At 59.2% G+C, this 57,671-nt stretch carries 49 protein-coding genes (1 of these 49 running past the window's edge); 28 read left to right on the top strand and 21 right to left on the bottom strand.

Going from position 1 to position 57,671, the window contains the following annotated elements; translation table 11 throughout:
- From ACUY2T_RS09230 to eccCa, 7 genes are all read right to left on the bottom strand, one after another.
- Positions 1 to 1,859: the beginning of a DUF6531 domain-containing protein gene (locus ACUY2T_RS09230; RefSeq protein WP_448308357.1), read on the bottom strand. The gene continues 3,370 nt to the left of window position 1, outside the view; the window shows 1,859 of its 5,229 coding nt (coding positions 1-1,859); the start codon lies at positions 1,857 to 1,859; the stop codon falls past the left edge of the window.
- Between the two features lie 80 nt (positions 1,860 to 1,939).
- Positions 1,940 to 2,233, bottom strand: a complete 294-nt coding sequence (locus ACUY2T_RS09225; RefSeq protein ID WP_034966005.1) for a WXG100 family type VII secretion target — start codon at positions 2,231 to 2,233, stop codon at positions 1,940 to 1,942.
- A gap of 48 nt (positions 2,234 to 2,281) precedes the next feature.
- Positions 2,282 to 2,617 (bottom strand): WXG100 family type VII secretion target, encoded by a 336-nt coding sequence (locus ACUY2T_RS09220; RefSeq protein ID WP_434817235.1) that lies wholly within the window; start codon positions 2,615 to 2,617, stop codon positions 2,282 to 2,284.
- A 160-nt stretch (positions 2,618 to 2,777) separates the two neighbouring features.
- Positions 2,778 to 3,083, bottom strand: a complete 306-nt coding sequence (locus tag ACUY2T_RS09215; protein ID WP_434817236.1) for a WXG100 family type VII secretion target — start codon at positions 3,081 to 3,083, stop codon at positions 2,778 to 2,780.
- 3 nt (positions 3,084 to 3,086) lie between these two features.
- Positions 3,087 to 3,404 carry a hypothetical protein gene (locus ACUY2T_RS09210; RefSeq protein WP_448308356.1) on the bottom strand — a complete coding sequence of 106 codons (318 nt, stop codon included), beginning with the start codon at positions 3,402 to 3,404 and terminating at the stop codon, positions 3,087 to 3,089.
- Between the two features lie 3 nt (positions 3,405 to 3,407).
- On the bottom strand, positions 3,408 to 4,109 hold the full coding sequence (locus ACUY2T_RS09205; protein ID WP_448308355.1) for a hypothetical protein: 702 nt from the start codon (positions 4,107 to 4,109) through the stop codon (positions 3,408 to 3,410).
- Positions 4,110 to 4,386: 277 nt separating this feature from the next.
- Positions 4,387 to 8,442, bottom strand: coding sequence for a type VII secretion protein EccCa (gene eccCa / locus ACUY2T_RS09200; protein ID WP_448308354.1), 4,056 nt, complete (start codon positions 8,440 to 8,442; stop codon positions 4,387 to 4,389).
- Positions 8,443 to 8,559: 117 nt separating this feature from the next.
- On the opposite strand from eccCa, the gene ACUY2T_RS09195 reads away from it, so the two are divergent.
- Entirely contained in the window at positions 8,560 to 10,065 is a 1,506-nt protein-coding gene (locus ACUY2T_RS09195; protein WP_448308353.1) for an EsaB/YukD family protein, read from the top strand.
- Between the two features lie 149 nt (positions 10,066 to 10,214).
- On the opposite strand, the gene ACUY2T_RS09190 is transcribed toward ACUY2T_RS09195, so the two are convergent.
- Together ACUY2T_RS09190 and ACUY2T_RS09185 are read right to left on the bottom strand one after the other, a co-directional pair.
- The gene (locus tag ACUY2T_RS09190) at positions 10,215 to 11,144 is read right to left on the bottom strand and encodes a MaoC family dehydratase (protein ID WP_448308352.1); all 930 of its coding nucleotides are present in this window, start codon (positions 11,142 to 11,144) and stop codon (positions 10,215 to 10,217) included.
- Between the two features lie 44 nt (positions 11,145 to 11,188).
- Positions 11,189 to 12,511: a 3-oxoacyl-ACP reductase gene (locus tag ACUY2T_RS09185; RefSeq protein ID WP_448308364.1), complete on the bottom strand. Its 1,323-nt coding sequence runs from the start codon at positions 12,509 to 12,511 to the stop codon at positions 11,189 to 11,191.
- A 261-nt stretch (positions 12,512 to 12,772) separates the two neighbouring features.
- Here ACUY2T_RS09185 and ACUY2T_RS09180 point away from each other — a divergent pair, with 261 nt between their 5' ends.
- Positions 12,773 to 14,089 carry an acetyl-CoA C-acetyltransferase gene (locus ACUY2T_RS09180; RefSeq protein ID WP_448308351.1) on the top strand — a complete coding sequence of 439 codons (1,317 nt, stop codon included), beginning with the start codon at positions 12,773 to 12,775 and terminating at the stop codon, positions 14,087 to 14,089.
- Between the two features lie 29 nt (positions 14,090 to 14,118).
- On the opposite strand, the gene ACUY2T_RS09175 is transcribed toward ACUY2T_RS09180, so the two are convergent.
- A complete protein-coding gene (locus tag ACUY2T_RS09175; protein WP_448308350.1) occupies positions 14,119 to 15,372 on the bottom strand; it encodes a DUF4185 domain-containing protein in 1,254 nt (417 codons plus the stop codon).
- 61 nt (positions 15,373 to 15,433) lie between these two features.
- On the opposite strand from ACUY2T_RS09175, the gene ACUY2T_RS09170 reads away from it, so the two are divergent.
- Together ACUY2T_RS09170 and coaE are read left to right on the top strand one after the other, a co-directional pair.
- Positions 15,434 to 15,781, top strand: a complete 348-nt coding sequence (locus ACUY2T_RS09170; protein WP_448308349.1) for a hypothetical protein — start codon at positions 15,434 to 15,436, stop codon at positions 15,779 to 15,781.
- A gap of 16 nt (positions 15,782 to 15,797) precedes the next feature.
- Positions 15,798 to 16,382 (top strand): dephospho-CoA kinase, encoded by a 585-nt coding sequence (gene coaE / locus ACUY2T_RS09165; protein WP_293791987.1) that lies wholly within the window; start codon positions 15,798 to 15,800, stop codon positions 16,380 to 16,382.
- Between the two features lie 3 nt (positions 16,383 to 16,385).
- On the opposite strand, the gene ACUY2T_RS09160 is transcribed toward coaE, so the two are convergent.
- The gene (locus ACUY2T_RS09160) at positions 16,386 to 17,330 is read right to left on the bottom strand and encodes a YdcF family protein (RefSeq protein WP_448308348.1); all 945 of its coding nucleotides are present in this window, start codon (positions 17,328 to 17,330) and stop codon (positions 16,386 to 16,388) included.
- Positions 17,331 to 17,415: 85 nt separating this feature from the next.
- Here ACUY2T_RS09160 and uvrB point away from each other — a divergent pair, with 85 nt between their 5' ends.
- Both uvrB and ACUY2T_RS09150 read left to right on the top strand, forming a co-directional pair.
- Positions 17,416 to 19,545 carry an excinuclease ABC subunit UvrB gene (uvrB, locus tag ACUY2T_RS09155; protein WP_448308347.1) on the top strand — a complete coding sequence of 710 codons (2,130 nt, stop codon included), beginning with the start codon at positions 17,416 to 17,418 and terminating at the stop codon, positions 19,543 to 19,545.
- A gap of 10 nt (positions 19,546 to 19,555) precedes the next feature.
- A complete protein-coding gene (locus ACUY2T_RS09150; RefSeq protein ID WP_293791982.1) occupies positions 19,556 to 19,990 on the top strand; it encodes a universal stress protein in 435 nt (144 codons plus the stop codon).
- Positions 19,991 to 19,999: 9 nt separating this feature from the next.
- Here ACUY2T_RS09150 and ACUY2T_RS09145 read toward each other — a convergent pair whose 3' ends face one another.
- The 3 genes from ACUY2T_RS09145 to ACUY2T_RS09135 all read right to left on the bottom strand — a co-directional run bounded on the left by ACUY2T_RS09145 (position 20,000) and on the right by ACUY2T_RS09135 (position 24,234).
- Positions 20,000 to 22,300, bottom strand: coding sequence for a HelD family protein (locus ACUY2T_RS09145; protein WP_448308346.1), 2,301 nt, complete (start codon positions 22,298 to 22,300; stop codon positions 20,000 to 20,002).
- Positions 22,301 to 22,586: 286 nt separating this feature from the next.
- Positions 22,587 to 23,429 (bottom strand): DoxX family protein, encoded by an 843-nt coding sequence (locus tag ACUY2T_RS09140; protein ID WP_293791977.1) that lies wholly within the window; start codon positions 23,427 to 23,429, stop codon positions 22,587 to 22,589.
- A gap of 118 nt (positions 23,430 to 23,547) precedes the next feature.
- Positions 23,548 to 24,234, bottom strand: a complete 687-nt coding sequence (locus ACUY2T_RS09135; protein WP_448308345.1) for an MBL fold metallo-hydrolase — start codon at positions 24,232 to 24,234, stop codon at positions 23,548 to 23,550.
- 74 nt (positions 24,235 to 24,308) lie between these two features.
- On the opposite strand from ACUY2T_RS09135, the gene uvrA reads away from it, so the two are divergent.
- A complete protein-coding gene (gene uvrA / locus ACUY2T_RS09130) occupies positions 24,309 to 27,155 on the top strand; it encodes an excinuclease ABC subunit UvrA (protein ID WP_448308344.1) in 2,847 nt (948 codons plus the stop codon).
- Here uvrA and ACUY2T_RS09125 read toward each other — a convergent pair.
- Positions 27,138 to 29,597, bottom strand: coding sequence for a hypothetical protein (locus ACUY2T_RS09125; protein WP_448308343.1), 2,460 nt, complete (start codon positions 29,595 to 29,597; stop codon positions 27,138 to 27,140). The two genes, uvrA and ACUY2T_RS09125, sit on opposite strands and share 18 nt — an antisense overlap.
- Positions 29,598 to 30,003: 406 nt before the next feature.
- Between ACUY2T_RS09125 and infC the strand changes: the two genes are divergently transcribed.
- From infC to argH, 15 genes are all read left to right on the top strand, one after another.
- Positions 30,004 to 30,525, top strand: a complete 522-nt coding sequence (gene infC, locus ACUY2T_RS09120) for a translation initiation factor IF-3 (RefSeq protein WP_080716109.1) — start codon at positions 30,004 to 30,006, stop codon at positions 30,523 to 30,525.
- A 32-nt stretch (positions 30,526 to 30,557) separates the two neighbouring features.
- Entirely contained in the window at positions 30,558 to 30,752 is a 195-nt protein-coding gene (gene rpmI, locus ACUY2T_RS09115; protein WP_269955193.1) for a 50S ribosomal protein L35, read from the top strand.
- A 113-nt stretch (positions 30,753 to 30,865) separates the two neighbouring features.
- Positions 30,866 to 31,249 carry a 50S ribosomal protein L20 gene (rplT, locus tag ACUY2T_RS09110; protein ID WP_011273437.1) on the top strand — a complete coding sequence of 128 codons (384 nt, stop codon included), beginning with the start codon at positions 30,866 to 30,868 and terminating at the stop codon, positions 31,247 to 31,249.
- A gap of 157 nt (positions 31,250 to 31,406) precedes the next feature.
- The gene (locus tag ACUY2T_RS09105) at positions 31,407 to 32,198 is read left to right on the top strand and encodes a hypothetical protein (protein WP_448308342.1); all 792 of its coding nucleotides are present in this window, start codon (positions 31,407 to 31,409) and stop codon (positions 32,196 to 32,198) included.
- A gap of 19 nt (positions 32,199 to 32,217) precedes the next feature.
- Positions 32,218 to 33,033, top strand: a complete 816-nt coding sequence (locus tag ACUY2T_RS09100; RefSeq protein WP_408925796.1) for a TrmH family RNA methyltransferase — start codon at positions 32,218 to 32,220, stop codon at positions 33,031 to 33,033.
- Between the two features lie 175 nt (positions 33,034 to 33,208).
- Complete coding sequence (gene pheS / locus ACUY2T_RS09095) at positions 33,209 to 34,264, top strand: phenylalanine--tRNA ligase subunit alpha (RefSeq protein ID WP_293791966.1); 1,056 nt, start codon at positions 33,209 to 33,211, stop codon at positions 34,262 to 34,264.
- 59 nt (positions 34,265 to 34,323) lie between these two features.
- Positions 34,324 to 36,882 carry a phenylalanine--tRNA ligase subunit beta gene (gene pheT, locus ACUY2T_RS09090; protein ID WP_448308341.1) on the top strand — a complete coding sequence of 853 codons (2,559 nt, stop codon included), beginning with the start codon at positions 34,324 to 34,326 and terminating at the stop codon, positions 36,880 to 36,882.
- Between the two features lie 63 nt (positions 36,883 to 36,945).
- Positions 36,946 to 37,971 (top strand): N-acetyl-gamma-glutamyl-phosphate reductase, encoded by a 1,026-nt coding sequence (gene argC / locus ACUY2T_RS09085; protein ID WP_448308340.1) that lies wholly within the window; start codon positions 36,946 to 36,948, stop codon positions 37,969 to 37,971.
- Between the two features lie 7 nt (positions 37,972 to 37,978).
- Positions 37,979 to 39,196 carry a bifunctional glutamate N-acetyltransferase/amino-acid acetyltransferase ArgJ gene (gene argJ, locus ACUY2T_RS09080; protein WP_448308339.1) on the top strand — a complete coding sequence of 406 codons (1,218 nt, stop codon included), beginning with the start codon at positions 37,979 to 37,981 and terminating at the stop codon, positions 39,194 to 39,196.
- 87 nt (positions 39,197 to 39,283) lie between these two features.
- Positions 39,284 to 40,243, top strand: coding sequence for an acetylglutamate kinase (gene argB, locus ACUY2T_RS09075; RefSeq protein WP_448308338.1), 960 nt, complete (start codon positions 39,284 to 39,286; stop codon positions 40,241 to 40,243).
- A 2-nt stretch (positions 40,244 to 40,245) separates the two neighbouring features.
- Complete coding sequence (locus tag ACUY2T_RS09070) at positions 40,246 to 41,454, top strand: acetylornithine transaminase (RefSeq protein ID WP_448308337.1); 1,209 nt, start codon at positions 40,246 to 40,248, stop codon at positions 41,452 to 41,454.
- Positions 41,455 to 41,464: 10 nt separating this feature from the next.
- Complete coding sequence (gene argF, locus ACUY2T_RS09065) at positions 41,465 to 42,400, top strand: ornithine carbamoyltransferase (protein WP_448308336.1); 936 nt, start codon at positions 41,465 to 41,467, stop codon at positions 42,398 to 42,400.
- On the top strand, positions 42,385 to 42,849 hold the full coding sequence (gene argR / locus ACUY2T_RS09060) for an arginine repressor (RefSeq protein ID WP_293791956.1): 465 nt from the start codon (positions 42,385 to 42,387) through the stop codon (positions 42,847 to 42,849). Before argF ends, argR begins: the two co-directional genes overlap by 16 nt.
- A gap of 62 nt (positions 42,850 to 42,911) precedes the next feature.
- A complete protein-coding gene (locus ACUY2T_RS09055; RefSeq protein WP_293791954.1) occupies positions 42,912 to 44,108 on the top strand; it encodes an argininosuccinate synthase in 1,197 nt (398 codons plus the stop codon).
- Positions 44,109 to 44,154: 46 nt separating this feature from the next.
- A complete protein-coding gene (gene argH / locus ACUY2T_RS09050; RefSeq protein WP_448308335.1) occupies positions 44,155 to 45,594 on the top strand; it encodes an argininosuccinate lyase in 1,440 nt (479 codons plus the stop codon).
- Here the strand turns inward: argH and ACUY2T_RS09045 are convergent.
- Genes ACUY2T_RS09045 through thiC form a run of 6 tightly spaced genes read right to left on the bottom strand, consistent with a single transcriptional unit; the run spans position 45,591 to position 51,631 of the window.
- A complete protein-coding gene (locus tag ACUY2T_RS09045) occupies positions 45,591 to 46,778 on the bottom strand; it encodes a ThiF family adenylyltransferase (protein ID WP_448308334.1) in 1,188 nt (395 codons plus the stop codon). The two genes, argH and ACUY2T_RS09045, sit on opposite strands and share 4 nt — an antisense overlap.
- Positions 46,778 to 47,581, bottom strand: a complete 804-nt coding sequence (locus tag ACUY2T_RS09040) for a thiazole synthase (protein ID WP_293791951.1) — start codon at positions 47,579 to 47,581, stop codon at positions 46,778 to 46,780. The genes ACUY2T_RS09045 and ACUY2T_RS09040 overlap by 1 nt, the downstream gene beginning before the upstream one ends.
- A 10-nt stretch (positions 47,582 to 47,591) precedes the next feature.
- Positions 47,592 to 47,810, bottom strand: a complete 219-nt coding sequence (gene thiS / locus ACUY2T_RS09035; RefSeq protein ID WP_448308333.1) for a sulfur carrier protein ThiS — start codon at positions 47,808 to 47,810, stop codon at positions 47,592 to 47,594.
- Positions 47,811 to 47,853: 43 nt separating this feature from the next.
- Positions 47,854 to 49,020, bottom strand: a complete 1,167-nt coding sequence (thiO, locus tag ACUY2T_RS09030) for a glycine oxidase ThiO (protein WP_448308332.1) — start codon at positions 49,018 to 49,020, stop codon at positions 47,854 to 47,856.
- 42 nt (positions 49,021 to 49,062) lie between these two features.
- Positions 49,063 to 49,725, bottom strand: a complete 663-nt coding sequence (locus ACUY2T_RS09025) for a thiamine phosphate synthase (protein WP_448308331.1) — start codon at positions 49,723 to 49,725, stop codon at positions 49,063 to 49,065.
- Positions 49,715 to 51,631 carry a phosphomethylpyrimidine synthase ThiC gene (gene thiC / locus ACUY2T_RS09020; RefSeq protein WP_293791946.1) on the bottom strand — a complete coding sequence of 639 codons (1,917 nt, stop codon included), beginning with the start codon at positions 51,629 to 51,631 and terminating at the stop codon, positions 49,715 to 49,717. The genes ACUY2T_RS09025 and thiC overlap by 11 nt, the downstream gene beginning before the upstream one ends.
- A gap of 215 nt (positions 51,632 to 51,846) precedes the next feature.
- Here thiC and ACUY2T_RS09015 point away from each other — a divergent pair, with 215 nt between their 5' ends.
- Genes ACUY2T_RS09015 through tyrS form a run of 6 tightly spaced genes read left to right on the top strand, consistent with a single transcriptional unit; the run spans position 51,847 to position 57,388 of the window.
- Positions 51,847 to 53,502, top strand: a complete 1,656-nt coding sequence (locus ACUY2T_RS09015) for a vWA domain-containing protein (protein WP_408925789.1) — start codon at positions 51,847 to 51,849, stop codon at positions 53,500 to 53,502.
- Between the two features lie 34 nt (positions 53,503 to 53,536).
- On the top strand, positions 53,537 to 54,202 hold the full coding sequence (locus ACUY2T_RS09010) for a hypothetical protein (protein ID WP_035002562.1): 666 nt from the start codon (positions 53,537 to 53,539) through the stop codon (positions 54,200 to 54,202).
- Between the two features lie 60 nt (positions 54,203 to 54,262).
- The gene (locus ACUY2T_RS09005; protein ID WP_448308330.1) at positions 54,263 to 55,582 is read left to right on the top strand and encodes a hypothetical protein; all 1,320 of its coding nucleotides are present in this window, start codon (positions 54,263 to 54,265) and stop codon (positions 55,580 to 55,582) included.
- A gap of 20 nt (positions 55,583 to 55,602) precedes the next feature.
- On the top strand, positions 55,603 to 55,839 hold the full coding sequence (locus ACUY2T_RS09000) for a hypothetical protein (protein WP_448308329.1): 237 nt from the start codon (positions 55,603 to 55,605) through the stop codon (positions 55,837 to 55,839).
- Positions 55,840 to 55,887: 48 nt separating this feature from the next.
- Positions 55,888 to 56,055, top strand: coding sequence for a Trm112 family protein (locus ACUY2T_RS08995; RefSeq protein WP_408925787.1), 168 nt, complete (start codon positions 55,888 to 55,890; stop codon positions 56,053 to 56,055).
- A 46-nt stretch (positions 56,056 to 56,101) separates the two neighbouring features.
- Positions 56,102 to 57,388 (top strand): tyrosine--tRNA ligase, encoded by a 1,287-nt coding sequence (gene tyrS, locus ACUY2T_RS08990; protein WP_448308328.1) that lies wholly within the window; start codon positions 56,102 to 56,104, stop codon positions 57,386 to 57,388.
- Positions 57,389 to 57,671 lie beyond the last annotated feature (283 nt).

Genomic DNA, 57,671 nt, shown 5'->3' with positions numbered 1-57,671 from the left:
ACGCGAATGAGCTGACCTGCAGCGTCGTATTCATAAGAGATCAGCCGCTGAGGTGCTTCGTCAGGGTGGGTCTGCTGGTTATCGACCCAGATGGAAGCTACACGGTTCGTAGCGTGATCCCAGACCAAAGACAAGTGAGTTCCATCGCTGCGCGTGATGTCTCGCATCTGGCCAGTTGCCTGATCCCAGGAGTACGTAATGGCCGCGCCCGTGTGATGAACCAACGCCGTCACACCAACGGTGAAGCCCAGACCAAGATCAGCGGCGAAAGAACCGGTGCGCAACCCTGCTCCAGCCGAGTGTCCACCAGCTGCAGGGGAGCGATCCTCCACGCCCGATGTAGTGACGTAGCTCCCGTCACCAGAAACAGAAAATACGTAGGTGATTCCCTCCGCGACATTGCGCACACGGTAAGCACCATCTGCAAAGGAAAGCAGCCACGCGCGGCCGTCCGCGCGGACCTCGGATCCGTCCATTGGGGCTGGCGGGAACGTCAACAGTGCACCATCGGGGGAGACCATGAGGACTTCGTCATCCAAGATCTCAATATGCACATCCATGCGCGAGACCCACTTGGAGCCCAAAGCTCGTCCCAACTCGTGCGCAGAATTAGCATTTCGGTCGATGATCAGCGGCAAGATGCCAGGGATGTTGATGTCTTGAGTGAAATCGACCATGTTGCCTGTCGCCATATCGACAGGCTCAGCAGCGCAGTGAGTATGGTCGCCGCGGGTGATCTTTGAATAGTGAGACTTGGCGAGTTTTTCGCCAGCCTCTCCTGCGACAGGGCTGGCTCCATCCGCCATCTTCAGTGCAGCTGAGTTGGCACCGGACTTCGCCGCCGCCTTAACAGCGGACGCAGCCTTGCCCATGCCGTGAGTTGCCTTGGCAACGGTGTTGCCAAGCTTTCCTGCTTTCGCAAGTTTGGCTATACCGGCAAACGGCAACGATGTCGCTACGTCGAAAAGTACTTCGCCCCACGACGCATTGCCCGTGGCAGCAAGCAAAGCCTTCAGCCCAATGCCAGCAATCAACAGACCAGCGCCGATTGCCTGAAGACCAGGAACAAGGAGCAAAACGGAACCGACAATCTGCATGATGTCAGAAATAGCGGCGAGAACGTCAGCATGATCAGACACCCAATCCTTGGTCTTCTGCCATGCGCGCTCCAGCCAGTTCGGATTATCGTCAAAGTCTGCCCTGGCCTGCGTTGCGATAATGCTTACCGCAGAATCAACTTCGCCGCCGAGAGTGGCTTTAATGGTATCGGACGATGAAATATGACCATCCCACACAGCGCGTATGGTATCCAACTTGAGCCGTGCGGCTTCCATCGCAGTGTGAGCGGCATTTGCCTCTGTCTCAGCTGATGCCGCAGCTGCTGCTGTGGCAGCGCCAACACCAGGAACCATTGCGGTGCCCACTGCCGTAGCGGCTGCAGCAGTTGCCGTTACGCGAGCACGCGCGGCATTGGCCTCAGCAGCATTAAACGCCACAACTGCCGCCTGGTGCTCAGCGTGAGTACCCATTGCCGTGCCAGCCAGCGTGCCCATCTCAGTTTGGGCAGTCTGCAATGCACCTTCATAAAGGCCGATGGCTCGCCCAACACCAGAATGTGACTCGCCGGTGACATCCAGGTGGCTAGGGAAGTCTGCATTTAGCAGTTCTTTGAAACGGTCGCCTTCGGAGCCTTCGAACCCGCCATCATTGATAGTCCGCATGGCAGATGCGGCAAGCGACGCTTGGGAACCAAAATGGGTATACCGGCGCGCGGACTCGCCGACTGCGACAACGTTTCCACCAATGTGGAAGTTTTTAACGGCGTACGTAGCAAAAGGAAGCAGCGGCAGTGCAGGCATGACGGGCTAAAATCCTCTGGTCTTAATCAGGTCTAAAGAAAAGGGGAAATAGAAAGATGAGGCTAGAAGGTCTAGCCCTCTTAGGAACCAGCGATGGCTTGGGAAGCGCGACCACGAGTTTCAGCGACAGACTGGGTGTTTTCGTCCAGCGCGCCGCGAATCTGGCCCAGAATTTCCTTCAGGTTATGTGCAGCGGAAGACCACTTACCGTGAACCTGGGAGTATTCCTCCTGCTCGGAGCCTTCCCAGCTGGAAGCTAGCTTGCGAATATCAGAATCCATCTCCGACAGGGTGGACTCGATCTGGTTCATTACGCCATTGAGATCGCCAGACGTGGACTCGGCATCGGAATTGTTGTATGCATACACAGCCATGGTGGACGTTAACCTTTCTACGAATGAAGATGTGGTGACAGTGGTTGGTTAGAGAATGTTGCCCTGCTGGAAATTCATGCCGGCGAATTTTTGCTGCAGCGCGTTGGTCTGCTCTTCCTCACCCGACTGGTAGGACTTGCCAGCTTCATCAACGCGACCTGTCAGCTCTTCCAAAGCCTGCTTAACTTGATCCATGTTGTCCGACCATGCCTGAGTCATATTGTCCCAAGCGCCAACAGAGGATCCTTTCCAGGATCCCTTCAACGGCTCCAAAGCCTCCAAGAACTTAGAAGACTGATCCATTAGGTTCTGGTGGTTGGTCTGCAGAGAAGATACGTGACCAGAAACGGCACTGTGTTCAACGGAAAGGTGTTCGCTACCCATGATTACTCCTTGCGCGAGTCCGACAACACGGGCTCGTCAATAGTGGTGAAAAACTTGTACAGGTTGGTGCGCAGTCAGTTCGGTGCTGGAATAACAAACGCGAGAGAAGATTTCCGACCTTCACCCGCATGCACCCCGCGCGTGACATTAGCTCACTGAGCTAACTGGTTTCATCAAGCACTTTGGAAATTCCTTCGCGAAGCTGTGTATTGCCATCTTTCATGTTTTGTAAGGCATCTTGAACGTCCGCGAGGACGTCCTTCAAATTGGTGGCGCCTTCTTTCCACTTGGTGATGATCTCGTAGTACGCATCGGCCTCAGTAGCCTCCCAACCGCCACGAAGATCTTCAATCGAGTTGTCGATGTCTTCCAAAGTATTCGCGATTTCGCCCATCACCGTTTTGATATCGCCCTTTGTGGAATCTGCCGCCGAATCGCGGAACGCATAATACGTAGCGCCAGACATGTGCTATTCCTTTCCCTTGAGCTTGGCGGCAAACTGGTTGAAACCATTTGCGGATTCGTCATCGTATTGCTGAGTGACGTCGGCGATCTTTCCCGACACATCGCCCAACTTCCCGACGTTTTCTAGAAGGCGCTTGCGTGGGCCATCCCACTCGCCGAAGTATTCGGCCACCGCCTGCTGGATCTTGTGGCCGTGGACGGTGTCCACACCGGACAGAAGGTCGGCGCCTGTCTTATCGCCTTCTAGATCGGCCTTCATTCCGGCGAGATTGTTTGCAATATCACGCAGAGATTGCAAAGGGACTTGAATGAAATCGGACATGCCTTACTCCTGTTTCTGCAAAGCTTCCTGGCTGCCAGCGAAGAAATTCGAATCGAGTAGATCCAGACCTTCAAACGTTTCACCCAACGTCTCTGGATGTGCCTGAACACTGTTGGCCACACGCTTTACGATGTTGCCCAGCAATTCACCAGTCTCCTCATCTGGAGCCGTTCCAGAAATGACCAACGTCCAGGTGGTGGAGGGAATGGGAAGAAACGCCTGGTGGTAAAATGTCTTGCGCCGCTGAGATATTGGACCCGTCTGAGTGGTGTTGGATGAATACAGATAGGCCGTTCCCTTAGGGGTTGTGCACTGTTGTGTGGTCGCGTCCTTCGTAGAAAATGCCTGCTCCACGGTGCGCAGGCTAGCAAACTCAGGGGAGCTGTCGTACCACCGCAAGAGCAGTGTGGCCGACGTTGCTTCCCCATCCTCCGACAGGCCAGGGAGGATGAGCGTTAGTAGAATGTTTCCATCGCGGGCAGCCTTAACCAGCTGCTCGAGCTGCTGAAGCACCAGCTTTTGTTCGGCTCGCTTCAAGCGGTGGCCAGGAATGTAATTCTCCGCAATCTGGGACAAACGGTGTGGTGAAGCCTCTGGATGAGTGTCAATACGAACCCAGTTGGTGGGTAGGGAGGCTTGCCAAAGGAACCGTGGACGTGGGGCGTCCGGGTGGAACCGCACAGGCGAGGTGACCGAATTGGCCATAAAGCCTTCTCCTCTTTAATTCACTCAATCGCACCGTCAATCTTGAATACCTCTTCGAGCATGCCAGCTGAGCCTCGAGATCGCATGGCAAATCTCGATAAAAGGGAAGGTCGGGGAACTTGGATTAGAGAATCCTAAGCGATGGGAAATCTGCAGGTATGACAGCACGGTTTGGGTATGTTTAGATAATATTTTGGACTAACCGCCGGACGAAATCTTATGTGAAAATTAGGTTTATATAAGGTGTAGTTCGCTTTAGGTTTACCTATGGTGCCCTCTAATTGGGGGAGCAGAAACCAAGTTGGACCAACTCCACACGGCCCGAGCCACGCACCCACTGTGCGCGGCCAGCCGGGAGCTGCTGCAGATAGACCTTTGGCCATACAGCACCTTCTTGCTTCTCGCCGCTGAGCAGCAAACCATTTGCACCGTTGTCCCGGATGCCTTGTGCAAAAGTGTCATACGTGGCTCTCGACACACCAGCCGCGCGGCGTGCAATCCACACGTGAAGACCAATATCTGTGCCATGGGAGAGGAAGGGCACCAGTGGCCGGAGCGGGTTATTGGTTCCCTCGAACTGCTCGAAGTCATCCACCACAATGTAGATTTCGGGGCCTTGCCACCACGACCGATTGCGCAATTGCTCCTGCGTTACATCCGCAGGGGGCAAACGCCTCTCCAGCTCCTTAGCGATACCTTTTGCCAATAACTCCGCCGCGGACTTTGTGCCAGCGTACTCACCCAGGAACTCCTCAGGACACTCGCCAAGCAAGGTGCGGCGGGCGTCGAAAATACCAAACATCACCTGGCCCGGTTGCTTGCCACGAATTGCCTCCGACATCAACGCGCGAAGCGCCGTAGTCTTGCCTGACGCATGCTCACCCACAATGAACAAATGACGCTGAGCGCCATCCAAATCGAAGCGCACCGGCTGCAACGTTGATTCCGCCAACGCCACCACAGCAGGCTGACCGCCGCTGGCCTCAATCAACTCCTGCAGCATTACCTTCTCCGGCAACATGCGTACCGCAGGCGCATTCTTAAATGGGCTTGCTTGAGCAATCGCGGAAATCAACGCCTGCATGGACTGCTCCCGAACCACATCTGGCTGGTTCAGCACAGGGCTTGCCACATGGGAGAACAGCTTGTCCGCCGACAAAATGCGACCCGTCGGCTGACCCGCCAACTGTTCTTGTGGCTTCTTCCCGATTGAAGAATCCAGAGGATCATTCAGGCGATGTTCCAGCTTTGTGCCAATTACAGCCTGCAGCTGCAGTCGGAAATCTGCCCAGCGTCCCGTTGCAAACACCACGTGTACGCCATAGCCCAGGCCACGGGCAGCCAAGTTCTGAGCCTGCTCTGCCAGATCCTCAAAGTCATGACGAAGAGTGGCCCAGCCATCGATAATGAGGAAGACATCCGCGCTGGGCAGCTCCGGAAGACGACCCGCCGCGTGTGCAACCCGCAAATCTTCCACGCTGGACAAGTGATGCTCAGCGAAAATACGCTCGCGATCGGCGAGGAACTGCAGCATTTCAGAAAACATGCGGCGCAGCTTATCCTCATCAAAACGAGTTGCCACATCACCAACATGAGGAAGCTCTGCAAACGCGGTGAACGCCGAACCATTCAGGTCCGCGATGTACATGGACACTTCCGCAGGAGTGTGCGTAAGAGCCGTGGCCAGAACCAGGGACTTCACCGTTGTCGTCTTGCCCGATTGGGGAGCACCCATGATAGCGACATTGCCCTGCGAACCCGCCAAATCGACAACAAGCGGGCCCTGCCACTGCTCCAAAGGCTTATCCTTTAGCCCCAGTGGAATCTGCAGTTGACCGGTGCGCTGGGCACGCATGCCGCGGTCAGATGTGAGCTCTACCTGGCCCAATGCCGAGCCAAGATCGATCCTGTCAGGAACCGGAGGAAGCCAAATCTGACGGGTAGGTTCCGCAGCGGGGATCAAGCGGGACACAACCAGCTCCAACGTCGTAGTTGGTTCTACCGTCGGTTGGATATCCGCCGACCTCTTGGCATTCGTAGCCAGCGAGAGCTGGTGAGCCTCAACACGCTGCTGCAGCCAGCTTTCCGTCGTATTTTCTAGCTCCAGAGGCATCGGAACAGGTGGAAGCTCGCGCTCCTCCTGGGATGCGGAGGATGTGTACGGTCCCGACACATAAGCGGCCTTGAAGCGGTCAAAGATATCCGGATCCACCTTCAAATAGCCCGAACCGGGAATTGGGGGAAGCTCGTGGGCTGCCGTGGAACCAATGGCCGTGCGGGATTCGGACGCGGAAAACGTACGCAGGCCTATGCGGTAGGACAGGTAAGATTCCAAGCCGCGCAGGCGGCCTTCCTCCAAACGCTGAGAAGCCAAGAGAAGGTGCACACCAATGGAACGGCCGATGCGTCCGATCTGCACAAACAATTCGATAAACTCCGGCTTGGCAGCCAGAAGCTCACCAAACTCGTCAATCACCACAAACAGGACGGGCAGAGGATCCATGGAGGTTGAGCCATCCTGGTCGATCTGCTTTTGTCGAATGGCGTTGTACTCCGCAACATTGGCTAAGTTGCCAGCCTTTTGCAGAACATGCTGGCGACGCTGAATCTCGCCCAAAATTGAATCATGCAGGCGATCCACCAGGCCAGCCTCGTCCGCCAAGTTATCCACCACCGCAGCCGTGTGAGGGAGTGGCTCCAAGCCGGCAAAGGTCGCGCCACCCTTAAAGTCCACCAGAACCAGCGACAGCTGATCGGGATGATGGTTGATGACCTGAGCCAAAACGATGGTGCGCAGCACCTCAGACTTACCCGAACCGGTCGCACCCACACATAGGCCGTGTGGCCCCATTCCGGATTTCGCCGATTCCTTGATATCTAGGTAGATCGGCTGCGCTTCGGCGTCGATTCCGAAAGGCACCTTCAAGAACTCATCCGCGCCGCCCGGACTCCATTGGTGGGCAATGTCGTAGGTAGCAAAGTCATCAATGCCTAGCATCGCATCCAAGCCGATGGTCTGTTCAAGCGGAGCGTCGGGCGTGGCATCCTCCACCAAGCGTAGAGGTGAAAGCGAACGCGCCACGGATTCCGCTAAGGCAGGGGAGACCTGATCCAACCGGCCACGGAAGCCTCCATACAGCATGCGCTCTACAAAGCCATCCTCGCCAGGTTTGGGCTCGCGCACCTCACCACGGTCGATCAGCTGAACCTGGAATTCGCGGGAATCCTCAATGGATACACGGACGTCCACGTGGCTCGGCTCATCCTGCTGACGCAGAGACGTGGCCAGCACAGCAATACGGGCCTTCTCCAGGCTCAACACCTGAGACAACTGGCCCTCCAGCCAGCGCCCATGCTCGGAGTCCATGTTCAGCACCACCACAATGAAAGGCTCCTCCAGAGACCTCATTTGGTACCGGGCGCGCTCCTTCAACTCGTCATTGCGGCGCTCCACCTCCTGAAGCAACGATTGGGCGGAATTTTCATCGTGGCTCACCTGGCGCTTACCCAGAGGGCCATCAAACTCGTCCTCACTCAAGACGTGAGGAAGCCACAGCGCCCAATCTGCCGTATCCGCATGATCAGCCAACGGCAATGCAAAGTGGAAACGCACATCGTCAGGAGCATGAAACACCGCCGCCTGGGTGACAATCGTGCGGAGGGCCTCCGTTGTCAGCTGTGGGGATCCCACCAAACTGACCACGCCACGGGCGGGAATGGCGATGGGAGTATTCTCCACGGTTTGAGTGCGCTTCAGCATGCGTTCGGCGTGCGCTTGGGAGATCGGCTCCGGAATGGCCAAAGGATCCGTGGCCTCCTTCACCTTGATGCCGCACGCCAGCTGGCACGTTCCTGATCCGATGCGGGTGACCAAAACATCTTCGTCACCACGACGCCGCTCCCACAGACGGAAGGGATTTCGAATGGCATCCTGCAGCGCGCCTGGCTCGGGGCTGCGCATTGCTGCGACTTTTTGTTGCTCAGTTGCCTTGTCTTTTGCCTTCGCCTCCATTTCCTTCAGGTGCTCCAAGAAACGAACGCGGGCTGTTTCGGCCTCCTTGCGCTTGCCCGTGCGCGAACGCGCGAACATCACCAGCGCGCTGACAATCACCATCACGAACATCACCGAGCCAATGGCCATGCGGATAGGGTTGCCGGACGACATCATCATGAGCACCATGCCCATGCCACCAATAACTGGTAGCAGGAACGTAACCGCATTCGCCGCCGCGCCATTGGAACGGATCGTTGGAATCTGAGCCAACTCCAACGGCCCTTGTGGCATTATGGCTCGATTCGCGCGGGCCGGACGGTGAATAATTTTGGTGGACATTACTTCAGCAAAAACTCTCTACGCACGTATCGGGGATCAACAGGACAATCGGCCACTAGGCGCATACAAGGGCACCCAGCCACGTGCCACACGACAATCCATGTAATCATTACTACTATGTCTGCGATGTTTGTGAGATTAAGTGTGTTTTGGCAAGACCATCAACTGGATGTCAGCCTCCCAGCACACAGGCCCGTTATCGACTACCTCGATGACGTGGTGGAACTGTTCCGGGGACGAGTAGCAGATTCCAAATTTACCGCAGACGTGGAAGCTACCGCGCACCTGTGGGTACTGTCCTCCCCAGAAACGGGGATTATCAACGCTGAGCGCTCTCTCGAAGACTATGAGGTGCTGGACGGGCACAAGCTTTACCTGTCGCAGCGAGCTGAAGCCGCCCACGCACCATTTGTCGATGACATCATGGCCGAAATGCGCAGCACCATTGGAGCCTCCCAGTTTGCGTGGTCTGGAACCACCCGCACGGATGGACTGCTGGCAACTATGTTGGCCACTATTACGTTGGTTGGCTTCGTCGCACTCAAGGGTGTGTGGGGTAGTAGTCTCGCAGGGCTTGGCTTTGGGCATAGCTCGTCAGCCGGCGGACACGTTGTGGAGGCGTGGAATTCAGGTCGAATCACAAGCGTCGTGACCGCTACTATCCTGACCCTCCTGGCAATCGGGATTGCCCTGTGGAAGCCCCGTCCGTGGGCACAGAAGTTGGCGTGGGCCCTGCCTATCTTTGGGTTCATTGTCTCTGCAGCCGTGTTACGCCCCGTGGAAAGTGCGCCAGGACTAGCCTGGACAATTAGCATCACTGCGCTCTGTACAGCCATCGCAGCTTGGATCGCGCTGAGTAGGCAAGCGACAGCTACAGCGGTTGCAGCCGGAATCGTCGCCATTGCTGCGGCGGTCTTCGGCCTGGCAACCTTCCTTGGAGCAAGTCCTTTTGCGCTGGCTGCGTGGACAGCTTGGCTGCCTATTGCGATGCTACTGACCACGTCGACTCTTGCCATCAGTAGCACCGGGCTTGCCGCGATGCTGCGTCGCAGTGACGCAGGTGAATCCATTAGCCGCGAATCCATTCGCGCTGCCGCCCTGCGCACTGAAGCAATTAGTCGCGGTATTAGCTGGGCCGCAACAATCATGGGCGCCCTCATTGTTCTTGTTCTCAACTCAAGCAGCTACTGGCAACAGGGGCTCATTGCAGCCCTGCTGGCGATCATCTTGATCCTGCGTACGAATGGCTTTTCGGATGCTCGCATCATTAGCCCTCTGCTCATCGCCGGAATCACTGGCCTCGCCATGAGCGCTGGCAGCTTCGTGCATTGGCTCTCAGGCGACCAAACGCAGACTGGCAAGGACTCCACTGATGAGTTTGGTGTGAATGCGTGGGTCTTCAACGGTGCTACTGATAGTTGGCAACCATGGGCTGCAGCCGTCCTGGTCACCGTCATCTCGCTGATTGTTCTAGCCTTTATCGCAAATCGTCAGCCGGACGAACTGGCCGAGGCTCGCATGGCCAAAGTCATCACATTCATTGACGTGGTGGCGTCCCTTGCCTTCATCCCAATCGTCCTGATCGGGCAAGGTGTGCTGACCTACTACTGGGCGGTCAGTTAGGCGTCGTTCTACTAGAACCCTGGCGATAGATAAAAGAAGGCTCGTGGCGCGATGTACGCACCACGAGCTCTTTTAGAACCAGCGTATTCTACCGAGAGTTATCTAAACGGCAGCTGTCCAGCCAGTTCGATCCACTCAATTTACGGTGGCTAGATTTTCTCTACCTTGCCCACTGCGTGCAGAGTCTTCAACTTGGAAGCCTTGCGCAGCTGCAGATCCCACTCGCTGGGGCGCGGGTAGGCCTTGTCGCCCGCAGCCTCGGCGAAGAATGCCACGGTGGTCGGCAGCGTAACGGGCTTGGCGAATTCCACGCTGAAACGTGCGGCGGACGGCAGCACACCCTCCAAGCCACGCAGCATCGTGGCGGCGGACCACATTCCGTGCGCGATGACGGCCGGGAAGCCGAACGCCTTCGCACCAATGCCGGAGACGTGGATCGGATTCTTATCACCCGAAGCCTGCGCGTACTCCTGAATATCCGCCGGGGTCACGCGGTACTTCGCGGTAGGAGTTGCGTTGTACTCGTCGAACTCAGCCGGCTCCAGAATACGGCCGTCGGTCGGCTGCTGATCCTTGTAAGGGGAGGAGCTAGACAGCTTCGCACCCTTGGATAGGAAGCCACTAGTCTGCTTCCATACGTCCTCGCCGTTTACGGAGACAACGGTGACAACATCCAGCAACACGCCCTTGGTGTGCGGGCGCAGGTTCTCCGCGTGTACGCGGATATCCAGTACGTCATCCACGGTCAGGTCGCGGGTTTGCTCGATGCGGTTGGTCAGGTGCATCAGCCCCACGGCGTTGACGGGGGAGTCCTTGGCCGTCAGGATCTTCATGACGATAGGGAAGCTCAGCACGTACGGGTACGTCAGCGGCAGCTCGTTGCGCAGACGCAGACCCGTTGCCGCGTTGTAGGCCGCTAGTTCGGGCACGTTGATCTTGACGCCCTCAACCTTGAACGCAGTCGTTGGGTTCTCCTTGGCGCTGCGGGAGCTACCCACACCCGGAACAACATCCTTGACTGCATTGCGGTATTCCTCCATCAGAACCGGGATGGAGTCCAGCTTCTTGTAGTCAACCACTAGTCGTGGCTCCTTTCTCTACAGCTCGCTCGAAGAGGCTCGGCTTAGGCTCCCAGCATTGCCTGGCCACACACGCGGACAACGTTACCGGTGACAGCCTGGGAAGCCGGGGAAGCGAAGTAGGCAATGGTCTCGGCAACGTCCACGGTCTCGCCACCCTGCTGCAGGGAGGAGAGCAGACGGCCACCGACGCGGGTGCCGAACGGGATAGCAGCGGTCATCTGAGTCTCGATGAAGCCCGGAGCAACAGCGTTGACAGTGATGCCACGGTCAGCCAGCTTGTCGGAGAAGGAATCGACAAAGCCGATCACGCCGGCCTTGGTAGCACCGTAGTTGGTCTGACCACGGTTACCGGCGATACCGGCAATGGAGGCCACACCGATGACGCGACCGTTGTCGGCCAGGCCACCGTTCTCCAGCAGCTTCTCGGTGATGCGAACCGGTGCAACCAGGTTCACGGCGATAACGGAATCCCAGCGACCCTCGTCCATGTTGGCCAGCAGCTTATCGCGGGTAATGCCGGCGTTGTGGACGATGATGTCGATCGGGCCGCCGTGGCGAGCCTCAGCGTGCTCCTTCAGCTTGTCCGCAGCGTCTGCCGCAGTAACGTCCAGCGGCAGGGCAGTGCCGCCGACCTTGTTGGCGGTCTCGGCGAGGCCCTCGCCAGCCTGCGGAATATCCACGCAAATGACCTTTGCGCCGTCGCGAGCCAGCACCTCTGCGATGGTGGCACCGATACCACGGGCAGCGCCGGTAACCACAGCGATCTTGCCCTCGGAAGGTTTGTTCCAATCAGCCGGGGCGGTCGCGGACTGGGCGTCAACGCGAATAACCTGTGCGTCCACGAAGGCCGACTTAGCAGATAGCACGAAGCGCAGGGTGGACTCCAGGCCAGCCAGATCGGCGGCAGCGTCCGGAGCGGTGTAGACCAGCTGGATGGTAGCGCCGCGCAGCAGCTCCTTACCGACGGAGCGGGTGAAGCCCTCCAGAGCACGCTGAGCGATGCGCTCGTCAACGTCGTTGATCAGTTCCGGGGTGGTGCCGATAACCAGCAGGCGTGCGCAGGGCTGTAGCTGGCGCATGACCGGGTGGAAGAAGTCGTACAGCTGGCGCAGATCCTCTGGCTTGGTGATGCCGGTGGCGTCGAAAACCAAGCCGGCGTACTTGTTGTCGCCAGCAGAAGTGGAGACGGTGTAATCGTCGGCAAGCAGCTCCTCGATACGGCCGATCAGGCGACCGGAGCCACCCAGCAGTACGCGACCGTCCAGGGCGGGCTCGCCCTCCTTGTAACGACGCAGCTTCGTCGGTACCGGCAGGCCAACCTGCTTGGAGACCTTCTTGCCGAGATCCGAGTTGATGAACTTCAGGTATGCATCCTGGTTTTCAGGCACTAGCTTAAACTCCTCATGTCGATAGAAGTATGTGGTTGAAGACTACGTGGAGATTTACGCTTCCTCATCGCAATGTGCGGCAAGTGAGCGCGAAATATACAAGTCTTGTCGGCAATACGTACACGTGCATAGCCGTGACAATGTATGTTCTCATGTATAACCATACGGTGTGATCGAGCACACCGTGTAGGAAAACGTTCTTTCAATTCACATTCTTCGATGGAGTGACACAAAAATATGACTAACGGAGCACCCCGCAAGGTCGCCATCCTGGGCGGCAACCGCATCCCGTTCGCACGTTCCAACAAGGAGTACGCGAACGCGTCTAACCAAGACATGCTGACCGCCGCCATCGATGGCCTGGTCGCACGCTATGGCCTGCAGGGCGAGGAGCTGGGCCAGGTTGTCGCCGGCGCCGTGCTGAAGCACTCCCGCGACTTCAACCTGACCCGCGAGACCGTCCTCGGCTCCGCACTGTCCTCCACCACCCCGGCCTTCGACCTGCAGATGGCCTGCGGCACCGGCCTGGCTGCCCTGGTGCAGGTTGCCGACGCTATCGCCCTGGGACGAATTGAGTCCGGCATCGGCGGCGGCGTAGACACCACCTCCGACGCACCTCTGGCTGTTAACGATCAGCTGCGCAGGACCCTGATCAAGCTGAACAACGCGAAGACCACCACCGACCGCCTGAAGCTGGTCGGCCAGATCCGCCCCTCCCAGCTGGCCCCGGAGCAGCCGAACAACGGCGAGCCCCGCACCGGACTGTCCATGGGTGACCACGCGGCCATCACCGCCCGCGAGTTCGGCCTGACCCGCGAGGAGCAGGATCAGCTGGCGGCAGAATCCCACCAGAAGTTGGCTAAGGCCTACGAGGAGGGCTTCTTCGAGGATCTCATCACCCCGTTCCTGGGCGTGCAGCGCGATACCAACCTGCGCCCGGACTCCAACGTCGAGAAGCTGGCTAAGCTGAAGCCGGTCTTCGGCAAGAAGGACGCCGAGCAGCACGGCACCAAGGCCACCATGACCGCCGGTAACTCCACCCCGCTGACCGACGGCGCTTCCGCAGTCCTGATCTCCTCCGAGGAATGGGCTGCAGAGCACAACCTCCCGGTCAAGGCTTACCTGGTCGATTCCGAGATCGCTTCCGTTGACTTCATCAACGGTCGCGATGGCATGACCCCGGATGGCCTGCTGATGTCCCCGACCTACGCGGTGGCTCGCCTGCTGAAGCGCAACAACCTCACCCTGCAGGACTTCGATTTCTACGAGATCCACGAGGCTTTCGCTTCCCAGACCTGCGCCACCCTGAAGGCATGGGAGTCCGACGAGTACTGCCGCGAGCGTCTGGGGTTGGACGGCGCTCTGGGCGCTATCGACCGCGACAAGCTGAACGTCAAGGGCTCCTCCCTGGCAGCTGGCCACCCGTTCGCCGCTACCGGCGGCCGCATCATCGCTACCGCTGCGAAGGTGCTGGAGCAAAACGGCGGTGGCCGCACCCTGGTCTCCATCTGCGCTGCAGGTGGTCAGGGCATCGTCGCCATCATCGAGCGCTAGTGCGCTAGTGCCCTAGCGCTCTCGCAGCGCTAGAAGACCTTCGCCAGATCGGTCTTGTACACCACCGCGTTGTAGCTATTCCACGACGTGGCTACCCAGTACAGGTTCCTGTCAGTCTGGTGCGGGTACATGAAACCGCCGTAGATATCCGGCACCTGGGCCCTGGAGATCAGTGTTTTCTCGCTGCTCCAGGGTCCTTCTGGTCTATCGGCCTGCCGCAGTACCATGCCCTGGGTGGTTTCGTACAGGGCCAACCACTTGCCGAGGTGCTTGTTGTACTGCACCGATAGTTCGGAAACTCGCCCGTCCAGCACAGTTTTCGCCGCGTCCATTCGCGTGGTCCATCCTTGGCCATCCCAGAATTCTGCAGAGCTGAAGTTGGGGAAGTCCGCTTCGCTGATGCGCGCCAACCGAGCTTGGCCGGAGCGTCCCGAAGGCGTTCCATAGACGTAGACATAGCCGCCCTCGGCAGCCGCGCCTTGAGGAGGCTTAGCAAAGGCCGTCATCTGGAAGTTATCGGCGCCGGGGGAGTGAGCGGGGAAGTCTGGCAAGCGGCTATCCCCAGAGGCCACGGAACTACTGCGGTAGGAATCGCGGACTACAGAGAAGGTCTTGCCGCCATCAGTGGACTTCGCGGTCGCGGCGTAGTTGGTGCGCCACTGTCCTGGGCGACCCCAGTCGCGGACGGACATGAAGTCCACATACTGTGCACCGTTAACCTCAATGCCGGCGGTAGGAATAATGGTTTTCTCCACCCCGTCGATCTTCAGCGATGCGGGGAGGAACTCCTCGGAGCGACTTCCAGTGGCAGGGCCGGTCAGGTAGATCCCGTTAGAGGGGTCCATGTCGTCCGTTTCGTACAGCGCATTGGAGTGCCAGCCATTGTTACCGGCCCCGCAGCGGAAGGAGTCGCCGAAGGCGGCGAGCACGCGCCCGTCTCCGGAATCCCACATGATGCCCAGGTCGGTGGAGCTAAGCCCGGTCTTGTCGGTGCGATCTGGCCCAAAGCGCCCCGTGAGCATATGCAGTGCCTCGGTGTTGCCGGTGACCTTTGGCATTCCTTCGGGCTTACCGGTGAGCCATTGCGGTTGACCCAGGCTGCCTGCCAGGGAACCGGTGCTGCTAGCTGCCAGGCCATCGCTCATGGTGGGGGTGTAGGTCCAGCACGGGTCTGCGGCGGCGTGACCTGTGGAAAAGGCGGTCACCACGGATGCGGTGGCGAGGATTGTGCCGGTGGAGAGGGTAGCTGCGAGGGAGCGACGGGCGCTGAATGTGTTCTTCATGAAGCTAATGTTTACACATGTTGTGCTGCACCGCCTGGGGAGCTTCGCTATATTCACCCATATGGCAAAATCCTCTCGCATCGCTTCCATCGTCGCCGATACCTGCCTATCCCTTTCCACTGCAGCGGGACTCGCTGGTGCTGCGGACTCTGGCACTGCACCTGAGACCCTCCAGCCGCTTCCCACCGTCGAGGTGCCTGCGACGGGCAGCTCCGGCAGCTCCTCGCGAGTGCCGAAGGCATGCCAGAACCTGAATCAGCAGATTGACGAGGTGCGTAAGAAGTGGGATGCCGCCGTCGCGGAGCAGGATATCTACAAGGCCAATGCTTTGCGCGTCGATTTCGGCAACCTCGCCGCCAGCTACTACCAGTGCCGTTTGGCCGGGAACACCATTTCCGGTTCCCTGTAGCCGCTAGCATGGCCTCATGATCACAATTGGGCTAACTGGTGGAATCGGATCGGGCAAGTCAACCGTCTCGTCGCGGTTGGCGGAGCTCGGTGCTTTTATTGTTGACGCCGACCTGGTGGCGCGCGAGATCGTCGAACCAGGTCAGCCAGCTTTGGCTGAGCTGGCGGAGGCCTTTGACGGGGTGTTAAACCCCGATGGAACGCTGAACCGTGCTGAGTTGGCTCGCCAGGCTTTTGCTACCCCGGAAGCCACAAAGAAGCTCAACGCGATCACCCATCCGCGTATTCGTGCGCGCACGGAGGAGCTATTCAAACAGGGCAGGGAATCGGGTGCGGAAGTATTGGTCTACGACATGCCCTTGCTCATTGAGAATGGCGAGGTGAATAAGGTCGATCATGTACTGGTGGTGGATGCTCCCGATGAGCTGCGCATCGAACGCCTCGTTCAGCACCGCGGCCTGGATGAGGACGACGCCCGGCGCCGCATCGCCGCCCAGATCGATCGGGAGACTCGCCTAAGTGCTGCAGATACGGTGTTAGACAACTCCGGCAGTTTGGAAGACCTGCTGACTCAGGTCGATGGCTTCTGGGACGGGCTGTAAAACCTACCAGAAGCGGGGGATACCAGCTCCGAAGATCGGCGGAAGGCCGTCGGCTACGACTGTCTCCGGGAAGATATACAATCCCACCGCGTCGCGGTAGCGGGACATGCGTTCCTTGGCTAGGTTCCGCTGCTGCACTGGGTCGGACTTCGAAGCCAGGCCATAAACGGTGGTACGGGGGCCGAAGGCGATGCGGTAGTCACTTACACCTCGGTGCAGGTGGCTATCGGTGGTCGCGATGACCAGCTGGCGAGGCAACGCCGTACTGCGGGGAGCGCTGGTGGCATGCTTGTTCATGCGAGCGAACACCTTCGCGCTGTGCCATGCGTTGCTAATGGTGGACCAGGAGTTGCCTTCCACATGAATGCGCTGTGGGGAAATGCCAGCCTTGACCAGCCAATTCTTCATCGCTTGGGCCTCGACATGGCCATGTTCAGTCTTTCCACCCGAGGTGATGATAGGGCTGGCGGGGTGCTTTAGGGCGTAGTCCCGGGCTACCTCCAGGCGGCGCTGTAGGTTCGGGTGTACAGAACCGTCTGGGTTCAGACCATTACCGAGGACAACCACGGTTGCGCGCGGACTGGTGGACTTTCCAGGCTTTTGGACGGGAGCTTCCAATACCTTCAGGATGTGCTTGATCTCGGTACGTCGAGCTGGGGAGAGTCTAGCGAGCGCCGCGCGAGGATCCTTATTCATGTACTGAGCGGCTATGGCAGCTGCGGAGTAGGCGTCATCAACAGTGCGGGCAGTGCGAGCCCCGCTGGGACCCACCGGCAACAGCTCGCCAGGAATAACCACGGTGTTGGGGCCGATCGGCGCGGGACCGACAACGATCGGTGGAACGGCGGGCATAGCCGGCGCTGGCGCGGCAACGGCAGAGGGAGTAACCAAGAGCGAAAGGGCGATGACAGGGGCGATAGCGGCACGACCGCGGGAGAAGAGCTTCATGTGATTAACCTTAGAACGGCCATAGCAAAAGCGCTGGGTAACAGCACGGCAGGCGGTGTCCGGGGCGGTAAGTAGACTGGTGCGCATGGCCTTTGCAGCAGAACGTCCCGAATTGTCGTACTCCGAGTTCCGTCCCGTGGGGGAGGTCGAACGCTCGAATGCGAAGTTCGAAGTCATCAGCGACTACAAGCCCGCCGGCGATCAGCCGAAGGCTATCGAGGAACTGCACCAGCGGTTAAACAGAGGCGAGCGCGACGTGGTGCTGATGGGCGCCACCGGTACCGGTAAGTCCGCGACCGCGGCGTGGCTAATTGAGAAGGAACAGCGCCCCACCCTAGTGATGGCACCAAACAAGACATTGGCGGCACAGTTGGCCAACGAACTGCGGAGCCTCTTGCCAAACAATGCAGTGGAATACTTCGTTTCCTACTACGACTACTACCAACCAGAGGCGTATATCGCGCAGACGGATACGTACATCGAAAAGGATTCCTCCATTAATGAAGACGTGGAGCGGCTCCGTCACTCCGCGACCTCTGCGCTGCTATCGCGCCGGGATGTGGTGGTGGTCTCGTCTGTTTCCTGCATCTACGGTCTGGGAACCCCGCAGTCGTACCTCGACCGCTCGGTGGTGCTCCGGGTGGATGAAGAAGTCGAGCGGGATCGGTTCCTGCGCCTGCTGGTGGATATCCAATACTCCCGCAACGACGTCGCCTTTACCCGCGGCACCTTCCGCGTCAAGGGCGACACGGTAGACATCATCCCCGCCTACGAGGAACTGGCAGTTCGTGTGGAGTTCTTCGGCGACGACATTGATGCGCTGTACTACATCCATCCCTTGACGGGAGACGTGATTCGCCAGGTTGACGAACTGCGCATCTTCCCAGCCACCCACTATGTGGCGGGTCCGGAACGCATGGAAAAGGCTATGCAGGCGATTAAGGAAGAGCTGGCGCAGCGGCTGGAGGAATTGGAAAACCGCGGCAAGTTGTTGGAGGCTCAGCGCCTGCGCATGCGCACCGAGTACGACCTGGAGATGATCCAACAGGTGGGCTTTACCAGCGGCATCGAGAACTACTCCCGCCATATTGACGGCCGCGCGGCAGGGGCTGCGCCCGCTACGCTAATCGACTACTTCCCGGAGGACTTCCTCACCATCATCGATGAGTCACACGTGACCGTCCCACAGATCGGCGGCATGTTCGAAGGCGACATGTCCCGCAAACGCAACCTGGTGGAGCACGGATTCCGCCTGCCTAGTGCCCTGGATAACAGGCCATTGACATGGGAAGAGTTCGACGATCGCAAAGGCCAGTGCGTCTATATGTCCGCGACCCCCGGCGATTACGAGATAGCCGCCGCCCAAGGCGAATATGTGGAGCAGGTCATTCGCCCGACTGGCCTCGTCGATCCGAAGGTAGAGGTGCGTCCAACTGAAGGCCAGATCGACGATCTGATTGAGCAGATCCGCCAGCGAACCGAGAAGAACGAGCGCGTGCTGGTGACCACCCTGACCAAGCGAATGGCAGAGGACCTAACCGACTACCTGCTGGAACATGGTGTCAAGGTGCGCTACATGCACTCGGATATCGACACACTCAAGCGCGTGGAGCTGCTGCGCCAACTACGCCTCGGCGAATTCGACGTACTGGTCGGTATCAACCTGCTGCGTGAGGGCCTTGACCTGCCAGAAGTATCGCTGGTCGCTATTTTGGATGCGGACAAGGAGGGCTTCCTGCGATCCGAACGATCCCTGATCCAGACCATCGGTCGCGCAGCCCGCAACGTCTCGGGCGAAGTCATCATGTACGCGGACAAGGTCACTGACTCCATGCAGTACGCCATCGACGAAACGGAGCGCCGCCGTGCCAAGCAGATCGCCTACAACAAGGAGCACGGAATTGACCCGCAACCCTTGCGCAAGAAGATCGCCGATATCTTGGATCAGGTTGCGGAGCTTGAGGCAGAAGCAGGAAATGACGCCGACACCACCTCCGGTGGCAAGGGCGAATCGCCCGAAGCAGATTGGGCGCTGGTACGCGGCTCCACCGATGAGCCAATGGCACGTCCACAGCTAGAAAAGCTCATCCAAGAGATGACCGAGCAGATGAAATCGGCGGCCAAGGAGCTGAAGTTTGAGCTTGCTGGTCGCCTGCGCGATGAAATTGCAGACCTAAAAAAGGAACTTCGGGGCATGATCGACGCTGGGTTGTAAGATTGGGGTTATGTACAACACAGTCGTGGTCGGAACCGATGGGTCTGAATCTTCTTTTCTAGCAGTGCGACGCGCCGCAGGCGTGGCCGCAGCAATGAATGCAGAACTGGTTCTGGCCAGCGCGTATGTGGGGGAGCATGCGGATACCGCGGCAAAGCAGACCACCGCTGTGGAAGGTGAAATGTCTGCGTCTGAGGTGTTGGCGTCCGCACGAAAAGAAGCTGAGGACGCAGGGGCGGCAAAGATCCGTGCGGTGCTGAAGGAAGGCGACCCCGTCGAGGCTTTGATGAGCATCGTGAAGAGCGAGGGAGCGGATCTGCTCGTGGTCGGAAACCGTGGGATCAATTCCCTGACAGGCCGACTACTGGGAAGTGTGCCTGCCGACGCTGCGCGCCAGGCGGAATGCGACGTGATGATCGTTCACACCGTTGGGATGAAAGACTAGGACTTTAATCTAGCACCACGGCAACGGGCGCGTGTGCACGACTGTAAGCCCCTGAGTGGCACGGGTCATTGCTACGTAGAGATCGTTGAGCCCTTGGGGGGAAGCCTCCACAATGTCTGCCGGCTCGACCAGCACAACCTCGTCGAATTCCAGCCCTTTCGCAGATGCCGTATCGACCAGCACCACTTCCGCGCCGGTGGCCTCTAACAGCTCGGCTATCGCCGACCGCAAGGCGTCCGGGGCAGCGGCAATGACACCGATCAGTCCCTCTTCGCCTGTCAGTTCACGGGCTTGCGCGATGGCCTCCCGCACTCCTTCCGACAGTGGCATCTCATCCGTGGGAACTACATAGCGCACGCCCGTCCCGGATTCTCGCAGCGCTATGGGGGCAGGTTGGGCGGGATCAATCTGCTGCAACAATGGTGCGGCAAGATCCGCAATGTCTTTCGGTGTGCGATAGTTCACCGTCAACTGGTGCAGTTGCCAACGGTCAGCCACGAAGGGCGAGAGCGCCTCCGACCAGCTATCCACCCCACCGGGGTTGCCCGTCTGCGCTGGGTCACCGACCAACGTCATCCACTTGTTCGGCGAGCGGCGGAAAACCAACCTCCAGGCCATGTGGCTTAGCTCCTGGGCTTCGTCCACGATCACATGCCCGAAGGCCCAACGACTATCAGCTGCAGCACGTTCGGCAGTAGTGCGCTGATCGCGTACCCGCTGACGGGCGGCGAGCGTTTCCGCGTCGATGACGTCGTAGGCCATCAGCACCTCGGGCGCGAAGCCATCGTCGAGGTCTTGGCTAGCCGAGCCGGTAAGAATGTCGAGAGCCTCCTGCGCCTCCGCGATCTTCTCCAGCCATTGTTCACGTTCCTCGGCCGCGGACTCCTCGTCAGAGACATAGCCAAGCAAGTCGATGAGTTCGTCAATGAGTGGCGCGTCGGCGTCAGTCCATTCACCGCTGGGATGAGCGGAAAGACCGCGCCAAGTGTCCTCGTCATAGTCGACGGCGATGGCGGCAGGGTTTGCATAGAGCCGCTCTAAGACCTCGGTGGGGTGCAGTTCAGGCCAGAATTGCCCCAGCGCGTCCACAATCGCAGGGTCTGCGCCGAGCTCCTCACGCAGGGTGGCAATGTCCCCCTTACCCAGCAGGTTCGCGCCACCAAGCGGGTCGGCACCAATGTTTTCTCCCAAAGCCTCCGCCAGGGCGTTGAGCCCGTGGTCTAGGAAGGCCGCTCGCGCGTGGTTGTGTGGCTTCCGGCTGCGGCGCGCACGAGTGCGGGCTGAGCGCACCATCTTTGGTGTCAGCTGCACGTTGAGTCCGTCGATGCTGAGCTCGATGTCGGTGTCCGGCACGGTTTGATACGCCTTGATGGCGTCGGAAAGGATCGTCAGCATTTCCCCCGAGCCTTTCACTTCGCGCGCCAGCAGGTTCGTCTCTGGCACGGTTTCTAGGTTCGGCAGAAGGGTGCCGGGGGTCGCGAGCACCACGCCGGTTTCGCCCAAAGACGGAAGCACCTGCGAGATATAGGAAAGGAAGCGGTCGTTTGGCCCGATGATCAGCACGCCAGTGTTGCTCAGTTGCTCACGCCATGTGTACAGCAGGTATGCCGCGCGATGCAGTGCGACGGCTGTCTTTCCGGTGCCCGGTGCGCCTTGCACGACGGTTACTCCGCGGTGTTCGGCGCGGATGATCTTATCCTGCTCCGCTGCGATCGTCTCGACGATGTCCTGCATATATGGGGTGCGCGCTCTGTTGACTGCGTCGAGCAGCGCCTCTTCTTTGGCGACGCCACCTCGCGCTCCCGCCCCCGCAGAATCAGCGGGGTTTTGCGTATTGGAAAGCTGTTCGTCTGCCACGCTGCGTACTGTGCGGCCACGAGTGGTGATATGCCGTCGCGTATGTACCCCGTCGGGGTGCAGGGTAGTGGCCAGGTAGAAAGGGCGAGCTAGGGGAGCACGCCAGTCCATAAGGAGGGTACGCATCTGCTCGTCGTCATCGTGCAACCCGATGCGCCCGATATAGCGGCGATCCAGCTTTTCGTTTCCAGGCGCGGGATTTTCCGCCTCCGGGTCTTCGACGTCGATACGTCCGAACATCAGACCAACTTCTGCAGCGGAATAGGAATCGAGGCGTTGGGCAATGTCCCTTGCCTCGCGGTCGCGAACCATGAGTCCTTGCGGGTCGTCGATATCGGCTTCAAGGCGGACGGCCTTGAGGCGTTGTTCCAGTCTCTGGCGGGCGTTATCTACCCGGGAGAGGAGATCGTCGAGGTAGCTCTGCTCGGCGGCGATGTCGTTATTGGGCGCCAAGGTGGTTGCGGGTTCCCTTCTATCTAGGTCGGTGGTCTGCGTGTGTTGCAGGCGTCTAAAGGGGTAGAGCAAGCCATCATACTCTTTTGCCTGTTGTTCGTGATGGGAGCTCGTGCAGCGCTCGGCATTATCGCCAACTTCCTGATGCAGAACTTCGGTCCACGCTAGAAGCGCCACGGCCAGAAGCCCAGCCAGAATCCTGGGAAACAAGCATAAAAAAAGAACCCCTGGGCAGGGGTTCTTTTTCTTTCCCCACTACCCAGACCGGCAGGAGGGGAGAAAAGGGCTACTTCTGCAGGCGCTTTTGTGCCTTCTTGGCACGCTTCTGAGCCTGCTTCTGTGCCTTCTGCGCACGCTTGCGCGACTTCTTAGTAGCCTTCTGAAGATCCTTCTTCAGGGCCTCAGAGTCGAAGTCATCCCACGCGCCCTGCGCCTTGGCAGCTGCGGTCTGTGCGTAATCGGAAGCCTGGTCGCCGAAGTCAGCTGCGCGCTCGCGCAGGTTCTCGGCGGTTTCCTTCCACTCGTCCTGGTGCTCGTCTACATAGTCGGCAACCTTCTCCTGCACCTGACCGGCAACCTCCTTCGTCTTGGCAAAGAAGCCCTGTGCCTGGTCGGAAGCGTTAGCGGCAAAAGCCTTGGACTGGGTCTGAGCGTTCTCCAGCATCTTCTGCTGCTCGGACTTACCCGGCATTGCCTGCTGTGCGCGCCACTTCAGACCCGGCTTTCCAGCGGTGTCTGCGGAAGTGATGACGAGGCCTCCCAGCAGAGCCAGGTCGGTAACCAGGCCACGGATCTCTTCCTTGCGCTCTGCACCATTGGTGGCGTTCCAAAATGCGTGGCGGGACAGAGCCGTCGGGATCTGTACCGCAGCCAGGGTGGCGGCGGCCAGGCGCGGAGCCTTACCCGTTGCCAGCAGGGCAGAAGCTACAACCTTGGTGGTGCCAACGATGCGAACGGTGGATTCTGCATCGTCTGGAATCAGGCCGGCCTTATCCTGCGGCAGAACGGAACGCAGGGTGCCGTTGATGGCCTTTGCGTCCTCGGCGTACTCGTTGCTGTTCAGCAGCATCTGAGCACCGTCGACGGCAAAGGCGGATGCCAGCAAAGGGCGGGCAAGGGTACGGAACATTTGGGTCTACACACTCCTCAATCGTTGGTGGCACGACCCTTGACTAATTTTAGTCGTGCTCGATCACTCATCCAGGTTACCGGAAGTGACCACGTCCCGAGTGGAAGTACACCGCTTGCTACCAACCCCGTGCAGCCCATTCCGCAAGTTTGCCCTTTTCTGCTCCGACGGTAGTGGAGTCGCCGTGACCAGGGTGAATGCGAGTGTCCTCCGGGAGGCTGAAGATCCTGTCGCGAACGTCGCCCAGGAGCTGCTGGAATTGCTCGGGATTGTTTGTTTTTCCGACGCCACCGGGGAAAACACTGTCACCCACCCACGCTCGTGGCACGCGCCCGTCGGCCAAATCCAGCACTGCCAAGCCGCCCGGGGTGTGGCCCCGGAGCTCGACTACCTGCAAGCCGAGCTCCGGCAGCTGTGCACCAGCCAGGTCCAGTGGTTCCCGGGAACCTTCGTCGTTTCCGTACACCCGATCCGGCGCCACGGGCAGCGCCTCGGCATCCAGGCGCGGCCCGTGGTGGCGGGCGCCTGTCGCCTTTAGGACGTCTGCCAGCGCGCGAGTGTGGTCTGCATGCTGGTGAGTAGTGAGCACATCGGTGATGCGCACACCCAGCCGTTCGGCCAGACCCAGCAGGTGTTCTGCATCATCGGCGGCATCCACCAGCAGCGCCTCGCCGTCCCGGCACAGCAACCAACAATTGTTGTCCATAGAGCCCACGGTCGTCACTGCGTACGTATGGGCGTCAGTACTTAAAACCTGCACGTCGCGCGGTGCGGAAAGATGGCTAAATTCAGTAACTTGCTGCATGGCACCACACTAGCGGTGTCTCGGCGATGGCGTAGACTAGCAGGGTTGATGCTTCAACAATTAAGGAGTAAATAGTGGCCGATCAGCTGATTGTCCGTGGTGCTAGCGAACACAACCTCAAGGGCGTGGATATCGACCTGCCACGCGACAAGATGATCGTGTTTACGGGCCTGTCCGGGTCGGGCAAATCCTCCCTAGCTTTCGACACGATCTTCGCAGAAGGTCAGCGCCGATATGTCGAATCCCTCAGCTCTTATGCGCGCATGTTCCTGGGGCGGATGGACAAGCCCGATGTGGAACTCATCGAGGGGCTGTCTCCAGCAGTGTCCATCGACCAAAAGTCCACAAACCGCAACCCGCGTTCGACAGTGGGCACGGTGACGGAAATCTTCGACTACCTGCGACTGCTTTATGCCCGCACTGGTACCCCGCACTGTCCGGAGTGCGGCGAGGTGATCCAGCGCCAAACTCCCCAAGAGATCGTGGATCAGATCCTCGCGATGGAACAGGGGCTGAAATTCCAGGTACTTGCGCCCGTGGTGCGTACCCGCAAGGGCGAGTTCGTGGACCTTTTCGAAAATCTTTCCGCACAGGGCTACTCCCGCGTGCGCGTCGACGGCGCCGTGTACCAGCTGTCGGATCCCCCGACTCTGGAGAAGCAGGTAAAGCACGACATCGACGTGGTGGTTGACCGTCTGCAGGTTAAGGATTCCCAAAAGCAGCGTCTGACCGACTCGATCGAAACTGCGCTGCAGCTAGCCGACGGCATTGTGGCACTCGAGTTCGTCGGCCTGCCAGATGACGACCCGAACCGCGTGCGACGCTTTTCCGAGAAGATGGCATGCCCCAACGGCCATGCGGTGCAGCTAGAAGAGCTCGAACCGCGCACGTTCTCGTTCAACTCTCCCTACGGTGCCTGCCCCGCCTGCGACGGCTTGGGCACGCGCCTGGAGGTTGACGAGAAGCTGGTGGTTCCGGACGAGGATGCGCCGGTCATTAACGCGATTGCACCGTGGGCTTCGAGTCCGAACAGTAAGTACTTCACCAAACTTGTGACTGCGCTGGGCGAGGCGATGGGCTTTGATCCTAAGTCACCGTGGAGTGAGCTTTCGGCGGCCCACCGCAAGGCCCTCCTGAATGGCCACAAAACTCAGATCAAGGTGAGCTATCGCAATCGTTACGGTCGCTCCCGCAACTACAACGCGCCTTTCGAAGGCGTGATGCCTTTCCTTAAGCGCAAGCTCGACCAGACCGATTCCGACTGGTCGAAGGAACGCTACCGCAGCTACATGCGCGAGGTCGCCTGCCCGACATGTAAGGGCACTCGCTTGAAGCCGGAGGTCCTTGCCGTAACCATCGCTGCGGGGGATCGGGAACTATCCATCGCCGAGGTGTCTGATCTTTCTATTGCCGACGCCAGTAGTTTCCTGGACAACCTTTCTCTCACCAAGCGCGAGGAGATGATTGCCGGGGCGGTTCTACGGGAGATCCAGGCGCGCCTGAAGTTCCTTTTAGACGTCGGACTGAATTATCTGTCGATGTCCCGCTCCGCGGGCACACTGTCTGGTGGCGAGGCGCAGCGTATCCGTTTGGCGACACAGATTGGTTCGGGCTTGGCGGGTGTGCTGTACGTGCTGGATGAGCCATCGATTGGCTTGCACCAGCGCGACAATGAACGTCTGATCCGTACTCTGCAGCATCTGCGGGATCTGGGGAACACCTTGATCGTGGTGGAGCACGATGAGGATACGATCCGCACCGCCGACTGGCTGGTGGATATTGGTCCGCGAGCTGGCGAGTACGGCGGCGAGATTGTCTACCAGGGCGAGCCGGAGGGAATCCTTAAAGAAAAGAAGTCTCTAACCGGCCAGTACCTCTCCGGCGAGCGAATCCTCGCGGTGCCGGAAAAGCGACGTGAGATAGACAAGGGTCGCGTGTTGCAGGTACACGGGGCGCAGGAGAACAACCTGCAGAACGTGGATGTCACCCTGCCTTTGGGTGTTCTGACAGTCGTGACGGGAGTGTCTGGGTCGGGTAAGTCGTCGCTGATTAATGGAATTTTGGCTAAGTCGCTGAGCAATACCCTGAACAAGGCACGCCAGGTGCCCGGCCATCATAAGAAGATCACGGGCACGGAGCACCTCGACAAGTTGGTGCAGGTGGATCAAAGCCCGATCGGACGCACACCGCGATCCAACCCGGCCACCTACACGGGCGTTTTCGACAAGATACGCAAGTTGTTCGCCGAGACGACTGAGGCAAAGGTCCGCGGTTATGGCCCGGGACGATTCTCCTTCAACGTGAAGGGTGGACGCTGTGAGGCCTGCCATGGCGATGGCACGTTGAAGATTGAGATGAACTTCTTGCCCGACGTGTATGTTCCCTGCGAGGTGTGCAATGGTGCGCGCTACAACCGTGAAACCCTAGAAGTGCACTACAAGGGAAAGTCCATTGCAGAAGTTCTGGACATGCCGATCTCTGAGGCTGCGGAGTTCTTTGAACCTGTGACCTCCATTTCGCGCTACCTGAACACGCTGGTGGATGTTGGATTGGGGTATGTGCGCCTGGGGCAGGCAGCAACCACCTTGTCTGGCGGTGAGGCGCAGCGCGTGAAGCTGGCCGCAGAGCTGCAGAAGCGTTCCAACGGGCGCACTGTGTACATCTTGGACGAGCCGACGACCGGCCTGCATTTCGAGGACATCCGAAAGCTCATGCTGGTAATCCAGGGGCTGGTGGACAAGGGCAACAGCGTGCTCATCATTGAACACAACCTGGATGTAATTAAGGCAGCCGACTGGATTGTGGACATGGGGCCGGAAGGAGGCTCCGGTGGCGGCACGGTCGTTGCCGAGGGAACCCCGGAGCAGGTTGCAACGGTGGAGGCCTCACATACAGGCCGTTATCTACGGTCGATGCTCTGATCCAGGGCTTGGCTGCTGAGGCTGCTGAGGCTGTGCCGGACGCTGGGGCTGTTGGGGCTGCTGAGGCTGTGCCGGACGCTGGGGCTGTTGGGGCTGCTGAGGTTGTGCCGGACGCTGTGGCTGTGCTGGACGCTGGGGCTGCTGAGCATGGGGCGGAACAGGGGAACCCGTCGGTGCCGCGGGTTCCATATGCGTAGCGGGCACCTGAGCATTCGTTTGGATGTTTGTAATGCCATTGCTCTTGTTCGGCTTTTCGCGCGTAACCGCCGCAATGAGCAGCACCATGCCGCAGATCAGGAACGCCAGCGCCTGCACCAATCCACCCAGAACGGAGAGGTCATAGAACACGAGCTTCCCGGTGGCGATGATTGCCAAGATCAATCCCAGCTTCGAGTTGTTACGGTACAGCAGATATACCGCACCCAACATCCAGCTGACGGAGATAAAAACATGGGCGATCATGAACGACAGCTTTGTGGCCGAGATGGCCATTGCAACCGCGGGAACCGCCGACGAGGCCAAGACGAGTGTGACTCCGCCGATACACATAAGAATCAATTCGGGATTGACCGTCGCACCAGGGGCTTCCCGACCGGCAATGCCCTGTAGACCCGAATCCAAGAGGTACTTATGCCGGTAAGCCAAGGCCACGGAAAGCGCCAGGCTGGTGACGAGCACAATCGCGGAGTCCGGGATGCGCATGTTGTCTGCCTCAACCCAGCTTTGCGGGGCATAGGTGAACACCACCAAGAACGAGCAGACCAATGAGATCCAGGCTATGGCCTTATATATCCGCGGCAGTCCCCATACAATTGCAGCGGAGTACAGCAGCAAGGCTACGGCGATTGCTACGGTCGAGTAGCTCATAATCTGGACGCCACCGAGGTCTTCTCGGCTGAGCGCGGAGAGTTTTTGCCAACGGAAGAATCTGATGAGAAAGACGATCGGCAGCGTTCCCGCAGCGATCGAAAACAGGAAGGACGTAGCCACGGTCGGAGGCAGTGGAGCGTTTGCTGTGTAATGGGAGTCGACTTTGTAAATGGCTCCGTTGAAGTGCGCGATGAGGTAGGCAAAAAGTGTTACCACCGAGATAAAGGCAATGCTTCCCCAAGAGTCGTGGCTGCTAAGGATAAGGACAGGAACCACTACGACGGCAATGACACTACTGATGTGAAGCTGGCGCGTAGCCCATGGTGGTACGAAGCTGATGATCGCGATCAGAGTGAATCCAACTACGCCAAGCAGGAACGTTGTGAGGACGAATGGGGCACTCATGAACAGCGCGGCCATGTATGTGATCGTCGCGGTGATTTGTAGCTTGAACCATGGCCGTCCCCAGCGAGCAGCAAAGCCGCAGATAGCGGCAGCCAAGAGGCTACCCGCGAAGTAGCCATTATGGATCTCCCGCTGTGTCATTTGGTCGGCGGGGAACATCGAAAGGAAGCCAGCGGCTATTGGAACGATGAAAAGTGGGGCAAAGGCGGTGATGATGACCGCCAGAACCTCCTTCTTCCACGTATACGCAAGCCCCAAGGCAGCTGCGCATATGACCACTGTCAGGACACTGCCGAGCGCTTCACCGAACCAATTCAATTGGAACACCGAAACCCACAGATCAGCTAAGCCACCCAGCGTGGCAACGACAAGCAGTGCCGATGCGCCGACTCCGTCCGGCTGTCGCCGGTGGATCATGGTAGAAGCAAGTGCCAGGCCTCCACAGAGGACAGCAGCGAGGACGACGGCGGCTTCTGGGCTTAGAACGCCAGAAGCATAGGCCAGCAGAGCCAGGAAGGTAAGACCCACGACGGTGATCGAACCGCCGATAATCGCTAGCAGGCGAGTAACCAGATCCTCCTTTTCCCACCACTGCTTTAGCCTATTGACAGCAACCGGTTGGGGAGCGGGACGTGGTTGAGGGTGCGGTTGTTGTCTCTGCGGTTGTTGCCCCTGCGATTGAGCTTGCCCTCGTTGAGGTTGCTGACGCTCCGGCTTGCTCTGCTGAGGAGGTCCCTGCTGTGGCCGGGGAGATTGCATTGATGGGGTTGCCGCCACCGGACGTGTCGGGCGGGGCGGCTGCGTCGGCATAGGTCGTGGTGGCTGCACCTGCTGGCGTGGCTGTGTTCGCTGCGGTGGTTGGATCCGTTGTGGCGGTTGCGTGTTCTGTGGTGGCTGTGTGCGTTGAGGCTGTACCGGGGAGGAGAGCCGTGCCTGCGGAGAGGGAACTTGCGTGGCATGTTTGGGTTGTGGGGCGGCAGCGGCTTGTGGCGTCGCTAGCTTCTGCTGATTAACAGCAACCTCGCGCAGAAGAGCGAACAGCTGTGCCTGGACCTTCGCATGCGTTTGCGCAACATCCTCGATGCGCTGCACCAGATCGGATGGGTTATTGTCGGAACTAGACCCGTTAGAGTGCCTGCTATCCTGATTGTTTTTAAAATCATTCATGTCTTAAAGGTCGCTTTTCTTTGGTCAGCCCCGCGCCTAGGGGCCGGAACGGACAGGGCGTTTTGTGTTCTATTGGTTACTTGTTATACTTCCAGGTACTACCGTCTCGTTCCGTTCATTTGGGACATTTTGTTTCAAGCAGTTTGTTTGAAACGCATTGCTCCAAGGAATTGGAAACGGGCTGCAAGTGGAGGTTCCTTCTCCCACCTAGAGACCGCCTTAGAGGTTGGGCTCGGGTCGTGGCCACAGGCACGGATGGGTTCTGAAAATCCGGAAGTGCAATGCACGGAAGTGTGGATATGTTCCCGCTGGTGCTTCTGTGGTTGTGATAGTGGGGGAACACAGGGGATCTTCAGTACTGCAGGGGTCGGTAAGACATTAACCAAACTGCTACTGAGGAGTTCACATTAGCGCAGAAGCTCGCATCAACGACCGTATTCGAGTCCCTGAGGTCCGACTCGTCGGTCCAGGCGGCGAACAGGTCGGTATCGTCAAGACAGACGATGCGCGAAAGCTGGCCTATGAAGCTGACCTCGACCTTGTAGAGGTTGCACCGAACGCCAAGCCACCCGTGGCGAAGATCATGGACTTCGGCAAGTTCAAGTACGAGCAGGCCCAGAAGGCTCGTGAAGCTCGTAAGAACCAGCAGCAGACCGTGGTGAAGGAACAGAAGTTCCGTCCGAAGATCGACGACCACGACTACGAGACCAAGAAGGGCAACGTTATTCGTTTCCTGGAGAAGGGCTCGAAGGTCAAGGTAACGATCATGTTCCGTGGGCGTGAGCAGTCTCGACCGGAACTCGGGTTCCGCCTGCTGGAGCGCCTGGCCAACGACGTCGAAGAGTACGGCGTAGTTGAGACTCGTGCGAAGCAGGATGGTCGCAACATGACCATGGTGCTGGGCCCGATCCGCAAGGGCAAGAAGTAGTAACAGAACTAGTTGTTAGAGGTTTTTCACCAATGAAGCAGAAGACTCACAAGGGCGCCGCAAAGCGCATCAAGATCACCGGCTCTGGCAAGCTGCGTCGCGAGCAGGCTAACCGCCGCCACCTGCTGGAGGGCAAGCCCTCCAAGCGCACTCGTCGCCTGAAGGGTACCGAGGACGTCGCTCCGGCTGACGTCAAGCGCATGAAGCGTCTGCTGGGCAAGGCATAGCGAAAGCCCACCTTTCCACCCCTATTCACCTCACCGCCTCATCGAGTAATGACTGCACTTCCGATAGTGCTTTTCGTGAGGCGTGCACAATTTAAAGAAAAGGAAGTATCACCGTGGCACGTGTCAAGCGCTCAGTGAACGCCAAGAAGAAGCGTCGCGAAGTACTGAAGTCCGCTAAGGGCTACCGTGGTCAGCGCTCTCGCCTGTACCGCAAGGCAAAGGAGCAGATGCTCCACTCCAAGACTTACGAGTTCCGCGACCGCAAGGCTCGCAAGAACGAATTCCGTAAGCTGTGGATTCAGCGCATCAACGCTGGCGCACGCCAGAACGGCATGACCTACAACCGTCTGATCCAGGGCCTGCGCCTGGCTGAGATCGAGGTTGACCGCAAGAACCTGGCCGAGCTGGCCGTCAACGATTTCGATGCCTTCACCGCTCTGTGTGAGGCTGCTAAGGCTGCCCTGCCGGAGGACGTTAACGCACCGGCTGCGTCCTAAAAGCTAGCCGGAAGGCTTAGTTCACCCCTCATCCTGGATTTTCCAGGGTGGGGGGTCTTTTGCGCATTTGGGACTTCTTGACCGACGGATTCCCGATAGATTGAGGTAAAAGCTATCCCTTCGTTTCGCAAGTGTTTCCTGAGGAGATAACCCCACAATGAATGCGTACACACGACGATCTGCAGCAGTACTGCTTGCTCTTTCTCTCGCCGGATCCGTTACCGCCTGCAATATGAGCACAAACGAGGATGCTGAGCAGGCAGTCGAGAAAGCCTCGGAGAAAGCGCACGAAGGGGATACTGCTACCAACGAAAATGGCGCGGGCGAAGATCTTTCTTATGCGGACATGTCCAAGGAAGACTTCGCCGAACAAGCGGCGAAGGCTATCGACGACTGTCTGAAAAACACTACGGATTCCTCCCTTGTGCAGGCCATAGACGAGCTGCCCGACGAAGAGAAGAACCTGCTGAAGCGAGTCGATTCCGTGGAGCACTACGCGGAATTGAGTGATGAAGAAAAGGATCAGGTCTTTGAAACGGCCGACAAGATCTACAACATGCGTCACTACTTTGCGGGAGTCGATGAAATGAACACGGACGACCGTGGCGCATTCGTGGTGGGGCTGAACTTTACGCTGGATGCAATATGGCGCTTTACAGCTGGAAAGGGTGGTATGTCGGTCACCGCAGACCTCGAGAAGGCTGAGGTTGACGAGGGGCGCACGAAGGCCACCTTCCCGCTGGGATCCCTGGACATGAAAATGGGCGGAGTGCCGGGCAACCAGGGGGAGCCCATGACTGCGGTCGTTGAGGACGGTCAGCTCCGCGTCGATGGTCACTACCTCATCGAGTTGGGTCAGGAGGGCCGAGGCGGAACCGTCACCAAGACCCATGTAGAAAATGGTGTGACCACGACGGAAGAGGCAACCCAACGTCTCTTTGAGGAGTAGGTGCCCTAAGCTGTGGGATATGAGCCCGCAGGATGCACAGGAAATTTTTACTGAACGAACCCCCCGTGTGGTCAACGCAGCCAAGCTTCACCGTGCGGCTGCGCGCAAGAAGGCGGGGGTTTTCCTCGTGGAAGGGGAAAATAGCGTAGAGGCGGCCATTGCTACCGGCAGCGCCACGGATGTGTTTGTGACTATGGCGGCGGCCGAGCGTTTCGAGCCGATCATTCGTACCGCCGGATACCTCAATGTCTACGTTCACTACATCAACGACAAGGCCGCCAAGCATTTGGCTGATACCGCCACGACCACGGGTTTGTTCGCCGTGTGTAAGCCGGTTTTGTGGTCTGTCGCTAAGGCATTGACGCCGCAGCCAAGGTTGGTGAGCGTTCCCGTGGAAACGAACGACCCCGGCAATGCCGGAACTCTCATCCGAGTGGCCGATGCCATGGGTGCGGATGCCGTGGTGTTCGCCGGGGAGACTGCTGATCCGCAGTCGTGCAAAGCTGCGCGCGCCTCTGCGGGATCGCTGTTTCACGTCCCAGTGGCCCGTTCAACGAACGTGAAAGATGTCCTCGGCCAGTTGCGTGCACAGGGGTTACAGATCGTTGCTACTGCCGCCGACGGGGAAGTGAGTCTGGACGAAGCGGGGGAGATCCTCACCAAACCAACTGCGTGGCTGTTCGGCAATGAAGCGCACGGACTCGGGGAGGAATTGCTGGCGGAAGCAGACCTGCGGGTTTCCATCCCCATCCGGGGACGCGCGGAATCTTTGAACCTGGCCACCGCCGCTTCCATTTGCATGTATGAGTCGGCGCGAGCCCAAGCACAAAGTTAACTCGAGCTAACTCGAGCTAGCTAGAGCAAGCTAGAGCTATCTAGACCTAACTAGACACAGCGTCCGGTACAGCGGTTGTGTGGAAGACGAATAGCCCCGGCTAGGTGCGAGGTCGCCCTCGCCGGGTATTATTGACCAGGTTAAGCCGTGCACGTAGACAGAGGAGCGCACACAAGTGACGGATTCCGCGGACACTCCCCAGGTAGAGCTCTCGGAGCAGAGCCTTAACGCTGCCGCCGACGCAGCTGAGAAGGCTTTCACCGACGCTGCAAATCTGGAAGAGCTGGCGGCTGCTCGCCGCGAGCACCTGGGCGACGATGCCCCCATCCCCGCAGCCCGCCGAAGCCTGGGCAGTCTGCCGAAGGAACAGCGCAAGGACGCTGGCCGCATGGTCAACATGGCACGTGGTCGCGTCGAAAAGTGCTTCGGGCAAGTCAAGGCAGAGCTCGAGCGTAAGCGCAATGAGGAAGTCCTGCGCGCCGAGCGTATCGATGTAACCGAACCGACGACACGTGGCCAGCGCGGCGCTCAGCACCCAATCACCATCCTGTCCGAGCAGATCGCCGATATCTTCGTCGGCATGGGTTGGGAAATCGCGGATGGCCCGGAGGTTGAGGCGGAGTACTTCAACTTCGACTCCCTGAACTTCATTCCGGACCACCCTGCGCGAACGCTGCAGGATACTTTCCACATTGCCCCAGAGGGGTCTGGCCAGGTTTTGCGCACCCATACCTCTCCGGTGCAGATGCGTACGATGCTGTCCCGCGATCTTCCTATCTATATTGCTTGCCCGGGACGCGTATTCCGTACCGATGAGCTGGATGCAACCCACACCCCAGTCTTCCACCAGGTTGAAGGCCTGGCTGTTGATAAGGGTCTGACGATGGCACACCTGAAGGGCACGCTGGATCACCTGGCTAAGACTCTGTTCGGGGAGGAAGCCAAGACCCGCATCCGCCCAAACTACTTCCCATTCACCGAGCCTTCCGCCGAGGTCGATGTGTGGTTTGCAGATAAGAAGGGTGGCGCCGGCTGGATCGAGTGGGGTGGCTGCGGCATGGTCAACCCCAACGTCTTGATCGCTGCGGGCGTAGACCCGGAAGTGTACTCCGGCTTCGCCTTCGGCATGGGCATCGAGCGCACCCTGCAGTTCCGCAACGGCCTGCCCGACATGCGTGACATGGTGGAGGGCGACGTCCGCTTCACCCTGCCATTCGGCGTCCGCGGTTAACCCATATTCACTCTTCAGAGCACCCCATTTAAAGCCCCAATAAGGATCTTTCGAACATCATGCTTATTTCCCAGTCGTGGCTGACCCGAATCCTGCAGACTTCCAACCCGCAGTGGAGCGTGAGCGCCGAGGAATTCGACGCTGGCTTCGTCCGCGTCGGCTTTGAGACCGAGGGCTACGAGGCGATCCCTGAGACCACCGGCCCACTGGTGATCGGTCGAGTAGAAAAGATTGAGGAGCTCACCGAGTTTAAGAAGCCGATCCGCTACTGCGATGTGAACGTCGGCCAAGCCAACGGCACCGGCGAGTTGCAGCACATCATCTGTGGCGCTCGGAACTTCGCCGAGGGCGACAACGTTGTTATCGCCCTGCCCGGTACAGTACTGCCCGGTCCCTTCGAGATCTCGGCGCGTAAGACCTACGGCAAAATCTCTGAGGGCATGATCTGTTCTGCGATGGAGGTTGGTCTGGCCAGCCAGCAAAACGCAGGCATCATGACTATTTCTGACGCCGATTTGGCCAGCGCCAACCTTCAGGTAGGCGACGATGCCCGTGGGCTGTTGGGTTTGCAGGACACCATCTTTGATGTGAATATCACCCCAGACCGCGGATACGCACTTTCGGCCAGGGGGCTTGCGCGCGAGTTGGCGTCGAGCTTTAACCTGCAATACCGCGACCCGGCGCAGGACCCGGCGGCAGCAGCGATGCGCGATGACCTTTTCGCCGGCCTGCCCGGCACGGGCGGTGAGGTGCAGGCTCTGAAGGTTGACGCGGACACGAAGTGCTCGAAGTTTGGCATGCGTAAGGTGCGGGGAATTGATCCGAAGGCGGAATCTCCGCTGTGGCTGCAGCGCGAGCTGATGCTTTGCGGTCAGCGCCCTGTGAACCCGGCGACGGACGTGACGAACTACGTGATGTTCCTACTTGGCCAGCCGATGCACGCTTTCGATGCGGATAAGGTCAACGGCGAATTGCACGTTCGTCTGGCAAAGAAGGGGGAGAAGCTCACCACGTTAGACGATGTGGAGCGCACCCTGGATCCGGAAGACGTTGTGATCGCCGATGAGTCCGGCATTCAGTCCCTGGCTGGCGTGATGGGTGGATCGACCTCCGAGATTTCCGATGAGACCACCAACGTGCTGTTTGAAGCCGCTCACTGGAATCAGATCACGGTGGCACGCACGTGCCGTCGCCACAAGCTGTCCTCCGAAGCTTCGCGTCGGTTTGAGCGTGGCACGGATGCGGCGGTTATCGAGGACGCGCTGGACTTCGCTGTTGCACTGCTGGTGAACATTGCCGGCGGCGAGGTGGAGGAGGGGCGCACCCTGTTCGGTGCAGTGCCCGAGATGCCGACGATCACTATGCACACGTCGCGCCCAGGTAAGACTGCGGGCATGATCTATCCCGACGGCACCACTATTTCCCGCCTGCGTGAGGTGGGCTGTGAGGTGCGCGAGACCGGTTCCCGGGACGACAATGGTGCCCGCGAGATCGAGGTCACCCCGCCGAGCTGGCGTCCTGACCTGACGATGCCCGCCGACCTAGTGGAGGAGGTGCTGCGTCTGGAAGGGCTGGAGGATATTCCTTCTGTCGTTCCGACCGCTCCCGCAGGTCGCGGTTATACTCCGCGCCAGCGGATGCGTCGCAATGTGGGTAAGGCTTTGGCATGGGCCGGTTATGCAGAGATTCTGCCGAGCCCGTTCATTGCCAATGATGTATTCGACGTATGGGATCTGCCCGCTGATGATCCGCGTCGCGTGACGGTCAAGGTGCAAAACCCGCTAGAGAGCGATTACGCGCAGATCGGCACCACACTATTGCCGTCGATGATCGAATCGCTGCGTCGCAACGTCACTCGTGGTCAGCGAGATGCAGCTTTGTACGGCGTGGAGCAGGTTTCTGTTCCGAAGTCGGCCGAGCAGTTCTCGCCAATGCCTTCTGTTAAGCAGCGCCCGAGTGACGCCGAGCTGTCCGAGCTGCTGGATTCGCTGCCCGCACAACCACTTCATGTTGCCGTCGTCGCGACGGGTAATCGCCAGCTGCAGGGCACGTGGGGTGCGCCGGAAGCTTTCACTGCTGCGGATGCCATTGAATCTGCCCGTGTAGTCGCCCGCGCTGCCGGTGTGGAGATTACTCTGCGTAACGCCGAGTACTTGCCGTGGCACCCGGGTCGCTGTGCTGAGATCCTGGTAGGGGAGACGGTCGTCGGGCACGCTGGTGAGCTGCACCCGCAGGTGTGCGAGCGAGCCGAGCTTCCGCCGCGCACCGTGGCCATGGAGATCAACCTGGATGCGCTGCCTTTGGAGGAGACTTTCCCGCGTCCGGTGCTGTCTGCATTCCCGGCCGTTCTGCAGGACATTGCGGTTGTCGTAGATGAGTCCACTCCGGCACAGGCGGTCGAAGATGCTCTTCGGGCTGGTGCGGGCGAGCTGTTGGAAGAGATTCGTCTTTTCGACGTTTATCGCTCCGAGTCCTTGGGGGAAGGCAAGCGTTCGTTGACTTTCAGCCTGCGTTTCCGCGCTGCAGATCGCACCTTGACGGAGGAAGAGGCCAGCAAGTCCCGCGAAGCAGCTCTGCAGGCCGCGGCGGAGCGTGTGGGAGCCACGCTCCGCGCATAGTTGCATAATTCCCACAATATTGAATAATTTGCATTCGTGGGTCACGTAGGGCAGAATCGTCCTATGTTGAAAATTGCAGTAGCAGGCGCCAGCGGGTACGCGGGTGGCGAAGCGCTTCGCCTCCTCCTTAATCACCCAGGCTACGGCATGGACTTCGAAATTGGTGCGCTGACCGGCGGTTCTAATGCCGGCGCGCGCTTCGGTGATCTCAACCCAGGGCTTCCCGTACTGGCGGATCGCGTGCTCGAGGCCACCACTGAGGATGTTCTCCGCGAGCATGATGCTGCAATCCTGGCTCTTCCGCATGGCGTTTCTGCCTCCCTCGACCTGCCGGAATCTATGAAGATCGTGGACTGCGGAGCTGACTACCGGTTAAAGAACGCAAATCATTGGGCACGCTTCTACGGCACGCCGCACGCCGGCTCCCGTACCTACGGCATTCCGGAGATGCCGGGGCACCGAGAGGATATTGCGGCAACGAATTACGTAGCCGCCCCGGGTTGTTTCCCGACCGGCGCGACGATGGCTCTCATGCCAGCTATTGTCAGTGGCCTTATGGCTCCGCAGGTTAGTGTCGTCTCCGTCACGGGAACCACGGGTGCAGGCAAGAAGGCGGCAGTGAACCTCCTTGGTTCCGAGACTATGGGGAACCTCCGTGCCTACGGTGTGGGAACCCACCGTCACGCCCCGGAGATCAAGCAGAGCGTGGAGGAACTCCTTCCTTCCGGTTACTCTTCGGACGACGTGCATGTCACCTTTACACCAGTACTCGCGCCGCTGACCCGCGGAATTCTCACCACAGTCACCGCTCCAGCACGAGGCCAGGCGAGCGATATCCGCCGTGCCTATGAGGACTTCTGCGTCGATGAACCCTTCCTGCACTTGCTGCCCGCTGGCCAGCAGCCGGAGGTAAAAAACGTCGTGGGCTCCAACATGGTTCACCTGCAAGTGGAAGTCGCCGACGGCATGATCATCGCCACCAGCGCCATTGACAACCTCACCAAGGGCACCGCCGGTGCTGCTATCCAATGCCTCAACCTGATGGTCGGTTGGGAAGAAACCGCGGGTCTTCCGCAGACGGGACTGTGATCCGACAATGAATAACCCACAAGAAGCAAACCCAGACACCAGCACGGCGCAGAGTACCTCTGCAGAGCTCGGTGTGACTGTTCCTCGGGGCTTCAGCGCTGCCGCGGTGACTGCAGGCATTAAGCCTTCCGGTAAGTCGGATATGGCTCTGATCCGCAATGACGGTCCGGACACTATTGCTGCAGCAATGTTTACCCGTAACCAGGTCAAGGCAGCTCCCGTGCGCTACACCAAGGCACATAACGATGGCAGCTTCCATGCAGTGGTCGTCAACTCCGGAAATGCCAATGCCTGCAACGGTGCCCAGGGCGACAAGGATGCCCGTGCCACGGCGGATAAGGCCGCTGAGGTGTTGGGCTGCCAACCCAGCGACGTTGCCGTGTGTTCCACGGGACTTATTGGCGATGTGCTACCGATGGACAAGATCATCTCGGGCATTGATGAGCTCGCAGGAAATTTGGATCAGTCCATTGCGTCAGGAAATGCCGCCGCCCGTGCCATCATGACCACCGATCTCGTGGCCAAGGAAGCTGTCTACCACGGCGACGGCTGGTCCATCGGTGCGATGGGCAAGGGCGTGGGGATGATGGCTCCGTCACTGGCGACGATGCTGGTGTTCATTACTACCGACGCCCACCTTCCCAGTGCCGAGATGGCCCAGCAGGCGCTGGCGGGTGCGACCCCGACGACCTTCGACTGCATTGACATCGACGGCGCAACCTCCACCAATGACACCGTGCTGCTTATGGCCTCCGGTGCGTCCGGAGTGACCCCCGAAGCAGAGGAATTTAACGCTGCGATCCACCAGGTGTGCTTGGATATCGCGATGCAGCTGCAGGCGGATGCTGAGGGCGTCACAAAGAGAGTCTCCATCACCGTCGGCGGCGCAGAAACAGACGCGGACGCGCAGACCGCAGCTCGCGTCATTGGCCGCGACAACCTCTTTAAGTGTGCAATGTTCGGCTCGGACCCGAACTGGGGCCGCGTGCTAGCCGCAGTGGGAATGGCACCTGTGAAGATGAACCCAGAGGCTATCAGCGTGTCCTTCAACGGTCACCCCGTGTGCATCAACTCCACCGGTGCACCCGGTGCGCGGGCGGTCGACCTATCCGGTGCGGACATCGCTGTCGAGGTGGATCTTGGCGTAGGCGAAGGGCGCGCGACGGTATGGACCACCGACCTTTCGTACTCCTATGTAGAGATCAACTCTGAGTACTCCACCTAGCACTCCACCTATCTCTTCATCTGGCATGCACCAAGACTTGCAAAAGCACTCTGCACCAAGAATCGAATGATTAGGGACTAAGCACCAATGACTTCCAATCACCCGCCCATCGATACCACCGGGCTGACCCCCGAAATGCGCAGCCACGTGCTGGCCGAAGCGTTGCCCTGGTTGCTGCATTACCGCGACAAAATCGTGGTGGTGAAGTACGGCGGCAATGCGATGATCGACGAGGATCTCAAGCGAGCATTCGCCGCCGACATGGTCTTTCTACGCGCTATTGGTGCCCGCCCGGTCGTGGTGCACGGCGGTGGCCCGCAGATCAACGACATGCTGAAGACCGTCGGCCTGGAAGGCGAGTTCAAGGGCGGCTTCCGTGTGACAACGCCGGAGGTCATGGAATACGTTCGCATGGTGCTCTTCGGCAAAGTCGGACGCGAGCTCGTTGGCCTGATTAACGAGCACGGCCCATACGCCGTCGGCACCTCAGGTGAGGACGCGGGACTATTCACCGCCTCCAAACGCACCATCACCATCGACGGGGAAGATGTGGATCTTGGGCGTGTGGGGCAGATCGAACACGTCAATGCAGAAAGCTTGCTAGACCTCATCGACGCAGGCCGCATCCCCGTCGTCTCAACGATCGCTCCCGATGACCAAGGGCGTATCTACAACATCAACGCAGACACGGCTGCCGGTGCATTGGCTGGAGCCCTGGGGGCCGAGCGACTGATCGTACTCACGAACGTTAAGGGGCTATACACCGACTGGCCCAACAAGGATTCGCTCGTTTCCAGCCTCACCCCGGAGCAGCTTTCCGACCTGCTACCTAACCTGGATTCCGGCATGGTGCCGAAGATGGAAGCCTGCCTCGACGCTCTGCGTACCGGGGTGCAGGCCGCACACGTCATCGACGGTCGAATCCCGCACTCCGTACTCTTGGAGCTAATGACCACCGGCGGCATCGGCACCATGATCTGCCCCGCAGATTGGGAGGACGTAGACGGAACCGAGATTCCCGCCGCTATCAACTACCGGGAGGACTAGTCATGAGCCAGCACATGAACTCCACCGACTGGCAGAGCCACTGGAACGCCGCCCTGTTCGAAACGTACGGCACTCCGCCACGCGAGCTCGTGTCCGGTCGCGGAACCGTCGTCACCGACGCAGAGGGTAACGAATACCTCGACCTGCTCTCCGGCATCGCCGTCAATGCTCTAGGGCACGCTCACCCTGCCGTTGTCGACGCCGTGTCGAATCAGATCGCTACGCTCAGCCACACGTCGAACCTTTTCGCCCACCCGCAGGTGATCAAACTCGCGGAGCGGCTCAAGGGACTGGTAGGGAAGCAGGCCGCGGAAGCGCGCGTGTTCTTTTCCAACTCCGGAGCAGAGGCCAACGAAGCGGCCTTCAAGATCGCCCGCGCTACGGGAAGAACCAAAATCCTGGCTGCCGAGCGTGGCTTCCACGGCCGCACCATGGGTGCGCTCGCCCTGACCGGCCAGCCTGATAAGCAAGAACCCTTTAAGCCGTTGCCCGGCGGAGTGGAGTACTACCCCTACGGCGATATCGCGGCTCTCCGGGAGCTGGCGGACGATGACACCGCCGCAATCTTCCTGGAACCAATTCAAGGAGAGACCGGCGTGATCCCCGCGCCGGATGGATTCCTGGCCGCCGTGCGCGAATTATGCGACGAGCACGGCATTCTGATGGTCGTCGACGAGGTACAGGCGGGCATGGGGCGCACCGGCCAGTGGTTCGGCTTTCAGCACGAACCCGATGTGCTGCCGGACGTCATCACCATGGCAAAGGGACTGGGCGGTGGCCTGCCGATCGGTGCAACGCTGGCCCTACCAAAGGCACAACTTCTGGCCAAGGGCATGCACGGAACCACCTTCGGCGGTAACCCCGTGGTCTGTGCCGCTGCGAATGCAGTGATCGACACGATTGAGGCCGAGGATCTATTATCCAACGTCGCCGCCCAATCGCAGGCTTTCCGTGACGGTCTGGTCGACCACCCCAGCGTGCAGACGATCCGCGGACGCGGGCTCATGCTGGGCATCGTGCTGGATGAACCGCTGACACTCGACCCGCTTGATTACGGGCTGATTGTGAACAAACCCCAGTCCGACGTGATCCGCATTGTTCCCCCGCTGAACATCTCGGCTCAGGAGGTGCAGGGTGGCGTCACCAAGATAAGGCAGATGCTGGACGATAACCGCGAACAGAGCGAACAGAGCTTGAGTAAACAGAACTAAGGAACACCACATGACGAACTCCCTTAACAATGGGCCGCTGCGTCACATGCTGGCCGACGATGACCTCACCCCGGAAGAGCAGGCCGAAGTGCTGGCATTGGCCGAGGAACTGAAGGACAATCGCTACGGCAATGGCTATCGCAACCTACTGGAACGTCGCTCTGTCGCAGTCCTGTTCGACAAGACCTCTACGCGCACGCGCTTTTCTTTTGACGCCGGCATCACCGAGCTGGGCGGCAATGCCATCGTCGTAGACAGCGGCAGTTCCCAGATGGGCAAGGGCGAGACCTATCAGGACACCGGCGCGGTACTGTCCCGTTACGCCACCGCTATCGTGTGGCGCACCGGTGCCCACGACAATCTGCACCAGATGGCAGAGACCGCGAGCGTTCCGATTATCAACTCGCTGTCCGATGACTTCCACCCCTGCCAAATCTTGGCGGATCTCGTGACCATCAAGGAACACAAGGGAAAGCTCCAGGGGCTGAGTGCCGTGTACTTTGGCGACGGTGCGAATAACATGGCAAACAGCTACATGCTGGGCTTTGCCACCGCGGGAGTGAACATCACCATCGCCGCACCGAAGGGTTTCCAGCCTGATGCAGAGTTCGTTGAGCGAGCGCAGAAGCGGGCGGAGCTGACCGGTGCGACCGTTACCGTAACGGATAAGGTCGATGCCACCGGCGCAGATGTGGTGATCACCGATACGTGGCTGTCAATGGGACAGGATGCCTCCGAGGATCGCAGTGCGCTGCGCCCATACCAGGTTGACGAAAAACTAATGGGCACCGCCAAGGACGATGCGATCTTCCTGCACTGCCTGCCGGCCTACCGCGGCAACGAAGTGACTACCGAGGTGATCGACGGACCACAGTCTGTGGTTTTTGACGAGGCGGAAAACCGCCTGCATGCACAAAAGGCGCTGATGGTATGGCTTCTTCGTTAACCCGCACAGCACGGCAGGACATGATCGGGCGCATCATCGGCGCCGAGAAGGTAGCCAGCCAGCGCCAGCTGCTCGGCATCCTCGTCAACCGCGGCATCGACGTCACGCAGGCAACGCTGTCTCGCGATCTGGTGGATTTGGGTGCCAAGAAAGTGCGCGTAGGAGGAGAGGTCTACTACTCCCTCTCCGACGATGTACGGGTGGACGGGCCGGACAAGCTGCGACGAGTGCTGGCAGAATTGCTGGTTGACCATGACCACTCGGGAAACATCGCGGTGCTGCGTACTCCGCCAGGTGCGGCGCAGTACCTGGCCAGCATTTTGGACCGCTCGGATGTTAACCGAGTGGTGGCCACCATTGCCGGTGACGACACTGTGTTTGTCCTGGCGCGAGAGCCCCTCAATGGCAAGGAGCTGGGGGAGTATTTCTTCCACCTGGCACAAAGCTAAAATCAAATAACGGATAACAAAAAGAACACAAGAGAATCTTTCGAAGGGAAGCGTAGAGAAGAATGAAGGATCGCGTAGTACTCGCATACTCCGGCGGACTCGATACCACCGTTGCTATCAGCTGGATTGCCAAGGAGCGCAACGCTGAGGTCGTCTGTGTCTCCATCGACCTGGGCCAGGGCGGCGAGGACATGGAGACCGTCCGCCAGCGTGCACTGGGCGCCGGCGCTGTGGAGTCCATCGTCGTGGATGCCCGCGATGAATTCGCCAACGACTACTGCTTGCCGACGATCAAGGCCAACGGCATGTACATGAAGGAGTACCCGCTGGTCTCCGCTATCTCCCGCCCGCTGATCGTGAAGCACCTGTCCGAGGCTGCTGCTGAGCACGGCGGCACCGCTGTTGCCCACGGTTGCACCGGCAAGGGCAATGACCAGGTTCGTTTCGAGGTCGGCTTCGCCAACACCGCGCCGGACCTGGACATCATCGCCCCGGTTCGTGACTACGCTTGGACCCGTGAAAAGGCCATCGCCTTCGCTGAGGAAAACGGTATCCCGATCGAGCAGTCCAAGAAGTCCCCGTTCTCCATCGACCAGAACGTTTGGGGTCGCGCTGTGGAGACCGGCTTCCTGGAGGACCTGTGGAACGCACCGACCAAGGACGTGTACGCCTACACCGAAGATCCAGGTCTGGGTCAGGCTCCGGACGAGGTCATCATCTCCTTCGAGGCCGGCAAGCCCGTTGCCATTGACGGCAAGAAGGTCACCGTCCTGGAGGCCATTGAGGAGCTGAACCGCCGTGCTGGTGCACAGGGCGTAGGCCGTCTGGATATGGTCGAGGACCGCCTGGTGGGCATCAAGTCCCGCGAGATTTACGAGGCACCGGGTGCCATGACCCTGATCCGCGCTCACGAGGCACTGGAGGCCGTCACGATTGAGCGCGAGCTGGCCCGCTACAAGCGCGGCATCGATGCTGAGTGGTCGAACCAGGTGTACGACGGCCTGTGGTTCAGCCCGCTGAAGCGCTCCCTGGACGCTTTCATTGAGTCCACCCAGAGCCACGTCACCGGCGACATCCGCCTGGTACTGCACGCAGGATCCATCACCGTCAACGGTCGCCGCTCCAGCAAGTCCTTGTACGACTTCAACCTGGCCACCTACGACGAGGGCGACTCCTTCGATCAGTCCATGGCTCGAGGCTTCGTGGAGCTGCACGGCCTGTCCTCCAAGATCGCCTCGAAGCGCGACCTGGCAAACTAACCGCTCAGCAACGGCTAATAGGAAAAGAAAGGCAGCATTTCCAACCATGACCACCGAGGCACACGGCACAAACGAGGGCGCCCTGTGGGGTGGCCGCTTCTCCGGCGGCCCGACCGAGGCGATGGCCGCCCTGTCGAAGTCCACTCACTTCGATTGGGTTTTGGCTCCTTATGACGTGCTGGCCTCGCAGGCTCATGCACGGGTGCTGCACAAGGCCAACCTGCTGAGCGACGAGGATTTCGATACCCTCATCGCCGGTCTACAGAAGTTGGGCGCCGATGTCGCGGACGGTTCGTTCGGACCGGATCCCAGCGACGAGGATGTCCACGGCGCCATGGAACGCGGCCTGATCGATCGCGTCGGCCCCGAGGTCGGCGGTCGACTGCGTGCGGGACGCTCCCGCAATGACCAGGTGGCCACCTTGTTCCGTATGTGGCTACGCGACGCGATCCGCGACATCACCGCTGGTGTCCTGGATGTTGTCGATGCGCTGGTCGCCCAGGCAGACCGCCACCCGGAGGTCATTATGCCGGGCAAGACTCACTTCCAGGCAGCCCAGCCGGTACTCCTGTCTCACCAGCTATTGGCGCATGCACAGCCGCTGTTGCGCGATGTTCAGCGTTTCCAGGATCTCGACAAGCGCCTCGCCGTGTCCCCTTATGGTTCCGGCGCGCTGGCGGGTTCCTCTCTGGCGCTCGACCCGGAGGCCATCGCGCAGGAGCTCGGGTTTGACTCTGCTGCGGATAACTCTATTGACGCCACCAGTTCCCGCGACTTCGCATCTGAGGCGGCCTTTGTGTTTGCCCAGGTGGCAGTGGATCTTTCCCGTCTTGCCGAGGAAATCATCGCCTGGTCCACCCCGGAGTTCGGTTATGTCACGCTTGCCGATGAGTGGTCGACCGGCTCGTCCATCATGCCGCAGAAGAAGAACCCGGATGTGGCTGAGCTTATGCGTGGCAAGACCGGCCGCTTGATCGGTAATGCCACCGGGCTGCTGGCCACGCTGAAGGCCATGCCACTGGCTTATAACCGCGACCTGCAGGAGGATAAGGAGCCAATTGCGGATTCCGTGGCTCAGTTGAACCTGCTGCTGCCCGCTATGGCCGGCCTGGTGGGCACCCTCACTTTCCACCCGGAGCGCCTGCGCGCACTCGCTCCCGCTGGCTTCACCCTGGCTACGGATCTGGCGGAGTGGATGGTGCGTCAGGGTGTTCCGTTCCGCGTTGCTCACGAGGCCTCTGGTTCCTGTGTGCGCATCGCTGAATCTCGCGGTGTGGATCTGGTGGATCTCACTGACGAAGAGTTGGCGGGCGTGCACGAGGCACTGACCCCTGAGGTGCGCGAGGTGCTGACTATCGACGGTGCAGTAGCTTCCCGCTCCACCCGCGGTGGCACCGCGGGTGTGCGCGTGGCAGAGCAAAAGGAGCGCGTACGCGAGGCAGCGAACGAAAACCGCAAGTGGGCCGAGAAGACCCGACTGGTTTAGATCTCTACCCCGTGCTCATTCGCCCCGCCGGGCAGGTTGTGCAAGTGCACACCCTGCCCGGCGGCGTGCTTCTCAAAGCGTTCGACAAAGCTCGCAGAACGCTTCCCCGATGCGCAGTAGATCACGACGTCGGCGTTAGGTTCTTCAGCCCCGATACTGTCAAGGAGTTGTTCCGCCAGCTCCGGCTGTTCGCTCCACACGGAGGTGGGCAGGTGATAGCCAGGGTGGATGGCGAAAGTCGGCAGATCCTTGATGGCTTTCTCTCCCGGTTCACGCACATCAATCGCGACCGCCGTGCCTTTTTCAAGATCGTGTAGCAGCGAAGTTGCCTCTCCCATTTCCGCCTCACTGCTCGACGGCTTCACCGCGCAATCTGACGCTTCTGTAGTCACGATCTTGGTAACCAGCTGCCGTTGAGGATCAGCGGTGACGTTGAAATGCTGAATGCTGGCGCTAAGGGCGTCATAAATATGCAGCTTCCCAACCTGCTGTACGCGCGCGGACGGATCGCGCAGAAACTTGATGGTTTCGGTGGCCATGAGACCGGCGACAACGGAGGTCGTCACTCCCAGCACTCCGGCGGTCGCGCAGTCCGGCACACTGTCGGGATCCGGCTGGCTGGGGTAGAGGTCGCGCATGCCGACACCTCGACCATCCGGTTCTGCGGTAGAACCCGACCACCAGACGGCCACGTCACCGCGATAACGCAGCACGGAACCCCATACCAGGGGAGTGCCGGTGGCCTCGGCGGCATCTGCGGCGAGGAACTTCGTCGCGAAGGTATCGGAGCCGTCGATCAACACGTCCACTCCCTCTAGCAGTTCAGCGGCATTGTCGGCGCCAAAACGCCCATGGAGACCATTAAAACGCAGTCCGGGCTGCAGCTCCCGCAGCCGTTCACCCGCGACGTCCACCTTCGCCCGGCCGACGTCGCTGGCGCCGAACAGGATCTGGCGGTGAATATTGGTGATATCCACCGTGTCATCGTCAATGACGGAGATATGACCGACTCCCGCCGCTGCCAGTGATTGCATCAGCGGGCAACCGAGCCCACCCGCTCCAATCACCAGCACATGCGCCTCGTGTAGGCGCTCCTGTTCCCGCAGTCCGTGGCCGGGAAGGATCGTCTGCCGTGCCACGCGCTTTAACTCCGCTGCGGGCAGTGTTGTGTAATCACTGAGCATTACAGAACCTCGTCAGCCCAGCCATCCCAGCTGGCCAGACCATCGAAGCTGGAGGAAGCAAGTGCGCCCTGCGCGTGCGTACGCTGCGGGATACGCCCCGCTTCGCGTGCCAACCGTCCGGCTTCCACAGCAGCTTTCATGGCCTGTGCCATCGCAACCGGATCCTGGCAGCGATTGACTGCGCTAGCCAGCAGCACCCCTGAGCAGCCCAGCTCCATCGCAAGTGCTGCGTCGGAGGCCGTACCCACGCCTGCGTCCAGCAGCACCGGAACCTGTGCGCGGGAGCAGATCAGTTCAATGTTGTGGGGGTTCAAAATGCCTAGTCCAGTGCCGATCGGGGAGCCCAGCGGCATGACGGCATCCACGCCTACGTCTTCCAGTCGCCTGGCAACCACCGGGTCGTCGCTGGTGTAGGCCAGCACCACAAAGCCCTCGGCCACCAGCATTTCGCAGGCATCCACCAGCTCCACCACGTCCGGCAGTAGTGTGTGGTCATCTGCGATAACTTCCACCTTCACCCAATTGGTTCCCAATGCTTCGCGCGCCAACTGGGCCGTCAACATCGCATCGCGTGCAGTCTGGCACCCGGCGGTATTCGGCAGAACGTCGATATTCAGGCGATTTAGCAGCTCGAATACGCTCTCGCCGCCTCCCGTAGTCTGCGCACTGTGCCGGCGCATCGCCACCGTCGTCAGCTGAGTCCCGCTGGCCACCAGCGCTTCTTCCAACAGCGCTTGGCTGCTGGATCCACCGGTTCCCATGATGAGGTGTGAGTCGAATTCCTTATCCGCGATCTTCAGCATTGTCTTCTCTCTAGCCGCCCTGTACGGCGATCAGGATGTCCACGGCGTCACCTTCCGAAAGTGCGCACCCCCAGTCACTGGCCGGTACGACGGAACGATTGACCGCTACCGCAACTCCCTTTGCACCCTCGACATCAGAAACCTCGCGGCCGGTTTCCGCAGCTACGACCTCGGCTACGGTCGGTGCAGTATCTGCCGACCGCGGCTCGTCATTGACCGTGTAGTTCATGGATTCTCCTTAGATCTTTTTCACAGCGCCTGCGGCTTTGCCTCTAGGCATGTCGCAGTGGCGCGCAGTCGGTCAGGTTAATCTCCGGTTCCAACGTAGGAACCGGCAGGCCCATTCCCAATGCTGCCCCCACTGTAGCCCCCAGTGCGGACAGCAGAATGCCGTGGCGGAAGTAGCCGGTGGAGACCACCAGTTTGTCGTCAACCTTCCCCAGGTAGGGCAGGTCATCCGGCGTGCCCGGTCGTTCGCCGGTGATCGCCTCGATAAACTCGCACTCTTGCAGTCCAGGCACAATCCGGATCGCGTCGCGCAGCAGCGTGTAAACCCCGTCTACCGCCGGGCCTCGGCGCGCGTCTTCCCGGCTGGTTGCGCCCACAGCAATGGTTCCGTCGGTGCGGGGGATGATGTACACCGGTCGATCCTCCACGAACCCCCTGATAACGCGCCCTGCTGGGGAGTCCATTCCTTCGGGTACCCGCAGTCGCAGCATGTCGCCACGCACCGGGCGCAGCTTCAGCGGTGAGTGCTCGCCCTCGTACCAACCATGTACCTGCCCGGCACCTAACCCGTTGCACAGGTACACCATGCCCGCGGTATATGTCGCCCGGTCGGTTGTCACGGTTCCGGCTTGGCCGCCCACGCGGTTCACGCACTCGTCGAAAATGGTTACGCCCATGTTTTGCAGAGCATCCAGCAGTGCCGCGCAGTACATCCGTGGGTTCACTTGATGGTCGCCGGGGATTTCGACCACGCCGGAAAGCTGTGGACTGAGGCCTCTCTCTATCTTCCGCGCTTGGCGGAGTGGCAGCCGCTGCACTTCCATTCCATGCCCGTGCTGGTGATCGGTCAGCTCGGTGAGGTGTCGCGCGTCCGCCCGATCTGCTCCTACCACGAACGTCGATTCTGTTCTGTGTCCGGTGCTGCACGTAGTTTTCTCGCTCAGCCGTTGCAGCAGGTCGTCGTACAAGTTTTTGGACGCCACCATCAGCGGGTATAACGGCTCCTGTTTGTACTGCACTTCGGCCACTGGAGCCAGCATGCCTCCGGCGACGAAAGAAGCCCCACTGATAGGGGCCGGGTCGATCACTGCCACGGTCGCCGGATCTGCCCCGAAGTCCACGAGTTTGAACGCGGTGGATAGGCCGACGATTCCAGCTCCTACCACGATATGGGCATAGCGCTGGGAACTGACGGGACTGGGATTAGTCACGGGTTTTCACTTCTCTCTTAGGGCGGGTTGCAAACGGAGGCGTCATGAAGAAAAACCAGTGAGCACTTGGCAGGCGGTGCTGCGTGGGTCGGGGGAGTTCATAAAGCCCCGCACAATCGCCACGCCAGCAACTCCGGTAGAGGCGAGGTCGCGTGCGTCCTCAGCGCGCACGTCGCCAATGGCAACTACCGGGACGCGCGACGCTTCCACCAGCGCAGGGTAGCCCGCCAGCCCGAGCGGCTCGCGGCCCGACTCCTTCGTCGGGGTGGGGCGGAAAGGTCCGGCACCAATGTAGTCGATCACGTCGGCGTATTCGTTTGCCTGCTGTACGAGTGGCAGGGTGCCGGTGGTGAGCCCGATGATTGCGTTGTCTCCCAGCACAGCGCGTGCCAGGCGCGGGTCGAGGTCATCCTGGCCGATGTGAACACCGTGGATATGGTGATGCCCCATCAGGGCAGCAGCAACGTCCACGCGGTCGTCGATCAAGACCTTGGTAGCTGGGTTGACAGCTGCGACGGCGGCCGCGACCTCAATCGCGAGTGCGGTGAGGTCCCGCACGCTAATGGGCTTGCTACGTACCTGCACAACACCGGCGCCACCGGAGGCTGCTGCTGCGGCCACATCCACCACCTTCTCGTGGGGTGTGCCCGTCACCAGATAGCAACGTAGATCTAGCTGATCTGCGCGCGAGTGCTTAGCGCTCACCTTGCGCTGCCGCCTCCTTCTGCAGATCCTCGGCAACTTCCTTGGCTTCGTCGCGGTTCAGGTACAGCTGGGAGCCCGCGCGGCGGAACTCCTCAGCCATTTCCTCTTCGCCCTCAGCACTCTGTGCTGCGTCGACGCTCTGTCGACCGAAGCCCGGCAGGCCCAGATCCTTGACCAGGGACTGCTTTTGGTCGGTGGCCAGCGCCTCGTCGATCTCGTCGCCGAAGGCATCGCGAATGTCCTGGCTGATGCGCATGGAGCAGAACTTCGGGCCACACATGGAGCAGAAGTGTGCGGTCTTCGCCGGCTCGGCAGGCAGCGTTTCATCGTGGTACGCCTGCGCGGTATCCGGGTCCAGGGAAAGAGCGAACTGGTCGTGCCAGCGGAACTCGAAGCGAGCCTTACTCATAGCATCGTCCCACTCGTGGGCGCCCGGGTGTCCCTTGGCGACATCGGCGGCATGTGCGGAAACCTTGTAGGTGATGACGCCGGTCTTTACGTCGTCCTTGTTCGGCAGACCCAGGTGTTCCTTCGGGGTCACGTAGCACAGCATTGCAGTGCCACCCATGGCGATGTTCGCCGCACCGATGGCAGAGGTGATGTGGTCGTAGCCCGGAGCAATGTCCGTCACCAGTGGTCCCAGAGTGTAGAACGGTGCACCACCGCACCATTCCTGCTCCTTTTCGTTGTTGACCTGCACCATGTTCAGCGGCACGTGACCGGGGCCTTCGACCATGACCTGCACGTCGTACTCCCAAGCGCGGTGGGTGAGCTCACCGATGGTCTTCAGCTCGGCGAACTGGGCGGCGTCGTTGGCGTCCGCAATGGAGCCCGGGCGCAGGCCATCGCCCAAAGAGAATGCGACGTCGTACTTGGCGAAGATCTCACACAGCTCGTCGAAGTTCTCATACAGGAACGACTCCTTGTGGTGCGCCAGGCACCAGCCGGCCATGATGGAACCACCGCGGGAGACGATGCCGGTGACGCGCTTCGTGGTCAGCGGCACGAACGGCAGGCGCACGCCTGCGTGGATCGTCATGTAGTCCACGCCTTGTTCGCACTGCTCAATGACGGTATCGCGGAAGATCTCCCAGGTTAGGTCCTCGGCTACGCCGTCGACCTTCTCAAGTGCCTGGTAGATCGGCACGGTACCGATCGGTACAGGGGAGTTCCGCAGAATCCATTCGCGGGTGGTGTGGATGTCGTTACCGGTGGAAAGATCCATTACGGTATCCGCGCCCCAGCGGGTCGCCCAGCGCAGCTTATCCACTTCCTCGCGAATAGAGGAGGTGACGGCGGAGTTACCGATGTTGGCGTTGATCTTGGTGGTGAAGGCGTTGCCGATAATCATCGGCTCGGACTCCGGGTGGTTGATGTTGTTCGGAATAATGGCCTTACCGGAGGCCACCTGTTCGCGAACCTTCTCTACATCACAGTGCTCACGGAGCGCTACGAACTCCATTTCCGGGGTGATGATTCCCTGGCGGGCATAGTGCATTTGGGTAACACGCTTACCCTCCTTTGCACGCAGCGTGGCGCGGGTAGAACCCTTCCACTCTTCACTGGCCTGTCCGCGCTTGACGGCACGGTTGCCGTCATCCAGTAGGTTGCGACGACGACCGTCGTAGGCCTCCACATCGTCGCGGGCTTCGATCCATTCGCTGCGCAGTCCCTGCAGCCCCTCGGTGGGTTCCGCCCACGGGCCGCGGGTGCGGTAGATCCTCACCGGCTCATTTGGGCCGGTCGGCGAGTCGTCCAATTGGATCTCAGTCTCCGGCACCTGCAGCGTGAAGGTCTTGCCGAAGGATTCCACCGTTTTCTCGATGGGGGAGAAGCTGTGCTTCGGGTGAATCTCCGCGCCGTACTCGTCGGTGGGGGTGATGTTCTGGGTAGACGTATCCGTCATTAAGACTCTCCTGACTCTTCCTTCGCTGGTTCTAACCAGACAGGTTCTAGCGGTACTCGCGCGGGGCTTCAGCGCGATCTCAGCTCGATACCTCGAGCGCCCGTGTTCGGTTGTGCTTTCCACTGTAACGCACCTCTCACAAGCTTGTAGTTTTGCCCTGTCTGCTTGATCGGTTTGGCCTGAAAAGTAGCTGCGTGTGAAATAAGATCAGGCCTATGACGAGCACATTCCCCAGCAGCTTGAACGCCAATGACGGCAAAAAGAGCAGTTCAAAGTTTTTCCTTGTGGTTGTGTTGCTGCTGATAGCAGTAGGTGCTTATGTGGTCGGCTCGGGGAATTTCCCCGGCGGTCTTACCGGATCTGGCGGGAAGTCTTATGACACCAGCAAGCCTTTGAAGATTGTCGCTGCTACAGAGCTGTCGGATATGGAACCGTTTATCGAACAGGCTTCCTCGGACTTGGGGTTCGAGATTGAAATGGAGTACGACAGTGGCACTCTCGTCAACACTCGTAACCTGGTGGATGGTGATTATGGGGATAAGTATGACGCCACCTGGTTTGCAACCAACGCGTTTGCCAGAGCGGAGGGCTCATCCCCGCAGTCCGAAGATCACAGCATTGCCCGTTCGCCGGTAGCTCTGGGGCTCAAACAGGACGCGGTCAATCGCTTGGGGTGGCGGTACAAAGACGTCAAGTGGTCGGATATCGCTGAGGCCGTAAAGCGCGGTGATCTGACGTTCGGCATGACAGATCCGCAGGAATCCAACTCCGGTTTCCTTACTCTTCTTTCGGTCGCCGCGGCACTAAGCAACTCTCCGCAGGGGCAGAAGTTCGATCTTTCGACGGCATTTCTCGACAAGCCACGCATGAAGGACTTCTTCTCCGGGCAGACGATCACTTCCGGATCCTCCGGTTGGCTGCGCGATACCTTCGTAAAGAACCCTGGCAAGGCGGATGGCATCTTTAACTATCAATCCGTTCTGCAATCAATGAAGGAAAACGATGGGGTGGATATTGAGGTAATCGTCCCCGGGGATGCCGCGGGCGCTGCCGATTACCCCCTCTCGGCGCTCACGAAGCCCGGCGAAACGGAGCCTGAGGCGGACACCATAGCGAAGGTCGAAGCCCTAGCCGATTGGTTTAAAGAGCACAGCGAAGAGGTAGGAGAGCGAACCCACCTGATCGTTTCGGGCAAGGACGCGGAAAACAAGGGCTCCCAAAACTACTACGAGTATCCGACATCGAAGGATCACATACGTTCTCTTGTCAGCCTGTATCGGGATGACCTTCGCCGCCCCGCTGACAGCAATTTCCTGCTCGACACGTCCGGCTCGATGCGAGGCAACCGGCTGGCAGATCTGAAGGGCATCCTGAACAGGCTTATCGACGGCACCGCAGGTGAAGACGGTAATCCGAAGGGATTCGGCCGTCGCGAAACGATCACCCTTATGCCTTTCAGTAGCAAGGTTGCCGATGGATACACCCAGGAGCACTACGACCCGGACAGCGCGGAGCAGAGTCGAGGCCTGCGGGATTACGTCAATGGTCTGCAGCCCCGTGGTGAAACTGCGATTTATGACGCCGTGTTGCGCGCCTACGACCGTGTGGGTGAAGGCGGCGGTTCCCTGAATTCGATTGTGCTGATGACCGATGGTGAGTCGAACTCCGGCACGAATCGCCAGGAGTTCATCACCAAGATGAAGCGCAAGATGGCCGAGACTGACCGCAAGATCCCGGTGTTCGTCATCCTCTATGGGGAGGCCAGCGAGGAGGAGATGAACTTCCTGGCGGACTTCACCGGTGGCAAGGTTTTCAACGCTCGTAGCGGTGATCTGTCTAAGGCGTTCGAAGAGATCCGCAGTTACCAGTAGGCCGCAATCAGTAAGACAGGGTAGGAAAGAAACCATGAACTCCAAGTACTTTCCGAAAATCGTTGCTGGGCTTGTCGTTTTCGTCGCGATCGTGGGCTTGCATGCTGCGGTGGATCTAGGATCTCTGTGGATCGTCGTGGCGGGAGCCCTCGCCGGTGCTGCTGGGATGCTCATGCCGGAAGGACAGGAACAAAAGTCGCTAGAGGGGAAGCCAATCCAGGATGGGAAGCACTCTCTGGAAAAGAAACGGCACGAACCTTTTAGTAAACCAGCTCCCGCGTTCTATGAGGTTCCTACCGAGTCCCTACAGGGCATCCGCACCCACTCTAAGCATCTCAAAGAATCCGTGCGCGTCTCCGGCCAGCAGCGCCAAGAGTTCTACGCGGATCTCGATCATTTCTACAGCACGTGCAAGGACGTTGTGCACGAGTGGGATCACTTGGCTGCGGATCCGCCGCAAGAGAACAAGGTTCGCCGCATTTTGGACGTCTATTTCCCAGAGACCTGCCGAATTCTTGATGACATGCCGACTGCAACGCATAACCAGGCCGTTGAGGATTTCCGTGCTTCGCTGGCAGTTTTGCAATCGGAAATGGACAAAGTCCACCAAGCGATCATGCAAGATAACCTCCAAGAGCTGAAGGACAATCGCACATTCCTAGAACTAGAATTCGGCGTGCTACGGAAGCCCGAGGAATGAGTATAAATCAATTAGGTTTCAAGATAATGCATCGGTTAGCGCACAAATAGAGTTGAAGAAATGACTAATGCTTTCTCCAAAAAGACCGCCAGTATTCTCCTCGTATTTATCCTTGTTGTGTTTTTTGTGGCTGTGGGGACTGTAGCCAAAAAACGTGATGGAGGAGAAGATGAGCGCCCGCTGCGGATAGTGATGGCGAATGACATTCCATTCAGTCCGTTCCTGTGGGTGGAAGCGAAGCGTGACTACGGAATGCAAGTCGAGATTGACCGCGGGGGAGACACAGTTGAGCTTTCCCGGAAGATTGCTAATGGGGAGCTAGGGGATGAGTACGATGCAGTCTGGTTGGCGACTAACTCCTATGTGAACCTGCAAAACAATGAGGCGCTCGGAGAGAGCTACGGGTTGGCTTCGGATACGTTGGGGCTCGCATTAAGGAGCAAAGACCTGGATCGTTTGGGATGGCGGAAGAAGCAAGTTACGTGGAACGATGTCCGGGAAGCGGTCACAAGGGGAGACCTAACTTTTGGTATGGCAGATCCGGGCAAATCCAACCTGGGGATGCAGTCTCTGATCGGCATACTATACAAGATCGGGGGCTTGCAATCAGATGACTTAGCAGAAGAGGTTGCAGGTAAAGTTCATCCTCAATTGAAGAAGTTTTTCGGCGCTCAGGTGCTTTTAAGCGATACTTCTGATGAATTGTATGACAGATTCTCTGCTACAGATGATGTTGCTCAAGCAGTTTTCGCGTTTTCTTCTGATGAGAAACTTTTAAGGGATAACGGAGAAATTACCTTTGTTATCCCCGCTGACAGGATCGGGTTTAACGACTTTCCGATTTCGGTGATCAAGAATCCAGATGACGAAGAAGCTGAGGCTTCTGCTCATGCTAAGACGAAAGCCTTCGCTGATTGGATCACTCAACATGGCAACGAACTCCGGGATAAAATACGAGTTGAATTGGGCGACTCACCTGGGCAACGCCGTGCTGATACAACCACTCATAAGCTCCCTAGCTCCAAGCAGGAGTTCGATAACACATTGCGCTTTTATCGGGAGGAGCTGCTTCGCCCCAGAGACATCAACCTGCTAGTCGACGTTTCCGCTTCCATGCAAGGGGAAAACCTTAGGGAAGTAAAGAAGGACGTACTCGATTTGCTTGGTGAACAAGCGGGGGTCGATGGCAGAGCGGTAAATATCACAACATCCAGTACATCCTCGAGCAAAGCGTTCACCCAAAAGGACTATTCCTCAGATGATCCAAAGCATGCACGCGCTCTAAAGGATTACGTAGACCGTATGGCGCCCGGCAAGAGGCCAATATCTATTACCAGCTGTACAGGGAATACCTGCGAATTCCGCGAAGAGGAAACTTGATTCAAGGACAGTCAATAGTCTTGCTGACTAGTGGAGCACCTGCCAAAGGTGTGGACTATGCGGAATGGTCGCACGAACTGAGGGACAGGGAGCGCAAGGAGGGGGTAATTTTCCCCGTATACATCGTCCATTACGGCAATGAAAACGCAGAGGACATGCAGCGTCTTGCTGAAGAGACCGGCGGTGAAGTCTTTAAGGCCAAAGAGGGCGGCCTGGCCACTGCCCTGGACAGGGCCAGTAAGTATTGGGCTACGTAGGGGGCGTCACTAAGAGAGTAGCCCAAGCCACCAGCTAGACTGGGCAACATGATTGACCAGAAGCTCCTAGAGATCCTCGCGTGCCCCATCGACAAGCAGCCGCTGGAGGATCACGGTGACTATTTGGTGAACCCCCGCCTGAGTAAGGCCTATCCGGTGCAGGATGGTATCCCGGTGCTGCTGGTCGAAGAAGCTCAAGACTGGCCGGTCAAGTAACCCCGTCAAGTAGCAACGCATAAAAGAGGAACGAGAACGAATACGCATGAGTGACAACAAGAACATCATTGACGAGTTGCAGTGGCGCGGCCTGATTAATCAGTCCACGGACCTGGAGGCGTTGAAGGAGGCCACGCAGGATCCCATCACGCTGTACTGCGGGTTCGACCCGACGGGTAGCTCCCTGCACGCGGGCCACCTGGTGCCGCTGATTATGCTGAAGCGCTTTCAGCAGTTCGGCCACCGCCCGATCACCCTGGCCGGCGGCGCGACGGGCATGATCGGCGACCCACGCGACGTGGGCGAACGCTCCATGCTCTCCGAGGATCAGATCGGTGAGAACATGGTGGCCATCAAGAAGCAGCTGGAGGCATTCGTCGATTTCACCGGCGAAAACGACGTGGACAGCCCGGCCGTGATGGTTAACAACGCTGACTGGATCAGCCAGATGAACGTCATTGAGTACCTGCGCGATGTCGGCAAGAACTTCTCGCTGAACACCATGCTGGACCGCGATACCGTGAAGCGCCGCTTGGAATCGGATGGCATTTCCTACACCGAGTTTTCCTACATGCTGCTGCAGGCTAACGACTACGTGCACCTGCACAACGAGTACGACTGCGTGCTGCAGATCGGCGGTGGCGACCAGTGGGGCAACATCGTTTCTGGTGTGGATCTGAACCGCCGCGTGAACGGTGCCAAGGTACACGGCCTGACCGTGCCGCTGGTCACCGATGCGGAGGGCAACAAGTTCGGCAAGTCCACCGGCGGTGGCAAGCTGTGGCTGGATCCGCAGCTTACCAGCCCGTACTCCTGGTACCAGTACTTCATTAACGCTGGTGATTCCGTGGTGATTGATTACCTGCGTTGGTTCACCTTCCTTTCCCAGGAGGAGATCGCGGAGCTGGAGCGCAAGGTCGCCGAGGAGCCCTTCAAGCGCGAGGCGCAGCGAGTTCTGGCCCGCGAGATGACCACTCTGGTGCACGGCGCTGCTGCCACCGAGGCCGTGGAGTTGGCCGCCCAGGCGCTGTTCGGCAAGGCTGAGCTGCAGGATCTGGACGAGGCCACCCTATCTTCCGCACTGCAGGAAACCGAGGTTGCCGAGGTCGGTCCCGATGTCACCATCCTGGACCTACTCGTCGAGTCCGGTCTGGAGAAGTCCAAGGGTGCCGCCCGCCGTACCGTCGGGGAGGGTGGCGCTTACGTGAACAACCAGCGCATCGAGGACATCGAATGGTCCCCGTCCGCCGACGATCTGCTGCACGGATCGTGGCTGGTGCTTCGCAAGGGCAAGAAGCGTTTCGCCGGTGCGCGTGTTGGGGCTTCTTCATAGTGACGCCACGCCACACGGCCTATAACGGCTAAAGCGATCCCTTGGTAGTTGCGTTTTTGCGCTTCTACCAGGGGATTTGTGTGTTTGTTGGGGCGGGTGTACATTAAATCAAGTCGCCGAGAGCGAGCAGGACAAAGATTCTGACTTAGACGATCGGTGTGCGTAGGTTGTTTGAGAACTCAATAGCGTGATGAACCAAGTTTAGATACTTTGTTGACCAACCTTTGTGTTGATTCTGATGCATTGTATGTCTTTTGCTTTGTGACTTGTTTCAGCTTCTCGT

The organism is Corynebacterium sp. 22-2729 (assembly GCF_053479475.1).
This window is presented reverse-complemented; position numbering and strand designations above follow the sequence as displayed.

Excerpts from the sequence above, each read along its gene's own strand:
- ACUY2T_RS09135 (WP_448308345.1), bottom strand. The coding sequence starts at position 24,234 with ATGCAGCAAGTTACTGAATTTAGCCATCTTTCCGCACCGCGCGACGTG.
- ACUY2T_RS09040 (WP_293791951.1), bottom strand. The coding sequence starts at position 47,581 with ATGCTGAAGATCGCGGATAAGGAATTCGACTCACACCTCATCATGGGA.
- argB (WP_448308338.1), top strand. The coding sequence starts at position 39,284 with ATGACTTCCAATCACCCGCCCATCGATACCACCGGGCTGACCCCCGAA.
- argF (WP_448308336.1), top strand. The coding sequence starts at position 41,465 with ATGACGAACTCCCTTAACAATGGGCCGCTGCGTCACATGCTGGCCGAC.
- argC (WP_448308340.1), top strand. The coding sequence starts at position 36,946 with ATGTTGAAAATTGCAGTAGCAGGCGCCAGCGGGTACGCGGGTGGCGAA.
- ACUY2T_RS09045 (WP_448308334.1), bottom strand. The coding sequence starts at position 46,778 with ATGCTCAGTGATTACACAACACTGCCCGCAGCGGAGTTAAAGCGCGTG.
- ACUY2T_RS09100 (WP_408925796.1), top strand. The coding sequence starts at position 32,218 with ATGAGCCCGCAGGATGCACAGGAAATTTTTACTGAACGAACCCCCCGT.
- coaE (WP_293791987.1), top strand. The coding sequence starts at position 15,798 with ATGATCACAATTGGGCTAACTGGTGGAATCGGATCGGGCAAGTCAACC.
- ACUY2T_RS09105 (WP_448308342.1), top strand. The coding sequence starts at position 31,407 with ATGAATGCGTACACACGACGATCTGCAGCAGTACTGCTTGCTCTTTCT.
- ACUY2T_RS09055 (WP_293791954.1), top strand. The coding sequence starts at position 42,912 with ATGAAGGATCGCGTAGTACTCGCATACTCCGGCGGACTCGATACCACC.
- ACUY2T_RS09215 (WP_434817236.1), bottom strand. The coding sequence starts at position 3,083 with ATGTCTGGCGCTACGTATTATGCGTTCCGCGATTCGGCGGCAGATTCC.
- ACUY2T_RS09150 (WP_293791982.1), top strand. The coding sequence starts at position 19,556 with ATGTACAACACAGTCGTGGTCGGAACCGATGGGTCTGAATCTTCTTTT.
- ACUY2T_RS09180 (WP_448308351.1), top strand. The coding sequence starts at position 12,773 with ATGACTAACGGAGCACCCCGCAAGGTCGCCATCCTGGGCGGCAACCGC.
- ACUY2T_RS09175 (WP_448308350.1), bottom strand. The coding sequence starts at position 15,372 with ATGAAGAACACATTCAGCGCCCGTCGCTCCCTCGCAGCTACCCTCTCC.
- ACUY2T_RS09170 (WP_448308349.1), top strand. The coding sequence starts at position 15,434 with ATGGCAAAATCCTCTCGCATCGCTTCCATCGTCGCCGATACCTGCCTA.
- thiS (WP_448308333.1), bottom strand. The coding sequence starts at position 47,810 with ATGAACTACACGGTCAATGACGAGCCGCGGTCGGCAGATACTGCACCG.
- ACUY2T_RS09210 (WP_448308356.1), bottom strand. The coding sequence starts at position 3,404 with ATGTCCGATTTCATTCAAGTCCCTTTGCAATCTCTGCGTGATATTGCA.
- argH (WP_448308335.1), top strand. The coding sequence starts at position 44,155 with ATGACCACCGAGGCACACGGCACAAACGAGGGCGCCCTGTGGGGTGGC.
- thiC (WP_293791946.1), bottom strand. The coding sequence starts at position 51,631 with ATGACGGATACGTCTACCCAGAACATCACCCCCACCGACGAGTACGGC.
- pheT (WP_448308341.1), top strand. The coding sequence starts at position 34,324 with ATGCTTATTTCCCAGTCGTGGCTGACCCGAATCCTGCAGACTTCCAAC.
- ACUY2T_RS09195 (WP_448308353.1), top strand. The coding sequence starts at position 8,560 with ATGTCTGCGATGTTTGTGAGATTAAGTGTGTTTTGGCAAGACCATCAA.
- rpmI (WP_269955193.1), top strand. The coding sequence starts at position 30,558 with ATGAAGCAGAAGACTCACAAGGGCGCCGCAAAGCGCATCAAGATCACC.
- ACUY2T_RS08995 (WP_408925787.1), top strand. The coding sequence starts at position 55,888 with ATGATTGACCAGAAGCTCCTAGAGATCCTCGCGTGCCCCATCGACAAG.
- uvrB (WP_448308347.1), top strand. The coding sequence starts at position 17,416 with ATGGCCTTTGCAGCAGAACGTCCCGAATTGTCGTACTCCGAGTTCCGT.
- ACUY2T_RS09015 (WP_408925789.1), top strand. The coding sequence starts at position 51,847 with ATGACGAGCACATTCCCCAGCAGCTTGAACGCCAATGACGGCAAAAAG.
- ACUY2T_RS09125 (WP_448308343.1), bottom strand. The coding sequence starts at position 29,597 with ATGAATGATTTTAAAAACAATCAGGATAGCAGGCACTCTAACGGGTCT.
- ACUY2T_RS09070 (WP_448308337.1), top strand. The coding sequence starts at position 40,246 with ATGAGCCAGCACATGAACTCCACCGACTGGCAGAGCCACTGGAACGCC.
- argJ (WP_448308339.1), top strand. The coding sequence starts at position 37,979 with ATGAATAACCCACAAGAAGCAAACCCAGACACCAGCACGGCGCAGAGT.
- ACUY2T_RS09160 (WP_448308348.1), bottom strand. The coding sequence starts at position 17,330 with ATGAAGCTCTTCTCCCGCGGTCGTGCCGCTATCGCCCCTGTCATCGCC.
- eccCa (WP_448308354.1), bottom strand. The coding sequence starts at position 8,442 with ATGTCCACCAAAATTATTCACCGTCCGGCCCGCGCGAATCGAGCCATA.
- tyrS (WP_448308328.1), top strand. The coding sequence starts at position 56,102 with ATGAGTGACAACAAGAACATCATTGACGAGTTGCAGTGGCGCGGCCTG.
- ACUY2T_RS09220 (WP_434817235.1), bottom strand. The coding sequence starts at position 2,617 with ATGGGTAGCGAACACCTTTCCGTTGAACACAGTGCCGTTTCTGGTCAC.
- ACUY2T_RS09225 (WP_034966005.1), bottom strand. The coding sequence starts at position 2,233 with ATGGCTGTGTATGCATACAACAATTCCGATGCCGAGTCCACGTCTGGC.
- ACUY2T_RS09205 (WP_448308355.1), bottom strand. The coding sequence starts at position 4,109 with ATGGCCAATTCGGTCACCTCGCCTGTGCGGTTCCACCCGGACGCCCCA.
- argR (WP_293791956.1), top strand. The coding sequence starts at position 42,385 with ATGGCTTCTTCGTTAACCCGCACAGCACGGCAGGACATGATCGGGCGC.
- ACUY2T_RS09140 (WP_293791977.1), bottom strand. The coding sequence starts at position 23,429 with ATGTTCCGTACCCTTGCCCGCCCTTTGCTGGCATCCGCCTTTGCCGTC.
- ACUY2T_RS09010 (WP_035002562.1), top strand. The coding sequence starts at position 53,537 with ATGAACTCCAAGTACTTTCCGAAAATCGTTGCTGGGCTTGTCGTTTTC.
- ACUY2T_RS09005 (WP_448308330.1), top strand. The coding sequence starts at position 54,263 with ATGACTAATGCTTTCTCCAAAAAGACCGCCAGTATTCTCCTCGTATTT.